The organism is Pseudomonas allii (assembly GCF_055380095.1).
This window is the reverse complement of record NZ_AP039450.1, coordinates 5,072,717-5,130,387: the sequence shown is the minus strand read 5'-3', so window position 1 is coordinate 5,130,387 and position 57,671 is coordinate 5,072,717. Positions and strand designations below refer to the sequence as shown.

Sequence of the window (57,671 nt, the reverse complement as noted above, 5' to 3'; positions counted from 1 at the left end):
CGGGTTGCCACGCAGATCTGAGTCGCTGTCCAGCGTCGTTGCGGTTTCCAGAATGGCGTTTGGCAAGGTTTCGATCTGGTTGTTGCTCAGGTCCAGCGTGTGCAGCGACTCCAGTCGGAATACCCCTTCGGGCACCGCTCGCAGTTGCGCGTCGCGCAGGTGCAGCGAGGTCAGCTGATACAAGTGGCTGACATCCGGCGCGTGGCGCAGCGGGTTGTTGCTCAGATCGAGGAATTCAATGCCATTCAAGGTTTCCAGTGAGCGAGCACTCTCGGGCGTCAAGCTCAGTCGGCATTCGGCAAGGTCCAGGGAGGACAGGTGCGGCATGTTGAAAATCGAAGTCGGCAGGGTTTGCAGCGAGCATTTGTTGAGGGTCAGGGTCTGCAGCTCGGTGAACCCCCTGAGGGTGCCGTCGACCTCAGTGGTGGTGCCGTTGCTGATCAGTTCAAATGAAGTGACATGCTCAAAGCGCGCACTGAGTTGTGGCAGTGCGCCGAGTATCGGTGTTTCGAGTGTCACTGCATGGGTCAGATCGTCATCGAGGCTCTCTTCGTCTTCGGGGCTTTCATAACGCCAGGCTTGCTTGAGCAGTGTCTTGAAATTGCGCCGTACCAATTGCTGTTCGGCGCGTGTCTGTTCGTCCAGGGGGATGTCGAGGATCGGGTGGTGCGTCGGCACATCGAGAATCCATTCATCCAGGTCGGTGTCCAGCTGGCGATATTCTTCTTCGAGTTCGCCCATTTCGGCGTCGATGTCGTTCATGGTGCCCGGCAGCTTGAAGCTGAAGCGATCGGCTTCGCTGTCGATGAAGGTTGGGTAGAGCTGCTGCACGCGCGTGCGCTGGGCGGTGGAAACCCTGGCACTGAAGAATTCCCCGGTACGTTGACAGTAGGTCTTGATTTGTTCCAGCGCCTGCCTGGACAGCGGGTTGCCCGACAGGTCAATGCCCCGAGCGATGGCGTCGGGCAAATCGGAGAGACTCGCCGGCAGGTACTCAATGGCATTGTTGCTCAGGTCAACCGCCGCGTGCTGTTCGCTGCTCAGCAGGCCGGTCGGCACTTCGCGCAGGCCGGTGTTGCGCAAGTGCACCCGGTTCAGTCGGGGGAGCCGGTTGAAGTCCGGCACGAGTCCCAGTGGGTTGTGGTTGAGGTCCAGGAATGCCAGGTTGCTCATCCCTTCCAGACCCCGCACCGAGGACGCTGACAGCGTGATCGAGCATCGGGGTAGACCGAGGAACTCCAGGCGTTGCAGGTTGAACAGCGGCGCGGGGATATCCCCCAGCGGCGCGTCGCTGATGTCGACAACGTTCAGCTTGTTGAAGCTGGACAGGAAGTGATCCAGGTGCAGGGGGCGCCCGTTACCCTCGATACGAATGCCGCCGATATGCTCGAAGCGGATGCTCATCGGTGGTAGCTCACCGGCCAGGGCGCTTGAGATTTCCAGGGAGTTGAGCCAGCGGGTCTGTTGCGGGGTTTCGCGCCGCCAGCTGCGTTCCAGCAGTTCCTTGAGCACGGTTCGGCGTCCGCGCTCTACGTCAGAGAGGGCGGGGGCCCGGGCCCAGGTCTGGAGTTCCTCGGTCAGGGTCTGATAGTCGGCGGCCAATTGCGCCAGGGCTACTCTGCCGGCTTCGATATCGCCGGGCAGGTCGAAGATGAACTGGTTGATCTGCTCGTCGCGGAACGTCGGAAACAGCTGTTGTGCGTCACGCATGTCGGCGGGCAGGGCATTGGCCTCCAGGTAGGTGCGGTGTGCCTGGTAATAGGTCTTGACCTTCTCCAGCGTCGCCCGTGAGAGCGGGTTGCGGGACAGGTCGAAACGGCGGCTGGACTCGGCCGACAAGTCGAAAATAGCCTCTGGCAAGGTGCTGATCCGGTTGTCGTTCAAGATGGCGGCTTGTAGCTCCGTGCGGCTGAGCAGGCCGGCCGGCAGGCGCTCGATGCCGGTATTTGACAGGTCCAGGGCGACCAGTTCAGGCAGGGCCTCGACACTGGGGACGAGGCCGAGCGGGTTGCCGTTCAGGTCCAGCGAGCGCAGCTGATGCATCGCCGACAGCCGCGCCAGGCTCTCCGGCGTGAGGGTGATCCGGCAATTGCTCAATTGCAGTGAATTCAACTGAGGCAGCGAGGTGATGTGCGCGGGCAGAGCATCCAACGGGGTGTTCATGACTCCCAGCTGGCGCAGCCTGGGAAAGCGGCTGAGAAAGGGCAGCACGCCCTGCAGATACTCGGAGCCGTCCAGCAGCAGCATGGAAATGTGATCGAACTGGGCGTCCAGGCGTGGCAGCTCGCCGAGAAAATTGGCGTTCAGGTTCAGCACATGGCCGTCGCGGGCCGGGTCTTCGTAGTAATCGTCGATCCTGGTTTCGCGGCGCCAGGCTTGCTTGAGCTGATGGGCAATCACCAGGCGACTCTGTTCCTCCTGGCGCCGCTCCCAGGTGCTCAACGCCTGGGCGCTGGTCGGGTGGTGGGTTGGAATATCCGTCTGCCAGGCCAGCAGGTCTCGGTTCAGTTGTGTGTATTCCTGGGCCAGTTGCGCGAGCTGTGTTGCTGCGCCGCCCGGGCGAGTCTGCAACTGCTCAATGAGCGCGTGCAGTTGGGTATCCCGCAGGCCGGGGTACAGGGTGCGTGCCCGTTGCTGCAGGCTCACCGGGCCGCCCGCTGCGGGCGGTTGTTGGGCGTAGCCCGCATCGTTGCCGAGCAGTTGCAGGGTTTCGACAGCGGGTTCCGGCTCGGCGCCCAGCAGTACCCGCAGCTCGTGGCGGGGCGGCGGATGTTGGCGCAGGCGTTCGCGCAGTTCAGCGCCTTGGTGGATGCCGATGTTCAGCTGATCGCGCTGGGCATCGGGGAGGGCGTGGAGGATGGCGGTGTAGAGGTCGGTCTCGCCGGACAGCGGGCCGCGTTCGTCATAGGGCACGTAGCGGCCGCTGTCCAGGCGTACCAGGTTGCGGCGGATGGGGGCGCTGTCGGGGCCGATGCTGCGCCACAGCGGCCCGTCGATGGTGCGGTGCCGGGCTTGCAGGTTGACGTCGGTGGACCAGCCCGGCAGCAACCGCAGTGCGCTCAGCGTCAGTTGGTCGCTGTCGAGGTTGATGTGCGAGTCCAGGTGTAGCCCCTCGTAGGCGCGGTTCAGGCGTACCTCGGTAAGGGTCGCCTGGGCCAGTTGCGCCAGGCGCGGTGGCGTGCGCTGTTCGCGCAGTGCCGTCAGTTCCTGCGCGGTTGCCTGGCCCAGCAACTTTTCGGCGACCGAGGCGGGCAAGCCGGGGGCGCTTTCGATCAATCGCTGGGCCTGGGGGTGTAAGGAATACTGGAGGAACGCATAACGCGAGTCGAACAGTGCGCCTCGATGCTTGCGTGCGATCTCGGCCAGCCGCTTCCTCAGGTTGCGCGCGCGGGTTTCCAGGCTCAATTGCGGGTCGCTGGCGCGCTCGCCGAACTGTGCGCGGATCTCTTCCGGGGTCAGCGCCTTCAGCACTGCCTTGAGCAGATCACCGTTGGTCAATTGCGCTTCATGAATTTGCACCAGGGGTTTTGACTGGTCGCCAAAGGTCCACGCCACACGGCCCTGGTCATCCAGGAAGCGCAAGCCCCGGGTGTGTGGCCATGAGCCGTTGGCGGTGAGCAGTTGCAGCAGGTCCTGCGGGTCGATACGGCCGTACGCTGCCGGGTCATCGCTGTTCAGGCGCTCGATCAGGGTGTCCAGGTCACGCTCGATGCGCAGCCGTGCCAGGGCGTCATCGAGCAGCGGTGGCAGGGGCTCGCTGTGCTGGTGCACCTTGCGCAAGCTGTCTTCAGGGGTGCCGCTGAGGGCCAGGGCCAACTCGCGGTCGGCGTCACTGAGGCCCTGCGCCCGGTGACCCAGACGACCGAGCAGGGTGGGTTTGGCCCATTGCAGCGGTTGGTCGAGTTCGGTCCGCCAGGTGCCGTGATTGTTGTGGTGCAACTGGGGTTGATAGGCGTCGGCCCGTGTCGGGTGCTGGATGCGGTACTGGTTGTCCTCGGGGGACTTTTCCACCGCATAGAGTTTGCCTTCCAGCGCCAGGATCGATTCCCTGCGCACGTCATGCAGGCCGCGTTCGTCGATACCCAGGTGCGGCGGCAATTGCAGCTTCTGCTGGTAAGGACCGAGGTCGGGTTTCCAGTAGCGGCGGGCGCCATTGGCGAGGGTGACCGACTTGAAGCGGTCGATGAAGGCCAGGGTTTGCGGTGACAACAACTTGCGTAATTCAGGCACGCCGATTTGCGTGCCGGCGGAAAACAGTCCCAACTGAACCGCAGACTCCAGCAGCCCCATCAGGTGCGCGAACGCTTCGCGGTCAAGCCCTTCGGCCCAATCGACGATGCCCTCGAAGACGTCGTCGAGCAGTTGATAGGCCATGTAGCCCAGCATCAGCTCTCCAAGCCCGGGGATGAAGGGTGCGACCACCATCAGCAGCGTGTTCACAATGGACGAGGCCACACTGACGAACGCATCCCACCGCGCCCAGCGGGCGTTGCGGTCCACGGTGGCGGTGGCGACCGCCAGGGTGCGGGCGTCGTTGAGGATTTTGTTCAGCCTGGATTGATAGAGGAATACCCACGGATCGCCCATGATCGGGATGGCGGAGAATTGCAGCTTGGGGTCGTCGGTGGGTTCGGCGCGCCAAGGGGCCAGACCTTTGCCTTGCTCACTGGGGTGCCAGGTGATTTTCTCCAGGCGTTGGCTGAGGTCGGCGAAAAACGCCCCGAGGTGCTCGTGGGCCACGAAGCGACTGAAGAACGCCTGGTAGTCGGTGGCGCGCAGTTGTCGGGTGAGTTCCTGTTTGAAGGCCAGCGCAGAGCGATACTCCTTGAGCGGGTGTTCCGGGTCGTCGGGCACATAGGCCACCAGGCGTCGCACGCTGCGGGTGTTTTCAAGGTCTGGTGCAAACAGCAGGATGCCGGTCAGCGGCGTACCCATCATGCTGAATTCATGGCACAGCACCGCATCGGTGCCGAGGCGCAGGCCGGTACGGCCCTCGATGAAACCCTCTATCACCTGTGCGTAATCGTCCTGGATATCCTGCCTCAGCCGTGCCAGTTGCAGCGCTGCGCGCAGGGCGGCTTTCTGGCTGGCGTCGACCTTGGTTTGCAGCGCCGCGCTGGCGACCGGGCTGTCCATGCCCAGCCCGCTGCGCAGGTAGCGCATGTAACGGGCGCCCAGGTCGAGGTCGCGACACAGTTGGGCGAAGGCCGCGACCGGCAGTTGGTGTTTGATCGCCGGCAAGGTGTCGAACCGGCCGGAGGCGTCGGGACGGGTGATGTAAGTGGAGGCCGGTTCATAAGCGTCCGCCAGGGTTTCCTTGTGTTCGAAGTTGTGCAGTGCGGCGTCGAGCAGCGATACGGTCCAGGCGCGGGCGGCGCCAGAGCGCACCGGAAACCAGGGGATGGTCAGCGGGATGTACAAGCGGATAAAGGTCGCTTCCACGTCCAGCTCAAGGTTGAACTGCTGTTTCAAGGCGTCTGCAAGCAAGGGTTTGCCGAACGCCTTGGCATCCTTGAGATCCTTGAGCGCGTTGTCGACGCGGCTCTGGGCTTGCCAATGTGCACCGTTCAGCTGTTTGAAGGCGGCTTGCTGCGCGGCGTTGGCGGTTGGTAAAGGCAGGGGCGCAGCTTTTTTGAACGCCTCGCGCTGGCGCACGGACGCGCTGAGCAGCCAGCCGGGCAGGGCGCGGGTCAGGGGTTCAAAGTCTTGGTCGGGACGGCTGTTATCGCTGACTGCCGGTACAGGAGAAGTCGGGGTTTTCATGCTCGGATCCATGAGGGGGCTCGAAACCACGAGTAAATCAGCCACCTCGGCATGCCGGACTTTAGATAGTTATGCCGCCGGCACGTCTGGCCCTCACGCAAACGGCCCGCAGCGTTTAAACTGCGCCATTGCGACGCTATTTGTCGCATTGGCGTAAACCCGCGTAAAACGCGGGTTGGCGCTATAAGAAGTTGTCGCTTGGCGACAAGGCCCTACTGAAAACTGTCCTTACAATCCCTGCATCGCCCGCCAGTTCCAGGCAGGCGTTCCTCTTCAGGAGACTCCGATGTCCGTTGAGCAAGCCCCGGTGCAACGTGCCGATTTCGACCAGGTCATGGTTCCCAACTACGCACCTGCCGCCTTCATCCCCGTGCGTGGCGCGGGTTCCCGCGTGTGGGACCAGGCTGGTCGCGAGCTGATCGACTTTGCCGGCGGCATCGCGGTCAACGTTTTGGGCCACGCCCACCCGGCGCTGGTTGGCGCGCTGACCGAGCAGGCCAACAAGCTGTGGCATGTGTCCAACGTGTTCACCAATGAGCCGGCCCTGCGCCTGGCGCATAAGCTGATCGACGCCACCTTTGCCGAGCGCGTGTTCTTCTGCAACTCCGGCGCTGAAGCCAACGAGGCTGCGTTCAAACTGGCCCGTCGCGTCGCGTTCGATCGTTTCGGCACCGAGAAGTACGAGATCATCGCCGCGCTCAACAGCTTCCACGGCCGCACGCTGTTTACTGTCAACGTCGGTGGCCAGTCCAAGTACTCCGATGGCTTCGGTCCTAAAATCACCGGCATCACCCACGTTCCTTATAACGACCTGGCCGCGCTGAAAGCTGCGGTGTCGGACAAGACCTGCGCCGTGGTGCTGGAGCCGATTCAGGGTGAAGGCGGCGTGTTGCCGGCCGAACTGGCCTACCTGCAAGGTGCCCGTGAGCTGTGCGACGCCAACAACGCCTTGCTGGTGTTCGACGAAGTACAGACCGGCATGGGCCGTAGCGGCCACCTGTTCGCCTACCAGCATTACGGCGTGGTGCCGGACATCCTCACCAGCGCCAAGAGCCTGGGCGGCGGCTTCCCGATTGCAGCCATGCTCACTCGCGAAGACCTGGCCAAGCACCTGGTGGTCGGCACCCACGGCACCACCTACGGCGGCAACCCGCTGGCCTGCGCGGTGGCCGAGGCGGTGATCGACGTGATCAACACCCCTGAGGTGCTGGCTGGCGTGAATGCCAAGCACGACCTGTTCAAGGCGCGCCTGGAGCAGATCGGCAAGCAATACGGGATCTTCACCGAAGTACGTGGCATGGGCCTGTTGCTCGGTTGCGTACTGAGCGATGCGTTCAAAGGCAAGGCCAAGGACGTGTTCAACGCGGCCGAGAAAGAAAACCTGATGGTCCTGCAGGCCGGCCCCGACGTGGTGCGTTTTGCGCCGAGCCTGGTGGTGGAAGACGCGGATATCCAGGAAGGCCTGGACCGTTTTGAACGTGCAGTGAAAACGCTGACGCAAGCCTGATACACACTTATTTGCCGGACCGTGTCATGTGGGAGGGGCTTGCCCCCGATAGCAATGGGTCAGCCACCTGATTTATCAACTGACAGACTGCTATCGGGGGCAAGCCCCCTCCCACATTTGACCTGCGTTGAATCAGGAACTGTCCGGTATTTTTTTCCTATGAGTTTTTCGAGTTAAGGAGTGACACCATGCTGGTGATGCGCCCCGCGCAAATGGCTGATCTGGGCGAGGTACAGCGTCTGGCTGCGGACAGCCCGATTGGTGTCACCTCCTTGCCGGACGATGTGGAACGCCTGAGCGACAAGATCGCCGCGAGCGAAGCGTCCTTCGCCGCCGAGGTGAGCTTCAATGGTGAAGAAAGCTATTTCTTCGTGCTTGAAGACACCGAGACCGGCAAGCTCGCCGGCTGCTCGGCCATTGTCGCGTCGGCCGGTTACTCCGAGCCGTTCTACAGCTTCCGTAACGAGACCTTCGTGCACGCCTCCCGCGAGCTGAAGATCCACAACAAGATCCACGTGCTTTCCCAGTGCCACGACCTCACCGGCAACAGCCTGCTCACCAGTTTCTACGTGGTGCCGGAGCTGGTCGGTTCGCCGTGGTCTGAACTCAATTCCCGTGGCCGCCTGCTGTTCGTCGCCAGCCACCCGGAGCGCTTTGCCGACTCGGTGGTGACCGAGATCGTCGGCTACAGCGACGAGAACGGTGACTCGCCGTTCTGGGACGCCATCGGCCGCAACTTCTTCGACCTCAACTACGCCGCCGCCGAACGCCTGTGCGGGCTGAAAAGCCGCACCTTCCTCGCCGAACTGATGCCGCATTACCCGATCTACGTGCCGCTGCTGCCGGACGAAGCCCAGGAAGCCATGGGCCAGGTGCACCCGCGTGCGCAGATCACCTTCGACATCCTGATGCGCGAAGGCTTCGAGACCGACCATTACATCGATATTTTCGACGGCGGCCCCACGCTGCACGCACGGGTCTCGGGCATTCGCTCGATTGCCCAGAGCCGTGTGGTGCCGGTGAAGATCGGCGAGATGGTCAAGGGCGTCGGCCGCCAGTACCTGGTGAGCAACGCGCAGTTGCAGGACTACCGCGCGGTGATGCTGGAGCTGGACTACGCGCCGGGTAAACCGGTGACGTTGGACCTGGCAGCGGCCGAAGCCCTGGGTGTTGGCGAGGGCGCGAGCGTGCGCCTGGTAGCGGTTTAAAAAGAGAGTTTCGCGGGTGGCTGACAACAGCGGCCCGTTCGAGGAGATAGCATGATCGTTCGTCCCGTACGCAGCAGCGATTTACCGGCCCTGATTGATCTGGCGCGCAGCACCGGCACCGGCCTCACCACCTTGCCGGCCAACGAAGAGCGCCTGACCCACCGCGTGGGCTGGGCCGAAAAAACCTTTCGCGGCGACGCCGGGCGCGGCGATGCCGACTACCTGTTCGTGCTGGAAAACGACGAAGGTCGTGTGGTGGGCATTTCCGCCATCGCCGGCGCCGTCGGGTTGCGTGAGCCCTGGTACAACTTCCGGGTTGGCTTGACCGTCAGCGCCTCCCAGGAGCTGAACATCTACCGCGAGATTCCGACGCTGTTCCTGGCTAACGACCTCACCGGCAATTCCGAATTGTGCTCGTTATTCCTACATGCCGATTACCGCAGCGGTCTCAACGGTCGCATGCTGGCTAAGGCGCGCCTGCTGTTCATTGCCGAATTCCCGCAGTTGTTCGGTAACAAGATCATCGCCGAGATGCGCGGGGTGTCCAACGACGCGGGGCGTTCGCCGTTCTGGGAAAGCCTGGGCCGCCACTTCTTCAAGATGGAATTCAGCCAGGCCGACTACCTCACCGGCGTGGGCAACAAGGCGTTTATCGCCGAGCTGATGCCGAAGTTTCCGCTATACAGCTGCTTCCTCTCCGAAGATGCGCGCAACGTGATCGGCAAGGTCCACCCGGACACCGAACCTGCGCTGAGCATGCTCAAGAGTGAAGGCTTCAGCTACCAGGGCTATGTGGACATCTTCGACGCCGGCCCGGCGGTGGAGTGCGAGACCAAGAAAATCCGTGCCGTACGCGACAGCGAAACACTGGTGTTGGCGATCGGCACCCCAGGCGACGACGCCACGCCGTTCCTGATCCATAACCGCAAACGTGAAGATTGCCGCATCACCGCCGCCCCGGCCCGCCTCGCAGCCGGAACCCTGGTGGTCGACCCGCAGACCGCCAAGCGCCTGCGCTTGGTGGTGGGCGATCAAGTGCGTGCCGTACCGTTGTCCGCTGCTCGGGAGTCGAAATAATGAATTCGCTGTACATCGCAGGTAGCTGGCTGGCTGGCCAGGGTGAACTGTTTGAGTCGCGCAACCCGGTGACCCAGCAGGTGCTGTGGGCCGGTAATGGCGCCACCGCCGAACAGGTCGAATCCGCCGTGCAGGCCGCGCGCCAGGCTTTCCCCGCCTGGGCCAGGCGCCCGCTGGAAGAGCGCATCGGCGTGCTGGAAACCTTCGCCGCCACCCTGAAAAAACGCGCCGACGAAATCGCACGCTGCATTGGTGAGGAAACCGGCAAGCCGCTGTGGGAGTCAGCGACCGAAGTCACCAGCATGGCCAACAAGATCGCGATCTCGGTACAAAGCTACCGCGAGCGCACCGGCGAGAAGAGCGGCTCGCTGGGCGATGCCACCGCCGTATTGCGCCACAAACCCCACGGTGTGGTGGCGGTGTTCGGCCCTTACAACTTCCCCGGCCACTTGCCGAACGGGCATATCGTTCCGGCCTTGCTGGCGGGTAACACTGTGCTGTTCAAACCGAGCGAGCTGACCCCTAAAGTCGCTGAGCTGACTGTGCAGTGCTGGATCGAAGCCGGCCTGCCGGCGGGCGTGCTGAACCTGCTGCAAGGCGCGCGGGAAACCGGTATCGCCCTGGCGGCCAACCCCGGTATCGACGGCTTGTTCTTCACCGGCTCCAGCCGCACCGGCAATCATCTGCACCAGCAGTTCTCCGGGCGCCCGGACAAGATTCTCGCGCTGGAAATGGGCGGCAATAACCCGCTGGTGGTCGATGAAGTGGCCGATGTGGACGCGGCGGTCTACACCATCATCCAGTCGGCGTTTATCTCCGCCGGCCAACGTTGCACCTGTGCCCGTCGCCTGTTGGTGCCCGAAGGTGCCTGGGGCGATGCGTTGCTGGCACGTCTGGTGGCGGTCAGCGCGACCATCGAGGTCGGTGCGTTTGACCAGCAACCAGCGCCGTTCATGGGCTCGGTGATTTCCCTCGGCGCCGCCAAAGCCTTGATGGACGCCCAGGAATTGATGTTGGCCAACGGTGCGGTGGCGCTGTTGGAGATGACCCAGCCACAGGATCAGGCCGCGTTGCTCACGCCGGGCATCATCGACGTGACCGGTGTGACCGAGCGTCAAGACGAAGAACTGTTCGGCCCGTTGTTGCAGGTGATCCGCTACGCTGACTTTGAAGCGGCGATTGCCGAGGCCAACAACACCCAGTACGGCCTGGCCGCGGGCTTGTTGTCGGATTCCGAAGCGCGCTACCAGCAGTTCTGGCTGGAAAGCCGTGCCGGTATCGTCAATTGGAACAAACAGCTGACCGGCGCCGCCAGCACCGCACCGTTTGGTGGGGTAGGGGCGTCGGGTAACCACCGTGCCAGTGCCTATTACGCGGCGGATTACTGCGCGTACCCGGTGGCCTCGCTTGAGACCCCAAGCCTGGTGGTGCCTGCCACGCTGACCCCCGGCATCACACTGAACTGAATGTGGGAGGGGGCTTGTCCCCGATGGCGGTGTGTCAGTCATCTGATTTATCAACTGACAGTCAGCTATCGGAGGCAAGCCTCCTCCCACTCTGGATTTGTGGTGTGTTGAAGACTTTTGAAGCCTATAAAAACAGATGTTCGTGGAGCCTCGCCGATGAAATCCTATGAAGTCAATTTTGACGGTCTAGTGGGGCCGACCCATAACTACGGCGGTTTGTCCTTCGGCAACGTCGCGTCCCAGAGCAACAGCCAGCAGCATTCGAACCCGAAGGAAGCAGCGTTGCAGGGCCTGCAGAAAATGAAAGCCCTGATGGACATGGGCTTTGTACAAGGTGTGTTGGCGCCCCAGGAACGTCCTGACGTGGCCGCCTTGCGCAACCTGGGTTTCAGCGGCACTGACGCACAAGTGATCCAGCAAGCGGCCAAGGACGCGATGCCGTTGCTGGTCGCGAGTTGCTCTGCGTCGAGCATGTGGGTGGCCAACGCCGCCACGGTCAGCCCGAGCGCCGATACGGCGGATGGCCGCGTGCATTTCACCGCCGCCAACCTCAATTGCAAGTACCACCGCAGCATCGAGCACCCGACCACCAGCCGTGTGTTGGGGGCGATGTTTGCCGATCAGAAGCACTTCGCCCATCACGCGGCGCTGCCCGCCGTGGCGCAGTTCGGCGATGAAGGCGCGGCCAACCACACGCGTTTCTGCCGTGAGTACGGTGAGGCGGGTGTCGAGTTTTTCGTGTTCGGTCGCAGCGCATTCGACCCCCGTTACCCGGCGCCGCAGAAGTACCCGGCACGCCAGACCCTCGAAGCCTCCCAGGCCGTCGCGCGCTTGCACGGTTTGAAGGATGACGGCGTGGTCTACGCCCAGCAGAACCCGGCGGTGATCGATGCCGGCGTGTTCCACAACGACGTGATCGCGGTGGGTAACGGCGAAGTGCTGTTCTACCACGAGGACGCGTTCCTCAATACCGAACAGATGCTCGGCGAGCTGCAAGGAAAATTGGCCAAGCTGGGCGGTAACTTCCAGTCGGTGTGCGTGCCCCGCGGCCAGGTCAGCGTGGAGGACGCGGTACGTTCATACCTGTTCAACAGCCAACTGCTGAGCCGCGCCGATGGTTCGATGCTGCTGATCGTGCCGGAAGAATGCCGCGCCAATGAACGCGTCTGGCAGTATCTGCAAAACCTGACCGCTGCCGGTGGCCTGATCCGCGAGGTGAAGGTGTTCGACCTCAAGCAAAGCATGCAGAACGGTGGCGGCCCGGCGTGCCTGCGTTTGCGCGTAGCGTTGAACGAAACGGAGCTGGCGGCGGTGAATCCAGGCGTTATCATGACCGCGCCGTTGTACGACACCCTGACCCAGTGGGTCGGCAAGCACTACCGCGACAGCCTGCGCGAAAGCGACCTGGCTGACCCGCAATTGCTGCTTGAGTGCCGGACGGCACTGGATGAACTGACGCAAATCCTTAAACTGGGCGCGGTTTATCCTTTCCAGATCAATTAACGCCGTACGGCTGAGAACTATCTATTATGACCACCGACACCCTGAAACTGATTCTTGAAGACACCGACGGCACCCAGCTGGAAACTTCCTGCACCCGCGTCGCCGTGGTCTGGCAGGGCAAGGAAATCTGGATCCAGCATGACGGCCGTGGCCAACTGCTGATCGGCGTGGACGTGGAAGAAGGCGACGCCGAATACGCCAACCTGCTGATGCGCCCACTGGCCACCAACCTGATGAGCCTGCAACTGGAAATGGAACCGGCCGACGTTGAAGGCGATGATGACGATCACGTCCACGGCCCAGGCTGCAACCACTAAGGAAGCTGCGTATGCTCGCCCTTGGCAAACTGCTTGAACTGACCCTCGCCGGTCGCGAACCGGCGCAAAAAATTCAACTGACTGTCGACGGCGTGCAGATGCGCTGGCTCAGCGAGGGCGCACTCGAAGTGCGCCCGCCTGAGGCGAAGGACAACGGCAGCGACCTGCTGCTGTCGTCCGGCATCCATGGCAACGAAACCGCTCCGATCGAACTCCTCGACCGCCTGTTGCATGGCATTGCCCGTGGGGAAATCAAGCCCCGCACCCGTATTCTGTTCCTGTTCGGCAACCCCGAGGCCATGCGTCGCGGCGAGCGTTACCTTGAACTGGATGTCAACCGGCTGTTCAACGGCCGGCATGAGAAAAATATCGGCCCGGAGGCCATGCGCGCCGCCGAGCTGGAGCAACTGGCTCGCAGCTTTTTCAGCCTGCCAGGCCGTTCTCGCCTGCATTACGACCTGCACACGGCGATTCGTGGTTCGAAGATCGAGCAGTTCGCCCTGTACCCGTGGAAGGAGGGTCGCCAGCATTCGCGCCACGAGCTGGCGCGCCTGAACGCTGCCGGCATGCAAGCAGTGCTATTGCAGAACAAGACCTCGATCACCTTCACCGCGTTTACCTACGAGCAGCTCGGCGCCGAGGCGTTCACCCTGGAGTTGGGCAAGGCGCGGCCGTTCGGGCAAAACCAGGGCGTGGATGTGTCTCGCCTGGAAACACGCCTGAAGCAGATCATCGAAGGCACCGAGCCGGCGACGGACAGTCTCGACGGCCTGCAGCTGTTTGCCGTCTCCCGTGAAATCATCAAGCACAGCGACGCCTTCCTGCTGCATCTGCCGGCGGACGTGGAGAACTTCTCTCCGTTGGCCCAGGGCTACCTGCTGGCCGAGGACGTGGCCAAGACCCGCTGGGTGATCGAGGAGGAGGGGGCGCGCATCATCTTCCCCAACCCGAAGGTGAAAAATGGTTTGCGGGCGGGGATATTGATTGTGCCGACGACGGACGTCGGCTTGGCCTGAAGCTCAAAGCCTCATCGGATCCAAATGTGGGAGGGGGCTTGCCCCCGATGAGGATGTGTCAGTCACTGTGTGTGTTTCTGATCCACCGCCATCGGGGGCAAGCCCCCTCCCACATTTTGCTTTGCCGTGTTGCTTAGACCGCTACCGCGCGTGGCTCGCTACGACGAATCGCGCGGACTTTGTGCAAGGTGTCGGCGCAGGTGCGTGCAGCTTCCTGGCCCTTGTGCACGAAGTGCTCGTAGAAGAAGGTGTGGTGTTCGCTGCCGGCGTGGAAGTGATGCGGGGTCAGGGACACCGAGAACACCGGCACTTCGGTTTCCAGCTGCACCTGCATCAGGCCGCTGACCACCGATTGGGCGACGAATTCGTGGCGGTAGATGCCACCGTCCACCACCAGTGCTGCGGCGACGATACCGGCATAACGGCCGGTCTTGGCCAGCAGCTTGGCGTGCAGGGGCATTTCAAAGGCGCCGCCGACTTCGAAGAAATCTATGTCCGATTCCTGGTAACCCTGGGCGATGATCTCGGCGAGGAAGCCTTTACGGCTCTGGTCAACAATATCCTTGTGCCAGCAGGCCTGGATAAACGCGATACGTTCGCCGTGGTGGTGCTTGGCTTTGCTGTCGATTGCGGTGGGTTGCATGTTCTGACTCCTGTTTAAGAAAAAAACAGGGCGTTATGAATCGAATGGGATTTAAGGGTACGCGAGCACACATCGTGCGCGGCCCTCAGGTGCCAATCCCGTTCTCTCTTCATCCGGACTATGACCGTCGGCCCCGGGATCACACCGGGTCTGCTGACCTTGTCGCCGTCCTGCGTGAGCAGTTCGAGGCGCCAAGCGCTCGCGGGCTATACACATTGCGTGTAATTACCGCCGGTGGGGAATTGCACCCCGCCCTGAGAACGTTGCCGCCAGAACCCTGGCGGCGGAGAGTTTTTAACACGGTTTTTCGAAAACTGCACGACCGCGGTATCGATAAGCTATATCGGTTTGTTTGGTTGGTATTCGATTGAATGCAGTTGGGGCTTGATATTCCGTGGCGTTGCCCGCAGTAATCACTCACAAAAGGCACTTACTGAACCCTCGAGAGGCTTGTTTCATGTCTGTGATCGACCTGCGCAGCGACACCGTGACCCAACCCACCCCCGGCATGCTCGACGCGATGGCCACTGCTGCCAGTGGTGACGACGTGTATGGCGAAGATCCCAGCGTCAACCGCCTGGAGGCCGAACTGGCCAAGCGCCTGGGCTTTGCCGCGGCGTTGTTCGTGCCCACCGGCACCATGAGCAACCTGCTGGCGTTGATGGCCCACTGTGAGCGCGGCGAGGAATACATCGTCGGCCAACAGGCCCATACCTACAAATACGAGGGTGGTGGTGCCGCAGTGCTCGGGTCGATCCAGCCGCAGCCGCTGGACGTGCAGGCGGATGGCTCACTGGACCTGGACCAGGTGCTAACAGCCATCAAGCCAGACGATTTCCACTTCGCCCGTACCCGTCTGTTGGCGTTGGAAAACACCATGCAGGGCAAGGTGCTGCCACTGGAGTACCTGGCCAAAGCCCGCGCGTTTACCCGGGAGCATGGCCTGGCCCTGCATCTGGATGGCGCACGGCTCTACAACGCAGCGGTGAAGCTGGGGGTGGATGCACGGGAGATTGCCCAGCACTTCGATTCCGTGTCGGTGTGCCTGTCCAAGGGCCTCGGCGCGCCGATCGGCTCGGTGTTGTGCGGTTCCACGGCGCTGATCGCCAAGGCCCGGCGCCTGCGCAAGATGGTCGGTGGCGGCATGCGCCAGGCCGGTTCCCTGGCTGCTGCAGGGTTGTATGCCCTGGATCACCAGGTGCAGCGCCTGGCCGACGACCACGCCAATGCCCAATGGCTGGGGGGGGAGTTGCGCAAGGCGGGTTATGAGGTGGAGCCGGTGCAGACCAACATGGTCTATGTGCAGATCGGTGATCAGGCCCAGGCTTTGAAGGCGTTTGCCGCCGAACGCGGGATCAAGCTGAGCGCCGCACCGCGCCTGCGCATGGTCACTCATTTGGATGTGAGCCGGGCGCAGGTCGAGCAAGTGCTCGCGACATTCGTCGACTTTTCGCGCAAATGACTGTGCAGACCGTCTAATTGAGCCTCTCTATCGCATAAACACGCTGTACCACCGGCAAAGGGCCGATATAATGCGGCCCTTTGCCGTCGCTTCGTCTGATGATGTTGCGCACTGGCCTTTGGCCGCAGCCTCCGTGGAAGAACCTAATGAAAAGCGCAGAAATCCGTGAAGCCTTCCTTCGCTTCTTCGAAGAGCAAGGTCACACCCGTGTCTCCTCCAGCTCCTTGATCCCAGGCAATGACCCTACCCTGCTGTTCACTAACGCGGGGATGAACCAGTTCAAGGACTGCTTCCTGGGCCAGGAAAAGCGCGCCTACACCCGCGCCGTCAGCAGCCAGAAATGCGTACGCGCCGGTGGCAAGCACAACGACCTGGAAAACGTCGGCTACACCGCCCGTCACCACACCTTTTTCGAAATGCTCGGCAACTTCAGCTTTGGCGATTATTTCAAGCAAGACGCGATCAACTTCGCCTGGACCTTCCTGACTGGCGTGCTGAAACTGCCGAAGGAAAAACTCTGGGTCACCGTCTACGCCAGCGATGACGAAGCGTATGACATCTGGACCAAGGAAGTCGGCGTGCCGGCTGAGCGCATGGTGCGCATCGGCGACAACAAAGGCGCGCCGTACGCCTCCGACAACTTCTGGACCATGGGCGATACCGGTCCGTGCGGCCCTTGCACCGAGATCTTCTACGACCACGGCGCTGACATCTGGGGCGGCCCACCGGGCTCGCCAGAAGAAGACGGCGACCGTTACATCGAGATCTGGAACAACGTGTTCATGCAGTTCAACCGCACCGCCGATGGCGTGTTGCATCCGTTGCCAGCGCCGTCGGTGGATACCGGCATGGGCCTGGAACGGATCAGTGCGGTGATGCAGCACGTGCACTCCAACTACGAGATCGACCTGTTCCAGAGCCTGCTGGCCGCTGCGGCCAAGGCCATTGGTTGCACCAATGAAGACCAGGCCTCGCTCAAGGTCGTGGCTGACCACATCCGTTCCTGTGGCTTCCTGATTGCCGACGGCGTGCTGCCGTCCAACGAAGGCCGTGGCTACGTGCTGCGTCGCATCATCCGTCGTGCCTGCCGCCACGGTAACAAGCTGGGCGCCAACGGCAGTTTCTTCTATCAGATCGTCGCGGCCCTGGTGGCCGAGATGGGCGAAGCCTTCCCGGAACTCAAGCAGAACCAGGCGCACATCGAGCGCGTGCTCAAGGCTGAAGAAGAGCAGTTCGCCAAGACCCTGGAGCAGGGCCTGAAGATCCTCGAACAAGACCTGGCCAACCTGCAAGGCTCCGTGGTGCCGGGCGACGTGGTGTTCAAACTCTACGATACCTACGGTTTTCCGATGGACCTGACCGGCGACATCGCCCGTGAGCGCAACCTGACCCTCGACGAGGAAGGTTTCGAGCGTGAGATGGAAGCCCAGCGCGTGCGTGCACGTTCGGCCAGTTCGTTCGGCATGGACTACAACAGCCTGGTCAAGGTTGACGTAGCCACTGAGTTCACCGGTTACAAGGCCACCAGCGGCTCGGCCAAAGTGGTCGCCCTGTATAAGGACGGCCAGTCGGTTGATGTACTGAATGAAGGCGATGAAGGTGTGGTGGTTCTGGACCAGACCCCGTTCTACGCCGAGTCCGGTGGCCAGATTGGCGACTGTGGCTTCCTCAAGGCGGCTTCCGGTCGTTTTGATGTGCGTGACACCACCAAGACCGGCGGTGCGTTCCTGCACCACGGTGTGTTGGCTTCGGGCAGCCTGACCGTTGGTGCGCCGGTCGATGCCCAAGTGGACGCTGATGTGCGTCATGCCACTTCGCTGAACCACTCGGCCACGCACTTGCTGCACGCCGCACTGCGCCAGGTTCTGGGCGAGCACGTGCAGCAGAAGGGTTCTTTGGTAGACAGCCAGCGCCTGCGTTTCGACTTCAGCCACTTTGAAGCGATCAAGCCTGAGCAGATCAAGGCCCTGGAAGACATCGTCAACGCCGAGATTCGCAAGAACACTGCGGTAGAAACCGAAGAAACCGATATCGAGACCGCCAAGGCCAAGGGCGCCATGGCGCTGTTCGGCGAGAAGTACGGCGACAGCGTGCGTGTACTGAGCATGGGCGGTGACTTCTCGGTGGAGCTGTGTGGCGGTATCCACGCCAACCGTACCGGCGACATTGCCCTGCTGAAAATCATCAGCGAAGGCGGCGTGGCCTCCGGTGTGCGTCGTATCGAGGCGGTGACCGGCGCTGCGGCCCTGGCCTACCTGAATGCGGCGGAAGAACAACTCAAGGAAGCGGCCAGCCTGGTCAAGGGCAGCCGCGACAACCTGATCGACAAGCTGTCCGCTGTGCTGGAGCGCAACCGCGCCCTGGAGAAACAGCTGGAACAGTTGCAAGCCAAGGCGGCCAGCGCTGCCGGTGACGATCTGTCGGCTTCGGCGGTGGACGTCAAGGACGTCAAAGTCCTGGCTGCACGCCTGGACGGCCAGGACGGCAAGGCGCTGTTGGCCTTGGTCGATCAGTTGAAGAACAAGCTCGGCCGCGCAGTGATCCTGCTCGGCGGTGTCCATGAGGATAAGGTCGTTCTGGTTGCAGGTGTGACCAAGGACCTGACTGGCCAACTCAAAGCCGGTGATTTGATGAAGCAAGCCGCCGCGGCAGTGGGCGGGAAGGGTGGTGGTCGTCCGGACATGGCGCAAGGCGGTGGTGTAGACGCCGGTGCCCTGGACGCGGCCCTGGCCCTGACCGTGCCGTTTGTCGAGGCAGGTATTTAAGGCATTGTTAACCGGCCCGTGGTCTAGTCACGGGCCGGTGTGGTGCTGGTTGATTGGATATTAGGCGCCCCTTTACGGGCTGAGGCGGCTTAGAAATGGCTTTGATCGTACAGAAATTTGGAGGCACCTCGGTCGGTTCTGTCGAAAGAATCGAGCAGGTGGCCGACAAGGTTAAGAAGTTCCGCGATGCCGGCGACGACCTGGTGGTGGTGCTGTCGGCCATGAGCGGCGAGACCAATCGCCTGATCGATCTGGCCAAGGCAATCAGTGGTGATCAACAGCCGCTGCCGCGTGAGCTGGATGTGATCGTGTCCACCGGCGAGCAGGTGACCATCGCCTTGCTGGCCATGGCGTTGAATAAACGCGGCGTGCCGGCGGTGTCCTACACTGGCAGCCAGGTACGCATTCTCACCGACAGCGCGCATACCAAGGCGCGTATCCTGCAGATTGACGATCAGAAAATCCGTACGGACCTGAAAGCCGGGCGCGTGGTAGTTGTAGCAGGCTTCCAGGGTGTGGACGAGCAGGGCAACATCACCACCCTCGGGCGTGGCGGTTCGGACACCACTGGCGTGGCGCTGGCAGCGGCCCTCAAGGCTGATGAATGCCAGATCTACACCGATGTGGATGGCGTCTACACCACCGACCCGCGTGTGGTGTCCGTGGCCCAGCGCCTGGACAAGATCACCTTTGAAGAGATGCTGGAAATGGCCAGCCTCGGTTCAAAGGTGTTGCAGATCCGTGCAGTGGAATTCGCCGGCAAGTACAACGTTCCGCTGCGCGTATTGCACAGCTTCAAAGAGGGTCCGGGCACCCTCATTACTATTGATGAAGAGGAATCCATGGAACAGCCGATCATTTCCGGTATCGCTTTCAACCGTGATGAAGCCAAGCTGACTATCCGTGGCGTGCCGGATACCCCGGGCGTGGCGTTCAAGATCCTGGGTCCTATCAGCGGTGCGAACATCGAAGTCGACATGATCGTGCAGAACGTTTCGCACGATAACACCACCGATTTCACCTTCACTGTGCACCGCAACGAGTACGATGCGGCCGAGCGGATCCTGCAGAACACTGCCAAGGAAATCGGCGCCCGCGAAGTGGTTGGCGATACCAAGATTGCCAAGGTGTCGATCGTGGGCGTGGGCATGCGTTCCCATGCTGGCGTTGCTAGCCGCATGTTCGAGGCCCTGGCCAAGGAAAGTATCAACATCCAGATGATCTCCACCTCGGAAATCAAAGTCTCGGTGGTGATCGAAGAGAAGTACCTGGAGCTGGCTGTACGCGCTCTGCATACCGCTTTTGAGCTGGACGCTCCGGCCCGACAGGGCGAGTGACGCAGTGCCTGGAAGGCGCGGTTTACCGCGCCTTTCCTTTTTTTGTAGGGTGCATGTTCTTTTGCGCGCGCTCGACAATACTTAGGCGGTAGGGCTATGGCCTTTGGGTTGTAGGTCGAAGGCCTTTTTTTTGCAGACTGTTGTTCCTGAACTGAAATGCGTGAGGAGAAAGGTATGCTGATTCTGACTCGTCGTTGCGCAGAAAGCCTGATTATCGGTGATGGCGAAATCACCGTGACCGTGCTCGGCGTCAAAGGCAATCAAGTGCGTATCGGGGTTAACGCTCCGAAAGAGGTAGCGGTGCACCGCGAGGAAATCTACCTGCGGATCAAGAAAGAGAAGGACGAAGAACCAAGCCTTTAATTTTTATCGTTTTTTATGTTTGCAAACGGGGATGAACGTGGTTAATATACGCCCCGTGTTGCGGAGAGCTGGCCGAGTGGCCGAAGGCGCTCCCCTGCTAAGGGAGTACACCTCAAAAGGGTGTCGGGGGTTCGAATCCCCCGTTCTCCGCCATTATTTGCTTAGTACGTTGCAATCTGGTTTTTTCGGTAAGTTGTTGAAATTGCTCGAAAAAATAGCTTTACATAGAGATTGAACGGCCTATAATGCGCGGCAACAAATGCACTCGTAGCTCAGCTGGATAGAGTACTCGGCTACGAACCGAGCGGTCACAGGTTCGAATCCTGTCGAGTGCACCATTTAAGAGTCAGTTGCAGCAATGCAGGTGATTCGGTTACAACCAGTTGTGATCTGGTCTAAAAACACAATCTGCACTCGTAGCTCAGCTGGATAGAGTACTCGGCTACGAACCGAGCGGTCACAGGTTCGAATCCTGTCGAGTGCACCATACAAACAAAAAGCCCGCCTAGTGCGGGCTTTTTGCCGTCTGGGGTTTGTGTGGGATTTCTTCCTTTTCTCTCGCCTTCATGTGTTTTCCTCATCCGCTGCGTCGTCGCAGTTCATAGATGCGGCCGTTGCTCAGCTTTGGCTCGCAAGCGCTTGTTCTTTCCAGTTTTTTGACGTTTAAAGTGGCCGGGCGGTGTATCATTGCGCCCGTCAGCCCCGCCGGGGCTTGTGGAATACCTCCATGGACTTACCCAGTAGTTACTCAGTACCCCGTTTTACCAATCATGAATTGACTGATTGATCCTTCCGGCGTGCCCCGCTGCTGGGAGTGGAGTTCGCCTATGACCGAAGTAGAAGTAAAGAAAACACAAGAAAGCCTGCAGGATCGCCTGGCTCAAGTCATCGAGCTGCTGCAGCGTCAGCGTGTGGTCGAAGACCTTACGCACCGCCAGGATGGCCCGAATAACAACCTGGTTGAAAACCTGGTTCACCGGCAAAACCTCGTCGAGCTGCAGCGCAAGCTTGACGACCTGCACTCCGCCGACGTCGCCTATATTCTCGAAGCCTTGCCGCTGGATGATCGACTGACCCTCTGGCAGTTGGTCAAGGCCGACCGCGACGGCGACATCCTCCTCGAAGTGTCCGACTCGGTTCGTGAAACCCTGATCGCCGACATGGACGATCACGAGCTCCTGGCTGCAGCCAAGGAGATGGACGCCGACGAACTGGCCGACCTGGCCCCTGAGCTGCCTCGCGATGTTGTCCATGAGCTCATGGAAGCGTTGGATACTCAGCAGCGTGAGCGTGTGCGCTCCGCGCTGTCCTATGACGAGGACCAGGTCGGCGCCCTGATGGACTTCGAGATGGTCACCATCCGCGAAGACGTCAGCCTGGAAGTGGTGCTGCGTTACCTGCGCCGACTCAAAGAGCTGCCAGGTCACACCGACAAATTGTTCGTGGTGGATTACGAAGGCATTCTCAAGGGCGTGCTGCCGATCAAGCGCCTGCTGGTGAATGATCCGGAGAAGAAAGTTGCCGACCTGATGGCCAGCGACACCGTGAGCTTTCATCCGGACGAGGACGCTTACGACGCGGCTCAGGCATTCGAGCGTTACGACCTGATCTCGGCGCCGGTTGTCGACAAGAACGGCAAACTGATCGGTCGTCTGACCATCGATGAAATCGTCGACTTGATTCGTGAAGAAAGCGAGACCGAAGTTCTCAACATGGCGGGTCTGCGTGAAGAGGAAGATATCTTTGCCTCGGTTTGGCGCTCGCTGCATAACCGTTGGGCTTGGTTGGCCGTCAATCTGATCACCGCGTTTATCGCCTCTCGCGTGATCGGTTTGTTTGAGGGGTCCATCGAAAAACTGGTAGCCCTGGCGGCGTTGATGCCGATTGTGGCTGGTATCGGCGGAAACTCGGGTAACCAGACGATTACCATGATCGTGCGCGCCATGGCACTGGATCAGGTGAGTACCGCCAATTCATCGCGTTTGCTGCGTAAGGAGCTGGCGGTCGGACTCATCAACGGTCTTGTGTGGGGTGGGGTGATCGGTGTGGTGGCTTACTTACTGTATGGCAGTTGGTCGCTCGGAGTGGTAATGACGGCTGCGATGACCCTCAACCTGCTACTGGCTGCGCTGATGGGAGTATTGATCCCGATGACCCTGGCTCGCCTTGGGCGCGACCCTGCCATGGGTGCCAGTGTGATGATCACGGCTATGACCGACAGCGGTGGTTTCTTTATCTTCCTGGGCTTGGCAACGATCTTCCTGCTCTGATTCCATCCTGCGGGGGCAAATCTGCCCCCGCTTTGTATTCTCTTCCCAAATCCCGGGCAAAAAAAAGCCAGCACATGGCTGGCTTCGGCTTTCAGTTGCAGATCAATTGGCTTCTGCGGCCGCCTCAACGTCGTGCGCGATAAGCGAGACGAGAGCATTTTGCTGGCGGTGGGAGAGCTGACGAAAACGCTGCAGCAGTTCGCGTTCGTGCAACGACAGCTCTGGGCTGTCCAGACGCATGCTCAACTCGTCGCCCAGCGCACCTTCCTGAATGAGGCTTTGTTCCAGGCGAGCGATGATTTCGGAGTTCATGCTGCGGTGATGATTGCGAGCCACCTCGGCAATGCGTTCCCGCATTCCGTCTGGCAGACGTACGACGAACTTGTCAGCCGTACGGCTGGAATAAATTGCCTGTTTCAATGGGCGCATATATTTAACCGGTTAGTTCAGGGGAGCGGTTTTTGGAATTGGCCGCAAGATGAGTGTTAAGACAAGGCTCACGACCAAAGTTCAACCTGAATTGCAAAGAGGCCGCATCATGCCTCAGATTTGACAGTTCCTTGGCGTCAATTCTGTGACAAATATTGAACTGCCTAAAGGCTTTATGCCAGCACTCATTTACATTTTTGCGGACTGGTTGGAAAATTTTTCATCGCGCGAATCTGCAAAGGAACTTCCCGCAAGTCCAGGCCACCACAGGGTTTTAGGCCGCACATCCTATAGCAAAGTGGCCCTTTGCCCTCAGGTTTAAGACTAGTGGCAATTTGCCGATATGCGAGGGTCAGCCGACATAAGGTCGGGGGACAGGGGAGGTCGGGGGAAGGTGCTAGCGCAGGACGGGGTCGAATTTGATGCGGCGACCCACAATCAGGGTCAGCACCAAAAGGCTGGCGAACACGCCGCTGGCGATAAATGCGGTGGTTTGGCCATCTGTGGCTTCTGCGCCCAAGCCCAGGACAGCTGTCAATGCAGTCAGGCAGAGAAACAGCCAGGCGAACTTGTTCATCAATGAATTCCTCAGAAAACCCAGTGTTCAGATGCAGGTGCAGATTGGGCGCCTTGGGTCAGGCGGACCGGCGACTGCGCGTTCGGCGTCATCACCGCCAGTTGCGGGCGTTGTTGCAGGTGGTGAGGCACGGCCTGGCTGATCTGCGCGGAGTCGTTTGCGCCTGTCGACTGGAAGTGAAGCGTGACCAAAGCAGCCAGGGCTACGGTATTAAGGGCTAACAGAAGGGCACTGTTCATGATTATGTTCTCCGCTTAACGCCGTGGCTTGTGGGTTTATAGGAGAAGTATTGCAGGTGTCGTGCCAATCTAATAAATCAATAAAATCAATAGGTTGAGCGTTGCTTAACAGGCTGAAAGGTTGCAATTTGCAATGGTGGCGTTTTGGTAGAGTGCAATTTGCACGATGGCTATGAGAGCGCGTGTTTGCGAGGCCAAACCGCGATCATCCACGGCGATATCGACCTACACTCAAAAAGGCCACGGACGACATGACAAAACCCACCCTGGCCGTTAACATGCACGCCGTCCGTCGCCGCGTCGCTGGCGGGCTGGCTGTCATTTGTCCCAGTAGCTCAATTGGATAGAGCATCCCCCTCCTAAGGGGAAGGTTGGCCGTTCGAACCGGCCCTGGGACACCAGATTCAAAGCCCTGTACAGACTGTTCTGGCGGGGCTTTTTTGTGGGCGCCTTTCAAAGACGGGTCGAACCTTGCCGGTCTCAAGCGTTCACAGCACGTGTGCGTGCAATTTTCACAATCGGTGTACCTCGCATGCGCTCGGGCAGCGTCTGAGCCTTTAAGCAAAATAATCCCCGGAAACAGCGCATGTTGCCTGTCCGGACCCGGCTACCCCGGACTATCATGCCGATAGCCCTGTCTCTCACTGCAAGGAGCCGCTCGGAACGCCGATGCGCCAGATCTGGAAATCTTTTCGAGCCCTTTATTTCGCGTCCTTGATGATGCTGATTGGCTCCGGCCTGCTCAGTACCTACCTGGCCTTGCGCCTGGCGGCCGACCATGTTGACAGCCTGTGGGTCGGTGCACTGATGGCGGCCAACTATTTTGGCCTGGTGCTGGGCGGCAAGATCGGGCACCGCCTGATCGCACGGGTCGGGCATATTCGCGCTTATGCAACCTGCGCCGGGATTGTCGGCGCGGCGGTGCTGGGGCATGGCCTGATCGACTGGCTGCCGGCCTGGATCGTGCTGCGGATGATCGTGGGCCTGGGGATGATGTGCCAGTACATGGTCATCGAGAGCTGGCTCAACGAACAGGCCGACGCCAAGCAGCGCGGCGTGGTGTTCAGTGGCTATATGATCGCGTCCTACCTGGGGCTGGTTCTCGGCCAGTTGATCCTGGTCATGCACCCTCAGCTTGGCCTCGAACTGCTGATGCTGGTCGCACTGTGCTTTGCGCTGTGCCTGGTGCCGGTGGCCATGACTCGTCGTATTCACCCGGCGCCCCTGCATCCGGCGCCGATGGAGCCACGTTTCTTTATCAAGCGCGTCCCGCAGTCGTTGAGTACGGTGCTGGGGGCAGGGGTGATCGTGGGCTCATTCTACGGCCTGGCGCCGCTCTATGCCTCCCAGCAAGGGCTATCTACCGAACAGGTGGGTCTGTTCATGGGTAGCTGCATTTTTGCCGGCTTGTTGGTGCAGTGGCCGTTGGGCTGGTTGTCGGATCGTTATGACCGTGCGCTGCTGATCCGTTGTTTTGCCCTGTGCCTGGCGGTGGCTGCATTACCGTTGGCGATAATGACCCAGGTGCCGCTTGAAGTGTTGTTCGTGGCGGGCTTCCTATGTTCGTTGGTGCAGTTCTGCCTGTATCCACTGGCGGTGGCGTTCTCCAACGACCATGTGGAAGGTGACCGTCGCGTGTCACTAACGGCGATGCTGCTGGTGACCTACGGTGTCGGTGCGAGTATCGGGCCGTTGCTGGCCGGTGTGGTGATGAAGGTGTTTGGCAGTCACATGCTGTATGCGTTTTTCAGCCTGTGTGCGCTGATCCTGGTGTGGCGGATTCGGCCGAAAGCCGTGACCAACCTGCATCAGGTGGATGACGCGCCGCTGCACCACGTGGCAATGCCCGACAGCATGTCCAGCTCGCCGTTGGTAGCCTGCCTCGATCCACGGGTGGACGAGGCGGTGGTGCAGGAGCAAATGCAAACCGCCGCGCCGGAACCCGATCCGGAAACGGTCACATCGGTCGACGAGCCGCTCTTTGAGGGGCCGCCTGAGCCGCCGGGCCCGGACGAGCATCCTCATGACTTGAGCAGGGCGCGCCCCTGAATGCAAAAACGGGCAGATCCCCTCAGGATCTGCCCGTTTTTTTTGCCACGATCTTTAAGGTTAAAAATCGTCGTCTTTATCAAAGCGCCGTGCTTCGCGTTGCAGTTGGTACACAAAGCGTTCTACCTGGCGCTGCACCAGGCCACTCATATTGTGGAAGCGCACGCCGGCGAAAGTGGTGTTGATCTTCTCTTCGAAGTGCAGGTACCGCAGTTCGACCGAGGTAGTCATGCTGCCAAAGGGTAGGGCGGCGATAAAACGGTCGTAGACCTGGCCCAGCTGCAGGCGCTCGGAGATGTCTCCTTCAAAGCGCAATTTGCAGCCGGTAGCGGAAATATCCAGCAGTTTGCCGCTGATCGGGGCCTTGAGCTTCTCGCCACCCAGTTCGATGTTCACCAGTTGCGCCAGCTTCAGGGCTGCGCGAAAGGCATTGCGACGCTGGTGGTAGACTACTTCGTCGGGCAGGCTGCCGGTGTAGATGCGGTGGCCGTCTTTTTCGCTGATGCTCAGGTTGCCGTTGCTGTCCCACGCCACGCGTACGCCGTCGTGGAAACCTTCGATACGGAAGGGTTCACCGTTTTCGAGGTAGCGTTCACCGTCGCGGGGGATCATTTCATCCAGGGCCAGGGTGCCGCTGTCCCGATTGACGTCCACCAGGTAGCTCTGGAAGCGCTGGCTGCGTTCGTGGAAGGTGATGATCAGCGGGTCATGGCTATCTTGCAGCATGCGCAAGGTACTGGCGATTTCCAGAGGCGTGGTGAGGACCTTGGGTGGCTGCGGGGCATCTTCCGCATTAAGGGCGTTGAACACGGTTCTTCCATCTCCAGACAAAATACGACTACACGCAAGAGCAGGCATTCTGCCAGTATGTGGCGCGCCTTGGATAGGCCGCGCTGTAAACCGGCGTCAGGCTTGGCTGCGGGTGCTTGGCTTGACCAGGCGCGAGGTGGAGCCCTGAGCGTTGTAAAGCGCTGGAGGCTCTCCGCCGTGAAGTATACGCAACTGGTTGGCGGTCGTGGCTTGCTGAAGCTGGATCGACTGACCGTTGAGTTGGTTGGCTTCCTGGCACTGGGTGAGCAATAGGTTGAGTGCTTTGCTCTGGGCCAGTAGTTGATCGCCGACCGAGGAGTGGCTGGCCAGCTGCGCGAGGCCATCATGGTCGGCGGGCAGGCCCAGGCTGACGAGGATCTCGCTGCGTTTTTTGCCGTGCTGTTCCAGCAGGACAATCAGCGATTGCTTGCGCGCCAGAATTTCTTCCAGCAGGGGCATGTCCCGGCCGTAAAGGGCCAGGGATTCTTCCCTGAGCAGCTCGAGCAGCAATTGCGTCGGTGCTAGATCATAAATGATCAGTTGAAGCAGGGTTTCGTCGTGATGCATGGCTGGCCTTGGGGTTTAAGCGTCCAAAAGCCCGGCGCAGGCCTTTGCCTAGCGCTCGGCTTCGAAATTAAGCAGCTTGCTGGCTACACGGTTGCTGTCGACTTTATAGCTGCCATCGGCGATTGCCTGTTTCAATTCGGCCACACGGGCTTTATTGACTACCGGTTGATCGCGCAGCGAGTCAGTGACCTTCTGCAACTGTTGAGCCTCATTGCTCAGGTGTACGGATTCCCCGCTCTGGCTGGCCTGTTCTGCCTTGGCGGGCAGTGGCTGAGCCTTGGCTTCTACGCTGTCCTTGGTGCCGACAGTGCGCGTAGGTGCCGACGTTGTCGGGGTGCTATTTAAACGGCTGAAATCGATGACCATGATCAAAAAACCTCTGGGTATTTGGACGCTTGCCATGTTTTCGGCCATATCCGGACAAACTTTAGGCTCGAATGACAATAAACTGCACCGGCCGGCATCCAACCGACAGTGTAGGAAAAGCTGGCGTCTGATACCAGTGGTCTATAAAGCCACCTCCACTTGACCGGGAGCCGTGACACGCGCCTTGATCACACGGTTGGAGTTGAGATTCTTCACGCGTATCTGTTCGCTCATGCCGCCGTTGGACAAGGCTTCCCCCGGCATTTTGACCTGCAGCGCGCCACTGCTGGCGGAAATCACTACCTGGTCACCTTTGCGAATCACCTCGGCCTGCTCCAGGTGCACCAGGGTGATGACCTGATCGGTGACCACTGGTCGGGTCAGTTTCTGCCCGACGGCCTGGTCGAGGGAGGTCAAGTAGCCCTGGCTGATCATGCTGATGTCGCGTTCGCGCAGCACCACGTCCTCAAAACCGATAATGCCCGTGCGTTTAAGTGGGCGGGCAACCACCACCACATCGCGGAACAATTTGACCTGGGCGGGCACGAACACCGTCCAGGGCGAGGCGCCGTCGCAGCGCACCTTCACCGTTACGCGACCGATGGGTTGGGCGGGGCTTTCCAGGGTGGCTGTCAATTCCTTGTCGCACATGGGCATGCGCAGGCGCGGGTCCAACTGGTTGACCTGGATTTCGTAACGCCCCGGCGTCTGGGTGGTCGCCAGATAATCTTCTACAGTGAACTCAAGAAAGCCCTGGGTGACGCCGATAAGTAGATCAGGCAAGGTGACGTTATCTGCGCGGGCCGTGGCGCCCAGGCCCAAGGCAAGCAGTGCCAGCGGCGCGCAGAGCAGTCTGCAATACCGTGTCAGGTGGAGGCGTCGGGAAACTGTCGTTTTAATATCCATGACCAATAAATAGCAAAGCTCGTGCCGTTTAGTGTTGGGTGCGCGTCACTGCCCTTATAGGTATGGCCGAAGGTTTTAGCGTGGGAGTCAAGGCATGGCAGGAGTAATGGATTCAGTAAACCAGCGCACACAGCTGGTGGGGCAGAATCGCCTGGAGTTGTTGCTTTTTCGCCTGGATGGCAAGCAGCTGTATGGCATCAACGTGTTCAAGGTGCGGGAAGTGCTGCAATGCCCCAAGCTGACGATCATGCCCAAGTCCAGCCCGGTGGTGTGTGGCGTTGCCAACATCCGTGGCGCGACGATCCCGATTCTTGATCTGGCCCTGGCCACCGGTTCCGCCGGTTTGCAGGACCGCGAAAGCCCGTTCGTGATCATTACCGAGTACAACACCAAGACCCAGGGTTTCCTGGTGCGCTCGGTGGAGCGCATCGTCAACATGAACTGGGAGGAGATCCATCCGCCGCCCAAGGGCACCGGTCGTGACCACTACCTTACGGCGGTGACGCGGGTCGACAACCAGTTGGTGGAAATCATCGACGTCGAGAAAATCCTCGCCGAAGTGGCGCCTACCTCCGAATCGATCTCGGTGGGTGTGGTGGACGCCGAAACCGCGCACAAGGCAGTCTCACTGCGCGTGCTCACGGTGGACGACTCGTCCGTGGCGCGCAAGCAGGTGACCCGTTGCCTGCAAACCGTCGGCGTTGAAGTAGTGGCACTCAATGACGGGCGCCAGGCGCTGGACTACCTGCGCAAGCTGGTGGATGAAGGCAAGAAGCCGGAAGAAGAATTCTTGATGATGATTTCCGACATCGAGATGCCGGAAATGGACGGCTATACCCTCACGGCCGAGATCCGCAACGATCCACGCATGCAAAAATTGCATATCATCCTGCATACTTCGTTGTCGGGTGTATTCAACCAGGCGATGGTCAAGAAGGTCGGTGCCGATGACTTCTTGGCCAAATTCCGTCCTGATGACCTGGCATCCCGGGTTGTCGACCGGATCAAGGCAGCAGATCACAGCTAAGGTGTTTCCCTTGGCGGTCATACGATTTTAGAGGCGGTATCAGTGTCTACAGGTAATTTGGATTTTGAACAGTTCCGGGTCTTCCTGGAAAAAGCCTGTGGCATATTGCTCGGTGAAAACAAGCAGTACCTGGTATCCAGCCGTCTCAACAAACTGATGGAGCAGCAGGGCATCAAGTCGTTGGGTGAGTTGGTGCAGCGCATCCAGGGCCAGCCGCGCAGCGGGCTCAAGGAAATGGTGGTCGATGCCATGACCACCAACGAAACCCTGTGGTTCCGCGATACCTACCCGTTTGAAGTGCTCAAGAGCAAAGTGCTGCCGGAAGCCATCAAGGCCAGCCCCGGCCAGCGCCTGCGCATCTGGTCGGCCGCCTGTTCCTCGGGGCAGGAACCGTACTCGATTTCGATGTCCATCGATGAGTTCGAGCGGACCAACATGGGCCAGTTGAAGGCGGGGGCGCAAATCGTGGCCACCGACCTGTCCGGCACCATGCTCACCAACTGCAAGACCGGTGAGTACGACAGCCTGGCCTTGGGGCGTGGTTTGTCCCAGGAGCGCCTGCAGCGTTACTTCGACCCGAAAGGGGCTGGACGCTGGGCGGTCAAGGCGCCGATCAAGAACCGTGTGGAATTCCGCTCCTTCAACCTGCTCGACAGCTATGCCAGCCTGGGCAAGTTCGACATGGTGTTCTGCCGCAACGTGCTGATCTACTTCTCGGCCGAAGTGAAGAAAGACATCCTGTTGCGCATCCACGGCACGCTCAAGCGCGGTGGTTATCTGTTCCTTGGTGCTTCTGAGGCGCTGAACGGTCTGCCGGACCATTTCCAGATGGTGCAGTGCAGCCCGGGGATCATCTACCAGGCTAAATAAAGCTGCGCGGTAAAAAATGTGGGAGGGGGCTTGTTCCCGATGACGGTGTGTCAGTGATCGATGTATCAACTGAACCACTGCCATCGGGAACAAGCCCCCTCCCACATTTGTTTTGCGGCAAACCGCAGTAAAGCGGCAACCCTCATTGCCGCTTTACTGGCGCCACGCGGAAACCGCTTGCCGCTTTTCTGGCATTGCCGCCGGCAACCCCCTCCGAAACCCTTGATATACGGGCCTGCGCAAGATTGGCATGCACCTTGCTATAACCCTGTTAACGAAAAGCAGGTCAGCCCTTGAAGGTTTCCGCCATGAGCATCAGCTTCGATAAAGCGCTCGGTATCCACGAACAAGCCCTGGGCTTCCGCGCCCAGCGTGCCGAAGTCCTGGCCAACAACATTGCCAACGCCGACACCCCGAACTACAAGGCTCGGGACCTGGATTTCTCCGCCGTGCTCGCCGCACAGCAGGACAAGACCAAGAACGGCACCTTCGCCTTGAACATGACCAATAGCCGTCATATCGAAGCGCAAGGCCTGAGCAATGGTGACGAGTCGTTGCTGTATCGCACGCCGATGCAACCGTCGATCGACCAGAACACCGTCGACGCCCAACTGGAGCAATCGGCCTACGCCGAGAACTCGGTGAACTTCCAGGCCAGCTTTACCCTGCTCAACAGCAAATTCAAAGGGCTGATGTCAGCCCTGCGTGGAGAGTAAGCCATGTCCCTGTCCAGTGTTTTCAATATTGCCGGCAGTGGCATGAGCGCGCAGACCACGCGCTTGAACACCGTCGCCAGTAACATCGCCAACGCCGAGACCGTGTCTTCGAGCATTGACCAGACCTACCGCGCCCGCCACCCGGTGTTCGCCACCATGTTCCAGGCTGGCCAGAACGGCGGCAGCGATTCACTGTTCCAGGACCAGGGTGCCGCCGGCTCCGGCGTGCAGGTGCTGGGTGTGGTCGAGGATCAAAGCAACCTCGAAGCCCGCTACGAACCCAACCATCCCGCCGCGAACGAAAAGGGTTATGTCTATTACCCCAACGTCAACGTGGTCGAGGAAATGGCTGACATGATTTCCGCCAGCCGCTCGTTCCAGACCAACGCGGAAATGATGAACACCGCCAAAACCATGATGCAGAAGGTCCTGACCCTGGGTCAGTGATAAGGGGCGCCAAACAATGGCCATCGTTGATACGTCAAACAATACGCCGGTCCAGGACCTGTTCAACTCCAAGGTCAAGAACGCCCAGGACAACAGCAGCGTCAGCGACGCCGCCAACAAGGCGACGGGCAAGCAGGCGTTGGGCAAGGATGCGTTCCTGCAACTGCTGGTGACTCAGCTGAAAAACCAGAACCCGCTGTCGCCGCAAGACAACGGCGCGTTCGTGGCGCAACTGGCGCAGTTCAGCAGCCTGGAAGGCATCAACACCCTGAACGACTCGGTGAATGCGATCTCCACCAACTTCAGCTCGTCCCAGGCATTGCAGGCGTCGTCGCTGGTCGGACGCTCGATCATCATCCAGACCGACAAGGCCATGGTTGATACGAGCAAGAGCATGACCGGTTCTGTGGCGGTGACCTCGGCGGTGGGCAACGTCTCCGTCAAGATCACCGACAAAGACGGCAACGTGGTGCGCACCATCGACATGGGGGCCCAGAGCGCGGGCACCCAGAACTTCATCTGGGATGGCAAGAACGACAAGGGCGAGGTCGCTCCAGCGGGCACCTACACCTTCAACGCCACCACCAAGAACGACAAGGGTGACTCGGTTGCCCTGGCCACTTCGCTGCCAGCGACGGTAACGAGCGTGACCCTGAGCAAGACCGGCGGCGAAATGCTGCTGAACCTGGCTGGCGGCATGGGCAGCGTCAAGCTGTCGCAAATTCAGACTATCGGTACATAGAGCCGGCTAAATACGGCAGAGGGAGAGAAACATGTCTTTTAACATCGGCCTTAGCGGCCTCTATGCGGCCAACAAACAACTGGACGTGACCGGCAACAACATCGCCAACGTCGCGACCACTGGCTTCAAGTCGTCCCGTGCGGAATTCGCCGACATCTACGCGGCGTCCAAGCTGGGCACTGGCCAGAACAGCATCGGCAACGGTGTGAACCTGGCGGCCGTGTCGCAGCAGTTCACCCAAGGTGACGTCAACGGCAGCGGCGGTATCCTGGACATGGCGATCCAGGGTGGCGGCTTCTTCGTGCAAAAGGGCAGCGACGGTTCGCTGGAATACACCCGCAGCGGTGCCTTCCGTGCCGACAAAGACGGCTACATCACCAACAACACCGGCACCTCGCGCCTGCAAGGCTACGCGGCGGATGCGGATGGCAAGATCATCAAGGGCGGCCTGACCGACCTGCAACTGAACCTGTCGAACCTGCCGCCCAAGGCCTCCACCAAAGTGGACTCCACCAGTAACCTGAACTCCTCGGAGCCGGTGATCGACCAGGTGGCCAAGCCGTTCAACCCGAACGACACCAGCACCTTTACCACCCAGTACAGCACCACCTTGTACGACTCCCAGGGCAACGCGCACCCGATGGTGCAATACCTGGTGAAAACCGACGGTAACAAGTGGAATGCCTATACCTTGATCGATGGTCGCAACCCCAACGGTTCGGCGCCAACCGGCACCCCATCGACCCCACCTGTACCATCGACCTTGACCTTTGACGGCGCCGGCAAGCTGACCAGTGTGGTCACCGGTGGTGTCTCCGATAAGACCCTGACCATTACCGGTTGGGTTCCTGGCACCGTGACCAATGGTGTGTGGAAGGCCAACGGTGCCGATGCGAACCCAACAGGTATCGCCGTCAACATGGCCAACATCACCCAATACAACTCGGCCACCTACCGCAACCCACCGGTCACCGATGGCTACGCCACCGGCCAGATCACCGGGCTGAAAATCGACGGTAGCGGCGTACTGTTCGCCACGTTCAGCAACCAGCAGAGCAAGGCCATCGGCCAGATCTCCCTGGCCAGCTTCAACAACGAGCAGGGCCTGCAGCCTGCCGGCGGTACTACCTGGAAAGAAACCTTCGCTTCGGGCCAGCCGGGTTACGACACTCCGCAAGCCGGTACCCTGGGGTCGATCGTGGCCAACTCCCTGGAGAACTCAAACGTCAACCTGACCAACGAGCTGGTGGACCTGATCAAGGCCCAGAGCAACTACCAGGCGAACGCCAAGACCATCTCCACCCAGAGCACCATCATGCAGACCATCATCCAGATGACCTGATGCGGTAGCGCTGCACAAGAAGCCCTTCGTAAGAGGGGCTTTTTTGTGGGCGTAAGAAAAGTGCCGATGACATATCAGGTTACGCGCTTTGATGCTGGGGAAGGAACGCGCTTGACCTGTTCTGCCACTGATTGAACCAGAGTCTGGGTGGCTCACCAATCAAAGGGGGCGGGGGAATGTGGCATTCAGGAGTGTCCGGGCAAGGCGCTCGGCGTGTCGGGTATATGCCTGGCCAGGCAGGCGGCGATACACCTGCGGTTGCGCCGGTGGCTGACGTGTCTGCGGTGAAGCAGTTGCTCGGCGAGCTGTTCGATGCGCAACAGACCGGCAAGAATCAGGTGGTTCAGGATACGCGCGACAAGTTGAATGCGTTACGTGAGAAATTGGGGAGTGAGAAGTTCAAGGAAATCCTCAACACAATGATTGAGGCCGCTGATGCACAGTTTCGTGAGTTTCTCAGGCAGCTGTTGAAGCAGTGGTTTCCCGAAGACGAGGATTCACAGCCACCTGCGCCCCCTGTGTCGCCAGGCGGTCGTCGCGGTCCCAGCGTTCCCCGAAGTGATTTCGGGCCCTCTGAGTCCATGAGCAACAAGCCGGTTACTGAAGGGGCAAGGCACTTCAACTACAGGCCGGATAACAGCAACCCCGGAAAAAAGCCTGACAATATCTGGAGCGGATTCAGTCAGGGCCCCGATGGTAATTGCATCACGGTTTCCGCCATCAAAGCCGCCATGATGCAGTATGGCCAGAAGCCTACCGATGTCTTCAAGGACGTGAAGGAGACTGCAAACGGTTACGACGTGACAATGCGCGATGGCTTCAATCTGTCATTGACCCGGGACGAAGTGAAGCAAGCGGCCAGTCATGCACAATTGAAGGGGGATGACCCGGCAATGATGACGGACGCCAACTTCATGTATGCCGCCAGCGCCAAGCGGGCGCAGATGGAAAATAACGACGGCACGGCTGGGAGAAGTTTCCGGGCAGCGATGGATAGCCTCAATGATGGCGAGGATTCGCGTGAGGGCTTGGATCGACTGGGGTTGAAGGGGCGCTACCGGCCGGCGACCGACGCCGATTTGAGAAACAGCAAGGTGGGTACAGTGGAATACGATGGCCACTCGATGGCTGTCATCAATGGTCGGGTTGAGTTGTGGGGAAGGCGAGGCGGCGTGCCTAAATCGGGTATTGCGACAGTCTTGTTCTAGGCAGCGTACTTGCCTGCATCCAGGCAAAAAAGCCCCCGATACACCATGGGTATATCGGGGGCTTTTCAGTCTTGGGGGGTTAAACCCAAGGCAGGCTCAGCTTATTGGCAAGCTTCGCAATCCGGCTCGTCAATCGCGCAGGCCTTTGGCACTGGCGCCGGTCCGGCTGGGGCTGCAAGCACCGAGTCATCACCATGGTTGCCGCTGGAAACCGCGTTCAGCTTACCGGTGTTGATGGTCGACTTCTCGGTGCTGGTCGCGGCCAGGGCACGGAGGTAGTAAGTGGTTTTCAGGCCACGGTACCAGGCCATGCGGTAGGTCACGTCCAGCTTCTTGCCCGATGCGCCGGCGATGTACAGGTTCAGCGACTGAGCCTGGTCGATCCACTTCTGGCGACGGCTGGCGGCGTCAACGATCCACTTGGTGTCCACTTCGAAGGCGGTCGCGTAGAGCTCCTTGAGTTCCTGCGGGATTCGTTCGATCTGCTGCACGGAACCGTCGTAGTACTTCAGGTCGTTGATCATGACCGAGTCCCACAGGCCGCGAGCCTTGAGGTCGCGAACCAGGTACGGGTTGATCACGGTGAATTCGCCCGACAGGTTCGATTTCACATACAGGTTCTGGTAGGTCGGTTCGATCGACTGCGACACGCCAGTGATGTTGGCAATGGTGGCGGTCGGTGCGATGGCCATGATGTTGGAGTTACGAATGCCTTTCTGCACACGGGCACGTACCGGCGCCCAGTCCAGGGATTCGTTCAGGTCGACATCGATGTACTTCTGGCCACGGGCTTCGATCAGGATCTGTTGCGAATCCAGCGGCAGGATGCCCTTGGACCACAGTGAACCCTGGAACGTCTCGTAGGCGCCGCGCTCGTCGGCCAGGTCGCAGGAAGCCTGGATCGCGTAGTAGCTGACCGCTTCCATGGACTTGTCGGCGAACTCGACGGCAGCATCCGAACCGTACGGGATGTGCTGCAGGTACAGCGCGTCCTGGAAGCCCATGATGCCGAGGCCAACCGGACGGTGCTTGAAGTTGGAGTTCTGCGCCTGTGGCACCGAGTAGTAGTTGATGTCGATCACGTTGTCGAGCATGCGTACGGCGGTGTTGACGGTACGTTCCAGCTTGGCGGTGTCCAGCTTGCCGTTGACGATGTGGTTCGGCAGGTTGATCGAACCCAGGTTGCAAACGGCGATCTCGTCCTTGTTGGTGTTCAAGGTGATCTCGGTGCACAGGTTCGAGCTGTGGACCACGCCCACGTGCTGCTGCGGGCTGCGCAGGTTGCACGGGTCTTTGAAGGTCAGCCATGGGTGGCCGGTTTCAAACAGCATGGACAGCATTTTGCGCCACAGGTCTTTGGCCTGGATGGTCTTGAACAGCTTGACCTTGCCTGGGTACTCGGTGAGGGCTTCGTAGTACTCGTAGCGCTCTTCGAAGGCTTTACCGGTCAGGTCGTGCAGGTCCGGCACTTCGGATGGCGAGAACAGGGTCCACTTGCCGTCATCGAAGACACGCTTCATGAACAGGTCAGGGATCCAGTTGGCGGTGTTCATGTCGTGGGTACGACGACGGTCATCACCGGTGTTCTTGCGCAGCTCGATGAACTCTTCAATGTCCATGTGCCAGGTTTCCAGGTAGGCACAGACAGCGCCTTTGCGCTTGCCACCTTGGTTCACGGCTACAGCGGTGTCGTTCACCACTTTCAGGAACGGTACAACGCCCTGGGACTTGCCGTTGGTGCCCTTGATGTACGAACCCAGCGCACGCACCGGGGTCCAGTCGTTGCCCAGGCCGCCGGCGAATTTGGACAACATGGCGTTGTCGTGGATCGCGTGGTAGATGCCCGACAGGTCGTCCGGCACGGTGGTCAGGTAGCAGCTCGACAGCTGTGGACGCAGGGTGCCGGCGTTGAACAGGGTCGGGGTCGACGACATGTAGTCGAAGGACGACAGCAGGTTGTAGAACTCGATGGCACGGTCTTCTTTGTGCTTCTCTTCGATCGCCAGGCCCATGGCCACGCGCATGAAGAACACTTGCGGCAGTTCGAAGCGGATACCGTCCTTGTGGATGAAGTAACGGTCGTACAGGGTCTGCAGGCCCAGGTAGGTGAACTGCTGGTCACGCTCGTGGTTGATCGCCTTGCCGAGTTTTTCCAGGTCGAAGGTGGCCAGGACCGGGTTGAGCAATTCGAATTCGATACCCTTGGCGATGTAGGCCGGCAGGGCCTTGGCGTACAGGTCGGCCATCTCGTGGTGGGTGGCGCTGTCGGCGACTTTCAGGAAGCCCAGGCCTTCGGCACGCAGGGTGTCCATCAGCAGGCGCGCGGTCACGAACGAGTAGTTCGGCTCGCGTTCAACCAGGGTACGGGCGGTCATCACCAAGGCGGTGTTAACGTCGGTCAGGGCCACGCCGTCGTACAGGTTCTTCAGGGTTTCGCGTTGGATCAGGTCACCGTCGACTTCTTCCAGGCCTTCGCAGGCCTCGGTGATGATGGTGTTCAGGCGGCCCAGGTCCAGCGGTGCAAAGCTGCCGTCGGCCAGGGTGATACGAATCGACGGATGCGCTTGCACGGCAGCTTCTTCGGCCGGGGAGCGTACGGCACGTTCCTTGGCGCGCGAATCACGGTAGATCACGTAGTCGCGGGCGACTTTCTGCTCGCCGGCACGCATCAGGGCCAGTTCGACCTGGTCCTGGATTTCTTCGATGTGGATGGTGCCGCCCGAGGGCATGCGACGCTTGAAGGTCGCGGTGACTTGTTCGGTCAGGCGGGCAACGGTGTCGTGGATGCGCGACGAAGCGGCAGCGGTGCCGCCTTCAACTGCAAGAAACGCTTTGGTGATGGCGACGGTGATTTTGTCATCGGTGTAAGGAACGACAGTGCCGTTACGCTTGATCACACGCAGTTGGCCAGGTGCGGTGGCGGACAGATCCAGGTTCGAATCGGCGGCCTGCGGCACGGAGCCTTGCGGGTTCTCGCGAGTTGTGTCGGTTTGCATGGGGGGTTGTCTCCACGTTCTATATTTGATTGCGAGTGCCAGGCTCTTCCTGCAACACCCGTACCGTTTTCCATATCGGGGATGGGAAACAGCTGCCATCCGCGTGAGCGGTTTGGTCTACTGAAAATCGGTTGGTTCCATGCTGCGCTAGCAATAAAACGCTTGAATTTCGAGCCACTTGTGTGGTTGGGCAGTTTGTTCGAAAACCCCACATGTAGGGTCTTCTGTAGTGCCGAGGTACAAGATAATGCGTTTTTGAGGGGTTAGCAACGCAGTAACCTGTGGATAACGCTGTGAGTAAAATGTGTAAGAAAGGTAGAACAGCCGTGTAGGCCGCATTGCTGCTGGATTACACCGTTTGTCATTAAATGTTACGGGCTCAAAACAAGCGGCCCATTTTCGAAGGGCGCGAACCCTATCACAAAAAAACGCGATCACCGAATGGATTTCCCGGCTTGTGTTTGAGGGCTGGCCCATGGCTACAATCGCTCACATCGGGCTAAGAAGTGACCCACATCATGCCCGCCTTTTATGACAGACATTGAGGTCACCCGTGGAGCAAGAAGCCTGGCAGGTATTGATAGTCGAAGACGACCAGCGATTGGCCGAATTGACCCGTGAGTACCTGGAGAGCAACGGCCTGCGGGTCTCGGTGGAGGGCGATGGTGCCCTGGCGGCGGCGCGGATCATCGCCGAACAGCCCGACCTGGTGATCCTCGACCTGATGCTGCCCGGCGAAGACGGCCTGAGCATCTGCCGCAAGGTGCGTGAGCGCTATGACGGCGTGATCCTGATGCTCACCGCGCGCACCGACGATATGGACCAGGTGCTGGGCCTGGACATGGGCGCCGACGATTATGTGTGCAAGCCCGTGCGCCCGCGCCTGTTGCTGGCGCGCATCCAGGCCCTGCTGCGGCGCAGCGAAGCGACGGAGCCAGCCGCTGTGGAGAACCAGCGCCGCCTGCAATTCGGCCCTCTGGTGGTGGACAACGCCCTGCGCGAGGCCTGGCTGAATAATGAGGGCATCGAACTGACCAGCGCCGAGTTCGACCTGCTGTGGCTGCTGGTGGCGAATGCCGGGCGGATTCTGTCCCGCGAAGAAATCTTCATTGCCCTGCGCGGCATCGGCTACGACGGCCAGGATCGCTCCATCGATGTGCGTATCTCTCGTATCCGCCCCAAGATAGGTGACGACCCGATCCACCCGCGCCTGATCAAGACTATCCGCAGCAAAGGCTACCTGTTCGTCCCCGAAGCCGCCGCCGACATGCCGCTGTGAACTCGATCTTCCTGCGCATCTACGGTGGCATGTGCGCGGCGCTGATCCTGGTGGCGCTGCTCGGCGTACTCGCCCTGCACCTGCTCAACGAGGTGCGCAGCGGCCAATACCGCGAGCGCCTGGCCCATGGCACCTTCGCCTTGATGGGCGACAACCTGCAACCCATGAGCGCCATCGAGCGCCAGCGCGCCCTGGCGGTGTGGGAGCGTTTGCTGGGGATCCCGCTGGAGTTGCGCCCGCTGGCCGATGCGCAACTGGACTTGAGCCAGCGCAATCGCCTGCAACGCGGCCAGGTGCTGGTGCAACAGACCGGGCCACATGCCGCGCGGGTACTGCGCTTGGTCAGCGAACAGGAGCCGCTTGTGCTGACCGGTGAAGTGCAGCAGATCAGCGAGCAGCTGGCGCGCGCGACCATCTACCTGCTTGCCGATGAGCTGGTGCGCTTCCCGGTGGCCGAACAGCCGCAACGCCTGGCGCAGATAAAGGAAGCCAAGGGCTTTGGCTTTGATATGCACTTGATGCCCCTCGATCAGGCCGATATGGATGAAGACCAGCGCCGTCGTGTATCGGAAGGCGATACGGTGATGGCATTGGGCAAGGGCGGCGATTCGATCCGCGTGTTTGCCGGCATGGTCGGTACGCCGTGGGTGCTGGAGATCGGCCCGTTGTATCAGATGAACCCTTACCCGGCGCAATGGCTGATCCTGATCGCCTTGATCGGCCTGACTCTGATCGGGCTGATCGTCTATCTATTGGTGCGCCAGCTTGAACGTCGGCTGCGCGGCCTTGAAGCCGCCGCCACACGGATCGCCAAGGGCAACCTGGAGGTTCGCGTGCCGGCCCGTGGTGCCGATTCGGTGGGGCGGCTGGCGGCTGCGTTCAATGGCATGGCCGAGCATTTGCAACAACTGCTGGCGATCCAGCGCGAGTTGGTGCGCGCGGTGTCCCACGAACTGCGCACGCCGGTGGCACGCTTGCGTTTTGGCCTGGAGATGGTCGGCGACGCGACTACCGTCGAGGCACGGCGTAAATACCTGGAGGGCATGGACAGCGACATCCAGGACCTGGATGGCCTGGTGGATGAAATGCTCACTTATGCGCGCCTTGAACAAGGCTCGCCGGAGCTGAATTTCCAGCGCGTCGACCTTGATGCGCTGCTCGATCAGGTAATCGGCGAATTATCGCCACTGCGTCCGCAAATAAATGTAGCCCGCGGTATTTGCTTGTCATCAGCGCATTGGGACGACGCCTGGGTCGATGCCGAGCCGCGCTACCTGCACCGTGCGTTGCAGAACCTGGTGAGCAATGCCATGCGCCACGCCCAGGGCCGGGTGTTGATCAGTTATCAGGTGGGCCAGGTACGCTGCTGCATCGACGTGGAAGACGACGGCCCCGGCGTGCCGGAAAGCGCCTGGGAGCGCATCTTCACGCCGTTCCTGCGCCTGGACGACAGTCGCACCCGTGCCTCGGGCGGGCATGGCCTGGGGTTGTCGATTGTGCGGCGGATTATCTATTGGCACGGCGGGCGGGCGTTGATCAGCAAGAGCAACAATTTGGGCGGCGCCTGTTTCAGCTTGAGTTGGCCCAGGGATCAGGATAAACCCTGATGGATCAGGCGCTGATTGCGACCAGGCTCAACAGCTGCCCATCATCCACCGCGAACTGCCCCACCAATTCCTTGCCATGGCACCACTCTTCGGACAGGTCCGTCAGCAGTCGCAGCCGCAGATGCCCGGGCTCTGACCATTCCAGCAACTCGGCATGCTCAAAGTAGAAACGCTTCTGCACAATGGGATAGAGCGCCTTGAACAGGCTCTCCTTGGCGGAGAACGTCAGCGTCACCAACTGCGCTATCTGCTCTCTTGGCAAGGCGGCCATGCGCTGCAGCTCATCAGCCGTCAGGATTTCCCCGGCCAACCGCTCCGCCCGCTCCAGGCTCAGCACATTCTCCAGGTCCATACCCAGCCCGCGCCATTGCGCCTTGTGCGCGACAATCGCGGCGGCGTGCCCAGTGCTATGGGTGATGGAGCCGCTGATGTGCGCGGGCCACACCGGTGCGCGGTCTTCGCCGATCGCGGGGATGCAGTTGAGGTGATCGAGTTGTTGCAGGGCGGCACGGGCGCACAAGCGACCGGCGAGGAACTCGGCCTGGCGCTTGGCCACCGAGCGCTGGATGCTCGCCGGTGGCGGCACGGCACAGCGCTGGAAATCGCCAGGCGTGAGCAGGGCCGGGTCAAAACGCGTGCTGAGAAACACCGTGCCGGGCAATGGTTCGGGCAGCCGCCAATGGGCGTCGAGTGGGGTGCAGCAAGCGGGTAACGGATTCATGGGCGGTATTTTGCCGAGTTGAGGGGCGCGAGGATAGCCCGCTGCGGTTCAGGTGAGGTTCAGAGCCTGTTCAGGGGGAGTTCAGGGGGGGCTGCGTAGTCTGGGGCATACAGCCAAACGCATAGAGGTAACACCATGACTGCGATCAAACAGCTGATGTTGGCGTTAACCATGCTCAGTGCCACCGCCGGGGTCCAGGCATCCGACGGCGCCTTCGCCGCATTCGGCGGTGAAAAAACCAAGAAATCCAGTACTTTGATCCAGCGTGTCAGCTTCGAAGAAGTGGGCAGCCAACCCACGCCCTGGGGCCAGTCCCTGGGCCTTGTAACCCCGCAGCCGGGCTATCGCGCCGGTTATGAACACCTGACCGGCCAGTTCAATGGCATAAAACTGCGCCCGCAAGACCTGCAGGGCCGCTATGATATCCCTCTGTCGGACAGTTGAATTGCCTTGGAGAGCCTTATGAAATTGCTGGTGGTGGAAGATGAGGCGCTGCTGCGTCATCACCTGTTTACCCGCCTGACCGACAGCGGGCATGTGGTCGAGGCCGTGGCCAATGCCGAAGAGGCGCTGTACCAGACTGGCCAGTTCAATCATGACCTGGCGATCATCGACCTGGGCCTGCCCGGCATGGGCGGCCTGGACCTGATCCGCCAACTGCGCACGCAGGCCAAGACCTTTCCGATCCTGATCCTCACCGCCCGCGGTAACTGGCAGGACAAGGTCGAAGGCCTCGCTGCGGGTGCCGACGACTACGTGGTCAAACCGTTCCAGTTCGAAGAGCTGGAGGCGCGGATGAACGCCTTGCTGCGCCGCTCCAGTGGCTTTACCCAGTCGACCATCGTTGCCGGGCCATTGCTGCTGGACCTCAACCGTAAGCAGGCATCGCTCGAAGAGCAGCCGCTGGCGTTGACCGCCTACGAATATCGGATCCTTGAATACCTGATGCGCCATCACCAACAAGTGGTCGCCAAAGACCGCTTGATGGAACAGCTCTACCCCGATGACGACGAGCGTGATCCGAATGTCATCGAGGTGCTGGTCGGCCGCCTGCGTCGCAAGCTGGAAGGCCCGGCCGGGTTCAAACCGATCGACACCGTGCGTGGCCTGGGCTATCTGTTCAATGAGCGCTGCCGTTGATTCGCTCGCTACGCGTGCGCTTGATGCTGGCGGCCGCGACCTTGGCCGTCCTGTTCATGCTCGGCCTGTTGCCGGCCATGCAAGGGGCGTTCAGCCTGGCGTTGCAGGACTCCATCGAGCAGCGCCTGGCGTCGGACGTCACCACCTTGATCTCTGCCGCGCGGGTCGAAAACAACCGTCTGCTGATGCCGGCGCAGTTGCCCGACGAACGCTTCAACCTCACTGACAGCCGCCTGCTCGGCTATATCTACGACCGCGAAGGCCACCTGGTGTGGCGTTCGCGGGCGACCAAGGAAGAAAACATCAACTACAAACCGCGCTACGACGGGCGCGGTAACGAGTTTGCGCGGATTCGCGAGGCCAACGGCCAGGAATTCTTCGTGTATGACGTCGAGGTCAGGCTGCTGGGCGGCAAGAGCGCCGCCTTCAGTATCGTGGCCCTGCAACCGGTGCGTGAATACCAGTTGACCCTGGAAGGCCTGCGCGAAAATCTCTACCTGGGCTTCGGCGCAGCCTTGCTGGTGTTGTTGACCTTGCTGTGGCTGGGCCTGACCTGGGGCCTGCAAGCGCTGCGGCGGCTGAGTCAGGAACTCGACCAGATCGAAGGCGGCACCCGTGAGAGCCTCTCCGAACAACACCCCCGCGAATTGCTGCGCCTGACCGGCTCCCTCAACCGCTTGCTGCACAGCGAGCGTGAGCAACGCGTGCGCTACCGCGATTCCCTCGACGATTTGGCCCACAGCCTGAAAACCCCACTCGCCGTTTTGCAGGGAGTGAGCGAAGAAATGGCCCAGCGTCCTGAGGATCGTGAGCAGGCCCGGGTGCTGCAATCGCAGATCGAGCGCATGAGCCAGCAGATCAGCTACCAGTTGCAGCGCGCCAGCTTGCGCAAAAGCGGCCTAGTGCGCCACCAGGTGCGCCTGGAGCCGGTGCTGCAAAGCCTGTGCGATACGCTGGGCAAGGTCTATCGCGACAAGCGCGTCAGCGTGTCCTTTGACCTGCCGGAAGAATGCGATGTGCCGATCGAGAAAGGCGCTTTGTTGGAGTTGCTCGGCAACCTGCTGGAAAACGCCTACCGCCTGTGCTTGAGCGAAGTGCGCATCAGCCTGGTGGCGAGCCTGGAAGGCACCGAGTTGTGTATTGAGGATGACGGGCCTGGCGTGCCGCCGGATCAGCGTGCACGAATTCTGCAACGGGGTGAGCGCCTGGATCGCCAGCACCCGGGGCAGGGGATTGGGTTGGCGGTGGTCAAGGACATTATCGAAAGCTACGGTGCGCGGTTGACCCTGGGCGATTCGCCGTTGGGTGGCGCCGCCTTCAGGATTCACTTCCCGGCTTTGTGATCTTTATCGGTTGGACTGACGCTATCGGGGGCAAGCCCCCTCCCACATTTTGATGTTTGAACACATTCAAAGGTGGGAGGGGGCTTGCCCCCGATAGCGTCAGTCCAAGCGCTACATCTCTAGCTCTCTTGCGCTCGGTAAGCCCCCGGCGTCAACCCCGTCCACTTCTTGAACGCCCGATGAAACGCCGACGGTTCGGAAAACCCCAACTGCTCGGCAATCTCCTGCAACGACAAATCCGCGCGCCCCAAATGATAGATGGCGATGTCTCGCCGCAGCTCATCCTTGAGTGCCTGAAAGCTGGTGCCTTCCTCGCGCAAATGCCTGCGCAGGGTCTGTGGACTGATGTGCAGGTGCTGGGCGACGGCTTCCAAGTCGGGCCAGGGTGTACGGTCGCGGCTGAGCAAGCGGCGTAGCTGGCTGCTCAAACTGTCGCCTTCATCCGGCCGGGACAGCAGGTCGGCGGGGGATCGCTCGAGGAAGTGCTTGAGCGTGCGTTCGTCCTGTAACAGCGGCAGGCTCAGGTAGCGGCTGTGAAACACCAGGCTGCTGTTCGGTGCGCCGAATACCTGGGTACAGGGAAACAGCAGGTCATATTCGCTGGCGTGGGCCGGCATCGGGTAGCTGAAGGTGGCCTGGTGCAGGCGGATACGTTGGCCGATCAGCCAACTGCCGAGCCGATGCCAGATCACCAGCAGGCATTCGCTGAGGAAGTGATCCGGGTCCCACAGTTGCGAGTCGTCCAGGCTCAAGCGGGCCATGTCGCCTTCACGTGTCAGCTGCCAGCGTGGGCCTTGCGCAAATAGGCTATAAAACAATAAGCCGCGTTCCAGGGCCTTTTCCAGGGTGCGGCAGTGGATCAGTGCGTGGCACATCATGGCGAAGGTGCCACGTTTGCTCGGGCCGTCGGCAAACCCCAGGTATTCATCGTCCAGCGCCAGCCAGAGCATTTGCAGCAGCCGGGTAAATTGTTCCGGTGCGATGCGGGCGCGGGGTTCGGTCAGCAATTCCGGGGTAATACCTGCCTGCAGCAGCAGCCCTGAGTAGTCGTAACCGGCCCGACGCGCACCGCCGAGGGCTGCCCGGGCGTAATGACTGGCGATGGTACGTTCACGCATGCGAAGGCCTCGTCCATGGAGAGGCGGATGGTAGTCATCCCCGGGTAGGGTCACAAGGCGGATATCCGCCAAATTGTAGGACGGGATTAGAGTCGTAGGCGGAAAACCGCCACTCGATTCGGTGCTTGGGAGGGCACCTGAAGAGCCCAAGCCCTGATGTCTAAAGGCCTTCAGGGGTTTTCAGCAAAGTGGCACGGCGTTTGCGATAAGGATTCCAGCGCAGGCTGGACTTACAGACCTCGCAAACAACAAATCCCTCCAGTGCAGGAGGGTTCGCAATTCAAGTGTCGTGGGCAATGGCGGATATTTGCCACACGGGACGATTGAGGAACTTTGCAATGACGACTCGTCAGCCTATCTACAAATCCCTGTACTTCCAGGTGATCGTTGCAATCGTTATCGGTATTTTGCTCGGTCACTTCTACCCACAGACCGGTGTGGCCCTCAAGCCACTGGGTGACGGGTTCATCAAACTGATCAAAATGGTCATCGCCCCGATCATCTTCTGCACCGTTGTCAGCGGCATCGCTGGCATGCAAAGCATGAAATCGGTCGGCAAGACCGGCGGCTACGCACTGCTGTACTTCGAAATCGTTTCCACCATCGCGCTGCTGATCGGCCTGATCGTGGTGAACGTCGTGCAACCGGGCGCCGGCATGCACATCGACGTAGCGACCCTGGATGCTTCCAAAGTCGCGGCCTACGTGACCGCCGGTAAGGACCAGAGCATCGTCGGCTTTATCCTCAACGTTATCCCGAACACCATCGTCGGTGCCTTCGCCAACGGCGACATCCTGCAAGTGCTGATGTTCTCGGTGATCTTCGGTTTCGCCCTGCACCGCCTGGGCGCCTACGGCAAGCCGGTACTGGACTTCATCGATCGCTTCGCCCATGTAATGTTCAACATCATCAACATGATCATGAAGCTCGCGCCAATCGGTGCCCTGGGCGCCATGGCATTCACCATCGGTGCCTACGGTGTCGGTTCGCTGGTGCAGTTGGGCCAGTTGATGATCTGCTTCTACATCACCTGCATCCTGTTCGTGCTGGTAGTGCTGGGCGGTATCTGCCGCGCTCACGGTTTCAGCGTGATCAAACTGATCCGCTACATCCGTGAAGAGCTGTTGATCGTACTGGGTACTTCCTCCTCCGAATCCGCACTGCCACGCATGCTGATCAAGATGGAGCGTCTGGGCGCGAAGAAATCCGTAGTAGGCCTGGTCATCCCGACTGGCTACTCGTTCAACCTCGACGGTACGTCGATCTACCTGACCATGGCGGCCGTGTTCATCGCCCAGGCGACCGACACCCACATGGACATCACCCACCAGATCACCCTGCTGCTGGTGCTGCTGCTGTCCTCCAAAGGCGCTGCAGGCGTGACCGGTTCGGGCTTCATCGTACTGGCGGCCACCCTGTCGGCCGTAGGCCACCTGCCGGTTGCCGGCCTGGCGCTGATCCTGGGTATCGACCGCTTCATGTCCGAAGCCCGTGCGCTGACCAACCTCGTAGGTAACGCCGTTGCCACCATCGTCGTGGCCAAATGGGTCAAGGAGCTGGACACCGACAAGCTGCAAAGCGAGCTGGCGTCCGGCGGTACCGGCATCTCGGAAACCCGTGAGCTGGATGACCTGGGCGTGGCCGAAGGCCCTGCACCTGTGGTCAAGTAAATCGCCGATGGCGTGAACTAACGCCGACAGCAACGCACAAACGCCCCGACTGGTTCGGGGCGTTTGCGTTTCTGGCGCCTCACTCTGGTGGCTTTTGTTTTACAGTAGCGAATCAGTTGTAACGCTTGCAGGAGGTTATGTGGACAGTGTGGATCTGAATGTCCTGCGCAGCGTGCTCGAATGGCGCCGTGCCGGGCAGCGAGTGGTGTTGTACAGCGTGGTCCAGACCTGGGGCAGTGCGCCGCGCCCGCCGGGCGCCATGCTGGCGTTGCGGGGCGATGGGATGGTGATCGGCTCGGTATCGGGCGGGTGCATCGAAGACGACTTGATTGCCCGACTGCAGGACGGCCGGCTGCCTGAAGACGGGCCGCCGGTGCAGTTGGTGACCTACGGCGTCACCCGTGATGAGGCGGCGCGCTTTGGCCTGCCGTGCGGCGGCACCTTGCGCCTGACCGAAGAGCGAGTAGACGAGTGGGAGTGGGTGGCTGAGCTGCTGGCGCGGTGCGAGGATCATCAGATCGTCGCCCGGGAGTTGGAACTGGCCACTGGCAAGGTGATGTTAACCGGTGCAAGCAAGACCGATGTTGTCACCTTCGACGGTGAACGTCTGCGCGCCATCTACGGCCCCCGCTGGCGCCTGCTGTTGATCGGTGCCGGGCAGCTGTCGCGTTATGTGGCGGAAATGGCGCGCCTGCTGGATTTCGAAGTACTGATCTGCGACCCGCGCGATGAGTTTGTCTATGGCTGGGAAGACCAGCACGGTCGCTTCGTGCCGGGCATGCCCGATGAGGCGGTGCTGAATATCCAGACCGACGAGCGCACGGCCATCGTCTGCCTCACCCATGATCCGCGCCTGGATGACATGGCGCTGCTGACGGCACTGAATTCCTCGGCGTTCTACATTGGCGCCCTGGGGTCGCGGGTCAACAGCCAGAAGCGCCGGGAAAACCTCGCGGCGCTGGGCTTGTCGACGGAAGCGATTGCGCGTCTGCATGGGCCGATCGGTTTGCATATCGGCAGTCACACGCCGGCGGAAATCGCGTTGTCGTTGATGGCGGAAATAGTCGCGATCAAGAACGGCGTGGCACCGATGCAGAAGAAGCCGCTGCCGGTGGTGGTTGAGTGAGCATCACCGCGATTGTGCTGGCGGCGGGGCAGGGTAGCCGGTTTCGCGCCGAGGCAGAGGCTGACCAGGACAAGTTGCTGGCTGATTGTGTGGGCCTGGATGGCGTGGTTCGGCCAGTGATCGAGCAGGTGCTGAAGAATCTGCCGAGTGCCGTGGCTGATCGTTGGGTGGTGACTTCAGCGGATAGTACCGAAGTGATTCGCCTGGCAGAGGCCTACGGCTGCAAGGTATTGCTGCTGCGCTCGGCTGGCATGGGCGACAGTATTGCCGCCGGGGTCGCCGCCAGTGCTTCGGCGAATGGGTGGCTGGTGGTGCTGGGGGATATGCCGTTTATTCAGTCATCGAGCATTGAGCGAGTGATTGCGGGGTTGGAGGAGGGTGGCATCAGTGTGCCGGTGCAGGACGGGCAGTACGGGCATCCTGTGGGCTTTGGTCGGGTATTTGGGGCGCGGCTGATGGCGCTGAACGGTGAACGTGGGGCTAAATCTCTGTTTGCGCAGGCGGCGGTGTGTGAAGTCGTGGTTGAAGATCCTGGCGTGCTCTGGGATGTCGACCTGCCACACTGCCTGAATTTCGAAACGATCTAAGTGTGGGAGGGGGCTTGCCCCGATTGCGGTGGATCGGCGGCGGATGGGTTGGCTGATCCTCTGCTATCGGGGGCAAGCCCCCTCTCACAATAGGTTTTGGGAGTGCATAAAAAAGCCCCGCCTGATCACTCAGGCGGGGCTTTTTAGTTGCTGCGGGAATCAGACGAGAGGTTTGCTCTCGTGCTCTGCTTCCTGTGCTGCAGCAGCAGCAGCGGCTTCCGCTTCCTTGCGACGACGACGTACTTCACGCGGGTCGTTCGGCGCGCGGCCGTTTTCGGTCAGGGCACTGACCGGAGCGGCTTCAACCACGGGTGCAGCCACTTCGGCAACCACCGGCGCTTCTACCGCCGGCGCAGGTTCAACGACCGGAGCGGGCTCAGCCACTGGGGCTGGCTCGGCAACCACGACTTCGGCAACCGGTGCCGGCGCTTCTTCTACTGCTGGGGCAGGTGCTGGCGCTTCGACCGGAGCGGCAGGCTCGGCAGTCCATTGGAAGGCGGTCTGTTCTTCACGAACTTCACGAATTTCCGGGGCGGCTTCTACTGCTTCAACCACAGGTTGAGGCTCGACTACCGGTGCTTGCTCAGCCACCGCTTCAACTTCTGGCAGGACTTCTTGAGCCGGAGCAACTTCCACTTCCGGAACAACCGGTGCTTCGATTGGGGTAGTTGCTTCAACAACAGGTGCTTCTACGACTGGGGTTTCGGCAGCAGGTGCTTCAACGACCGGCGCTTCAACTACTGGGGTATCGGCCGCAGGTGCTTCGACAACGACGGCTTCTTCAACAGTCGCGGTAGCGCGCTCAGCCTGCTCGTGCGCCTGGGCTTCAGCCGGAGCGCTGATGACCGAGCTGGCAACGGCAGCAGTAACGGCCAGGCCGGCAGCCAGTTCGGCGCCAGTCGGCTCGCTGGTAGCAGCTTCTGCGTTTTCGCCGGTCTCTTCCGAGCCTTCGATCACGTTGCCGTTGGCATCGCGTTGACGCTCACGACGGTTGCTGCGACGACGCTGGCCACGGGAGCGGCGGCGTGGACGATCGCCTTCGGCGCCTTCCTGACCGTCTTCCTGCACTTGCTCTTCGCCGGTCAGCACTTCTTCTTCGCTGGCGGCAGCCGCTTGTTCTGCGCGTGGTTGACGCTCTTCACGCGGAGCGCGAGGCTGACGTTCTTCGCGCGGTGCACGTTCTTCACGCGGCTGGCGAGCCGGGCGTTCTTCGGCAACAACAGCTGCACCGGCAACGGCTGGCGCAGCGTCCAGCGGCTCGCGCAGTTCGCGCACACGCTCTTCGCGCTCGCCACGTGGCTTGCGGTCTTCACGTGGGGCGCGTGGCGTACGCGGTGCGCGCTCTTCACGCGGTGCACGTTCTACGGTCGGGGTTTCTTCGCGGGCTTCGCGGGCTTCGCGAGGCGCACGCTCTTCACGTGGGGCGCGTTCTTCACGCGGCGCACGCTCTTCGCGCGGCTTGCGCTCTTCGTCACGACGGCCGTTGCGGTTACGGCTCTGCTGGCGACCGTTGCGACGCTCTTCGTTGCGCGCTGGGCGCTCGGAGGCCGGTTTTTCAACCACGACCGGTGCGGCAGGCTCTTCCTTGGTGGCGAACAGGCTCACCAGCGACTTCACCAAGCCTTTGAACAGGCTTGGTTCAGGCATTACGGCTGGAGCGGCAACCGGAGCGGCGGCTTCAACCGGAACCGGTGCGTTGGCACGGGCCGGAGCGGTTTTCACGGCGGCTTCCTGGCGAACCAGGGTGCGGGTCGCGGCGGCTGGCTGCACTTCTTCGACTTCGGCAGCAGCAGCGGCGATTTCGTAGCTGGACTGGCCGCTGTGGGCTTCCGGGCTGTCATCGCGCAGGCGCTGCACTTCGAAGTGCGGCGTTTCGAGGTGGTCGTTCGGCAGGATGACGATACGGGCACGGGTGCGCAGTTCGATCTTGGTGATCGAGTTGCGTTTTTCGTTGAGCAGGAAAGCTGCAACCGGAATCGGCACTTGTGCGCGGACTTCGGCGGTGCGGTCTTTCAGGGCTTCTTCTTCGATCAGGCGCAGGATCGCCAGGGACAGCGATTCAACGTCACGGATGATGCCGGTGCCGTTGCAGCGCGGGCAGACGATGCCGCTGCTCTCGCCCAGGGACGGACGCAGGCGCTGACGGGACATTTCCAGCAGGCCGAAGCGCGAGATGCGGCCGACCTGTACGCGGGCACGGTCAGCTTCCAGGCATTCGCGGACTTTTTCTTCCACGGCGCGCTGGTTCTTGGCCGGGGTCATGTCGATGAAGTCGATCACGATCAGGCCGCCGATATCACGCAGGCGCAGCTGGCGGGCGATTTCTTCAGCCGCTTCCAGGTTGGTCTGCAGGGCAGTTTCTTCGATGTCGCTGCCTTTGGTCGCCCGCGCCGAGTTGATGTCGATGGACACCAGGGCTTCGGTCGGGTCGATCACGATGGAGCCACCGGAAGGCAGTTCGACCACGCGCTGGAAAGCGGTCTCGATCTGGCTTTCGATCTGGAAACGGTTGAACAGCGGAACGCTGTCTTCGTACAGCTTGATCTTGCTGGCGTACTGCGGCATCACCTGGCGGATGAAGGTCAGGGCTTCGTCCTGGGCTTCAACGCTGTCGATCAGCACTTCGCCGATGTCCTGGCGCAGGTAATCGCGGATGGCGCGGATGATCACGTTGCTTTCCTGGTAGATCAGGAACGGCGCGGAACGATCCAGGGAGGCTTCCTTGATGGCGGTCCAGAGTTGCAGCAGGTAGTCGAGGTCCCACTGCATTTCTTCGCTGCTGCGGCCCAGGCCGGCAGTGCGCACGATCAGGCCCATGTCGGCCGGTGCGATCAGGCCGTTCAGCGCTTCACGCAGTTCGTTGCGCTCTTCGCCTTCGATGCGACGGGAAATGCCGCCGGCACGCGGGTTGTTCGGCATCAGGACCAGGTAACGGCCAGCCAGGCTGATGAAGGTGGTCAGGGCGGCGCCCTTGTTGCCACGTTCTTCTTTTTCGACCTGGACGATGACTTCCTGGCCTTCGCTCAGGACGTCCTTGATGTTCACGCGGCCTTCGGGGGCTTTCTTGAAGTATTCGCGGGAGATTTCTTTGAGGGGCAGGAAGCCGTGGCGCTCGGAGCCGAAATCGACAAAGGCAGCCTCGAGGCTTGGTTCGATGCGAGTAATACGGCCTTTATAGATGTTGGCCTTCTTTTGCTCGCGTGCACCGGATTCGATGTCCAGGTCGTAGAGGCGTTGGCCATCTACCAGTGCAACACGCAACTCTTCGGGTTGAGTTGCGTTAATCAGCATTCTTTTCATGTTGTACCGTCGGTTTCCGGGCTGCCGGAAACGGCGTTCGGCACACACGACTTCTCACGGTCGGTGTCAGGTGCGTCAAGAGTGGTTGGCCACTCCAGTGTCCAGCAATAACAGGCCAATTGGGCCGGTACCGCGACGGACGCGTCCTGCTTGTTAGCGGTGGTGACAAAGGCACCACTTCAACAAAAGCTAAGGTCAGGAGGAGGAATCAACCGGCGACTGTGGACGAGATGAAGCGTCTAAATATAAGCCTAGTGCTACACGGTCCGACGGTTGTGCATCTCCACCCTACACGTATCCCTGATAATTCGGGTGCTGCCGCGCGCAGAATCCGCAGCGGGTTGGCATTTACCGTGTTCTCCAATGGGGAGTCCACGCTCATGGCTAAACAAGACTAGGTGTGGGCGGTTGCGCTCTCACTCAGCTCTTAACAGGCGTTGTTTCCGAAGTATTCGCCGTGGTCTGGCTCAAGACTGACTGCACTTTGTGAACTGGCCGTAAATATCGGCGCAAAACGCGAGTATTCACTCTGCTTTCTGCACTCGCTTCAGGCCTCATGTCACCTGCGCTTGTTACAATCTTGAGCCTTCCAGGGTGGCGAAAGCCCCGTAGGACGGCCTCGCGTCCTGATGAATTGCGATGGTCAGGGCCGGCAGTTTGCCGCATGTCCTCTGTCCAGGCCGCTTTTGGCGGCGTTCGCGACTATAGCAGCAATGATTAAGTGCTTCAATTCCATAAAAATTGTTATCATCGCCGCCATGACGACTACCGCCCCCCAGACCCCCAGCGTCCAGCTGCTCGAGGTCTCGCCGGAATATGCCGGCCAACGCATCGACAATTTTCTCCTGGCCAGGCTCAAAGGCGTGCCCAAGACCTTGATTTACCGCATCTTGCGTAAAGGTGAAGTGCGGGTGAACAAGGGCCGGATCAAGCCCGAGTATAAGTTGCAGGCGGGCGATATCGTACGCGTGCCACCGGTGCGCGTGCCTGAGCGTGACGAGCCTGTACCGTTGGCCCAGGGCCTGTTGCAGCGCCTGGAAGCCTCGATTGTCTTCGAAGACAGCAAGCTGATTGTGATCAACAAGCCCTGCGGCATTGCGGTGCATGGTGGCAGCGGCCTGAATTTCGGCGTGATCGAAGCCTTTCGTCAGTTGCGCCCGGACGCCAAGGAGCTGGAGCTGGTCCACCGCCTGGACCGCGACACGTCCGGCCTGCTGATGATCGCCAAGAAACGCAGCATGTTGCGCCACCTGCACACCGCCTTGCGCGGCGATGGCGTGGACAAGCGCTACATGGCGCTGGTGCGCGGCAACTGGGCCAGTTCCATCAAGAGCGTCCGTGCGCCGTTGCAGAAGAGCAACCTGCGTTCGGGCGAGCGCATGGTCGAAGTGGACGAGGAGGGCAAAGAAGCCCTGACCCTGTTCAAGGTGCTGCGCCGTTTCGGCGACTTCGCCACCATGGTCGAGGCCAAGCCGGTCACCGGGCGCACCCATCAGATTCGCGTGCACACCCTGCATGCGGGCCACTGCATTGCCGGTGACACCAAGTACGGCGATGAGGATTTCTCCAAGGAGATCCGCGACCTGGGAGGCAAGCGTCTGTTCCTCCACGCCTACATGCTCACGGTACCGCTGCCCGATGGTGGCGAATTGAAGCTGCAGGCGCCGGTCGATGAGATGTGGGCCAAGACCGTGGAGCGCTTGAGTGTCGCACCTTGACTACAAACTGCTGATATTCGATTGGGATGGCACCCTGGCCGACTCCATTGGCCGGATTGTTGAGTCGATGCACGCTGCATCGACCCGTTCGGGTTACGCGTTGTGCAGTGATCTGGCGGTCAAGGGCATCATCGGTCTGGGCCTTCCCGAAGCGATCCGTACCCTGTATCCCGAGATCAGTGACGCTGAACTGGTCGCGTTTCGCGAACACTATGCCGATCACTACATCGCTCTGGAGGCTACGCCCTCGCCGCTGTTCGACGGTGTGGTGCAATCCCTGGAGGCATTCCGTGCCCAGGGTTATCACCTGGCAGTTGCCACCGGCAAGGCTCGTCGCGGTCTGGATCGGGTGCTCAAGGCCCACGGTTGGGAAGATTATTTCGATATCACCCGCGCCGCCGATGAAACTGCCAGCAAGCCTCACCCTCTGATGCTGGAGCAGATCCTGGCTCATTGCGGCGTGTCGCCACGCCAGGCCTTGATGGTGGGCGATGCCTCCTTCGACCTGATGATGGCACGCAATGCGGGCATGGACAGCGTGGCGGTCAGCTATGGCGCCCAGGCTGCCGAGGCGTTGCAGCAATATGAACCGCGACTGATGATCGATCATTTTTCCGAATTGCAGGCCTGGCTCAGCCAGGCCCGATAAGTCTTTGCTGGGGTTGATGGCATGAGTGACGAGTGGAAAGCGCCCGAAAAGGCTGAAAGCAGTGATGAAAAAAGCTGGAAGCTGCTGGAGAAGACTCTCCTGGCCAGCGTCCAGGAGCAGCGTCGCGCGCGGCGTTGGGGGATTTTCTTCAAACTGCTGACGTTTGTCTGGCTCATCGGCATGTTGGCGCTATTCAGTCCGCTGATGGACATGGAGAAAAGCGCAACCCGTGGCGCCAACTACACCGCCCTGATCGAAGTGCGCGGGGTGATTGCCGACAAGGAGTCCGCCAGCGCCGATAACATCGTCAGCAGTCTGCGCGCCGCTTTCGAAGACCCTAAGGTCAAAGGTGTGATCCTGCGCATCAACAGCCCGGGCGGCAGCCCGGTGCAGTCAGGTTATGTGTATGACGAGATCCGTCGTCTGCGTGGTCTGCACCCGGATACCAAGCTGTATGCGGTGATTTCTGACCTGGGCGCTTCCGGTGCGTATTACATCGCCAGTGCTGCTGATCAGATTTACGCCGACAAGGCCAGCCTGGTGGGCTCAATTGGTGTAACGGCAGCGGGCTATGGGTTTGTCGGCACCATGGAGAAGCTGGGAGTTGAGCGTCGCACTTATACCTCGGGTGAACACAAGTCGTTCCTTGATCCGTTCCAGCCGCAAAAAGCCGATGAAACCCAGTTCTGGCAGGGTGTGCTCGACACTACTCATCGTCAGTTCATCGCCAGCGTGAAGCAGGGGCGTGGGGATCGACTGAAGGATAAGGACCATCCGGAACTGTTTTCCGGCCTGGTGTGGTCAGGCGAGCAGGCCTTGCCGCTGGGCTTGATCGATGGCCTGGGCAGTGCCAGTTCGGTGGCGCGGGATGTGATTGGCGAGAAGGAGCTGGTGGATTTCACGGTTGAGGAATCGCCGTTTGATCGTTTCTCCAAGCGGCTCGGTGCCAGCGTGGCGGAGAAGCTGGCCTTTTACATGGGCTTCCAAGGCCCTGCTCTGCGCTGATCCTCAGCCTACATGTAGATGAAAGTGTGGGAGGGGGCTTGCCCCCCGATTGCGGTGGGTCAGCTGTAGGTGGGCTGGCTGATCCTCTGCTATCGGGGGCAAGCCCCCTTCCACATTTGCTTTGTGGTGTTCTCAGGGGATTTGCACGCCTTCGGCCAGCAGCATATCCACCAGGCGGATAAGGGGCAGGCCGACGAGGCTGGTGGCGTCCGGCCCTTCGGTACTTTGGAACAGGCTCACGCCCAACCCCTCGGCCTTGAAGCTGCCCGCGCAGTCATACGGTTGCTCGATCCGCAGGTAACGTTCGATGCGCTCGGCATCCAGCTCGCGCATGTGCACGGTAAAAGGCACGCAGTCGACCTGGCAGCTGCCTGTCTCGCTGTTCAGCAGCGCCAGCCCAGTGAGAAAGCTGACGCGCTTGCCGCTGGCGGCCAGCAGTTGCTCGCGAGCGTTCTCGAAGGTGTGTGGCTTGCCGATGATCCGGCCATCGAGTGCGGCCACCTGGTCGGAGCCGATAATCAAATACCCCGGATGGCTGGCGGCAAGGGCGCGGGCTTTTTGTTCGGCCAGGCGCTTGACCAGTTCGATGGCGGACTCATTTGCGCGGTGGCTTTCATCGATATCCGGCGAACTGCAGATGAACGGCAGGTGCAGGCGGCTCAGCAATTCCCGGCGATACACCGAGCTGGATGCGAGTAATAAAGGCAGCATGGGCGTCTCCTCAGGTCGGCATCGGATTCTAGCGGGGCGACCGGCTGACGCACAGGGCTGAATTTCCTTTGACATGGCCGGGTGCATCCCTATAATGCTGCGCCTATGTTGAATGACCCGATTCCACCTCACGTTGACCCGCGCAAATTGGCTGATCGTGGCACTTCCCTTCAAGGTGAGTTGCTGCTGGCCGATTTGGAGAGACTCTGCGACCCGCTTTCCGACACTGTCGGTACGGTGCAGGCCAAATTCGTTTTTGAACGAGATGAACGTAAATCTGTGGTAATCCACAGTTTTATCGACACCGAAGTCAAAATGGTTTGCCAGCGTTGTCTTGAGCTGGTCACCCTGCCGATCCACAGCGAGTGCAGTTATGCTGTGGTGAAGGAGGGTGCGAATACCCAGTCGTTGCCGAAAGGTTATGACGTGCTGGAACTGGGCGAAGATCCTTTGGATCTGCATGCACTGATCGAGGAGGAGCTTCTGCTCGCCTTGCCCATTGTGCCTGCTCATCATCCGGAAGAATGCCAGCAGCCGGCGGGCCTCGATGACGAGCCCGAACCGAGCGAGGACGAGGTAACGCGGTCCAACCCGTTCAGTGTATTGGCGCAGTTAAAGCGTGACCCAAACGTTTAGGAGTTAATCAATTATGGCTGTTCAGCAGAACAAAAAATCCCGCTCCGCCCGTGACATGCGCCGTTCGCACGACGCTCTCGAGGCTAGCACCCTGTCCGTGGAAAAGACCACTGGTGAAGTTCACCTGCGTCACCACGTATCGCCAGAAGGCGTATACCGTGGCCGTAAAGTGATCGACAAGGGCGCTGACGAGTAATCACTTGTCTGCTCTAGTCATCGCGATAGACGCAATGGGCGGGGACTTCGGTCCCCGCAGCATTGTTCAGGCCTGCATTGCCAGCCTGTCAGCTACTCCCTCGCTGCACCTGACCCTCGTCGGTCAACCCTCCTTACTTGAAGAACTGATTGCCAGCCATCCGGCGGTGGATCGCGCGCGCCTGACGATTACGCCAGCCAGCGAAACCATCACCATGGATGAAAAGCCGGCGGCAGCCCTGCGTGGCAAGCCTGACTCTTCGATGCGGGTGGCCCTGGAGCTGCTGCGTGATGGCAAGGTGCAAGCCTGTGTCAGCGCCGGCAATACCGGGGCCCTGATGGCGCTGTCGCGCTTTGTGCTCAAGACGCTGCCCGGCATTGATCGACCGGCGATGGTGGCGGCGATTCCGACGCAGAAAGGCTATTGCCAGTTGCTGGACCTGGGCGCAAACGTCGATTGCAGCGCCGAGCATCTGCTCCAGTTCGCCGTGATGGGCTCGGTGGCCGCCGAAGCGCTGGGCGTGGCCCGGCCACGGGTGGCCTTGCTGAATATCGGCACCGAAGACATCAAGGGCAACCAGCAGGTCAAACTGGCCGCCACGTTGCTGCAAGGCGCGCGGGGGTTGAATTACGTCGGGTTTGTCGAAGGTGACGGCTTGTACCGTGGCGAAGCGGACGTGGTGGTGTGTGACGGGTTTGTCGGCAATATCCTGCTCAAATCCAGCGAAGGCCTGGCGACCATGATCGCCACGCGCATCGAGGCGCTATTCAAGCAGAATCTGGCATCGCGCCTGGTTGGCGCCCTGGCGCTGCCGCTGATGCGCCGCCTGCAGGCTGACCTGGCCCCGGCGCGGCATAATGGCGCGAGTTTTCTGGGG

The 57,671-nt window shown here is 60.5% G+C and carries 48 protein-coding genes, 4 tRNA genes and 1 riboswitch (2 of these 53 running past the window's edge); of the genes, 38 read left to right on the top strand and 14 right to left on the bottom strand.

The window, feature by feature from the left end:
- Positions 1-5,763: the 5' portion of a dermonecrotic toxin domain-containing protein gene (locus ACZ445_RS23385; RefSeq protein WP_464707624.1), read on the bottom strand. Its footprint begins 132 nt before the window's first position; only the first 5,763 of its 5,895 coding nucleotides appear in the window; its start codon is at positions 5,761-5,763; the stop codon falls past the left edge of the window.
- Between the two features lie 286 nt (positions 5,764-6,049).
- Between ACZ445_RS23385 and ACZ445_RS23380 the strand changes: the two genes are divergently transcribed.
- The 7 genes from ACZ445_RS23380 to astE all read left to right on the top strand — a co-directional run bounded on the left by ACZ445_RS23380 (position 6,050) and on the right by astE (position 13,857).
- A complete protein-coding gene (locus ACZ445_RS23380) occupies positions 6,050-7,270 on the top strand; it encodes an aspartate aminotransferase family protein (protein ID WP_058426868.1) in 1,221 nt (406 codons plus the stop codon).
- A 188-nt stretch (positions 7,271-7,458) separates the two neighbouring features.
- On the top strand, positions 7,459-8,478 hold the full coding sequence (gene aruF, locus ACZ445_RS23375; RefSeq protein WP_003175655.1) for an arginine/ornithine succinyltransferase subunit alpha: 1,020 nt from the start codon (positions 7,459-7,461) through the stop codon (positions 8,476-8,478).
- Positions 8,479-8,529: 51 nt separating this feature from the next.
- Positions 8,530-9,555, top strand: coding sequence for an arginine N-succinyltransferase (gene astA, locus ACZ445_RS23370; protein ID WP_058426867.1), 1,026 nt, complete (start codon positions 8,530-8,532; stop codon positions 9,553-9,555).
- Positions 9,552-11,021 (top strand): succinylglutamate-semialdehyde dehydrogenase, encoded by a 1,470-nt coding sequence (astD, locus tag ACZ445_RS23365; protein ID WP_183133316.1) that lies wholly within the window; start codon positions 9,552-9,554, stop codon positions 11,019-11,021. The genes astA and astD overlap by 4 nt, the downstream gene beginning before the upstream one ends.
- Positions 11,022-11,177: 156 nt before the next feature.
- A complete protein-coding gene (astB, locus tag ACZ445_RS23360) occupies positions 11,178-12,524 on the top strand; it encodes an N-succinylarginine dihydrolase (protein ID WP_058426865.1) in 1,347 nt (448 codons plus the stop codon).
- Between the two features lie 26 nt (positions 12,525-12,550).
- Entirely contained in the window at positions 12,551-12,841 is a 291-nt protein-coding gene (locus tag ACZ445_RS23355; RefSeq protein WP_003214319.1) for a hypothetical protein, read from the top strand.
- Between the two features lie 11 nt (positions 12,842-12,852).
- Positions 12,853-13,857 carry a succinylglutamate desuccinylase gene (astE, locus tag ACZ445_RS23350; RefSeq protein WP_179029246.1) on the top strand — a complete coding sequence of 335 codons (1,005 nt, stop codon included), beginning with the start codon at positions 12,853-12,855 and terminating at the stop codon, positions 13,855-13,857.
- 133 nt (positions 13,858-13,990) lie between these two features.
- On the opposite strand, the gene ACZ445_RS23345 is transcribed toward astE, so the two are convergent.
- Positions 13,991-14,500: a 6,7-dimethyl-8-ribityllumazine synthase gene (locus ACZ445_RS23345; RefSeq protein WP_058426863.1), complete on the bottom strand. Its 510-nt coding sequence runs from the start codon at positions 14,498-14,500 to the stop codon at positions 13,991-13,993.
- Between the two features lie 96 nt (positions 14,501-14,596).
- Positions 14,597-14,766: riboswitch (FMN riboswitch) on the bottom strand.
- Positions 14,767-14,957: 191 nt separating this feature from the next.
- On the opposite strand from ACZ445_RS23345, the gene ltaE reads away from it, so the two are divergent.
- The 8 genes from ltaE (at position 14,958) to mgtE (ending at position 22,697) form a co-directional block, all read left to right on the top strand.
- A complete protein-coding gene (gene ltaE / locus ACZ445_RS23340) occupies positions 14,958-15,962 on the top strand; it encodes a low-specificity L-threonine aldolase (RefSeq protein WP_179029247.1) in 1,005 nt (334 codons plus the stop codon).
- Positions 15,963-16,108: 146 nt separating this feature from the next.
- A complete protein-coding gene (gene alaS, locus ACZ445_RS23335) occupies positions 16,109-18,727 on the top strand; it encodes an alanine--tRNA ligase (RefSeq protein ID WP_179029248.1) in 2,619 nt (872 codons plus the stop codon).
- Between the two features lie 95 nt (positions 18,728-18,822).
- Positions 18,823-20,064 carry an aspartate kinase gene (locus ACZ445_RS23330; protein WP_010208327.1) on the top strand — a complete coding sequence of 414 codons (1,242 nt, stop codon included), beginning with the start codon at positions 18,823-18,825 and terminating at the stop codon, positions 20,062-20,064.
- 174 nt (positions 20,065-20,238) lie between these two features.
- Positions 20,239-20,427 (top strand): carbon storage regulator CsrA, encoded by a 189-nt coding sequence (gene csrA / locus ACZ445_RS23325; protein ID WP_003175645.1) that lies wholly within the window; start codon positions 20,239-20,241, stop codon positions 20,425-20,427.
- A gap of 62 nt (positions 20,428-20,489) precedes the next feature.
- Positions 20,490-20,580: transfer RNA gene (locus ACZ445_RS23320), tRNA-Ser, on the top strand.
- 108 nt (positions 20,581-20,688) lie between these two features.
- Positions 20,689-20,765 (top strand) — tRNA-Arg (locus ACZ445_RS23315).
- A gap of 72 nt (positions 20,766-20,837) precedes the next feature.
- Positions 20,838-20,914: transfer RNA gene (locus ACZ445_RS23310), tRNA-Arg, on the top strand.
- 340 nt (positions 20,915-21,254) lie between these two features.
- A complete protein-coding gene (gene mgtE / locus ACZ445_RS23305) occupies positions 21,255-22,697 on the top strand; it encodes a magnesium transporter (RefSeq protein ID WP_058427502.1) in 1,443 nt (480 codons plus the stop codon).
- Positions 22,698-22,799: 102 nt separating this feature from the next.
- Here mgtE and ACZ445_RS23300 read toward each other — a convergent pair whose 3' ends face one another.
- From ACZ445_RS23300 to ACZ445_RS23290, 3 genes are all read right to left on the bottom strand, one after another.
- Positions 22,800-23,126, bottom strand: coding sequence for an Arc family DNA-binding protein (locus ACZ445_RS23300; RefSeq protein ID WP_003175643.1), 327 nt, complete (start codon positions 23,124-23,126; stop codon positions 22,800-22,802).
- Positions 23,127-23,523: 397 nt separating this feature from the next.
- Positions 23,524-23,703 carry a PA3371 family protein gene (locus ACZ445_RS23295; RefSeq protein WP_058427501.1) on the bottom strand — a complete coding sequence of 60 codons (180 nt, stop codon included), beginning with the start codon at positions 23,701-23,703 and terminating at the stop codon, positions 23,524-23,526.
- Positions 23,704-23,714: 11 nt separating this feature from the next.
- Complete coding sequence (locus ACZ445_RS23290) at positions 23,715-23,942, bottom strand: hypothetical protein (RefSeq protein ID WP_058427500.1); 228 nt, start codon at positions 23,940-23,942, stop codon at positions 23,715-23,717.
- Positions 23,943-24,266: 324 nt separating this feature from the next.
- Here ACZ445_RS23290 and ACZ445_RS23285 point away from each other — a divergent pair.
- Positions 24,267-24,343 (top strand) — tRNA-Arg (locus ACZ445_RS23285).
- Between the two features lie 268 nt (positions 24,344-24,611).
- A complete protein-coding gene (locus ACZ445_RS23280) occupies positions 24,612-25,991 on the top strand; it encodes an MFS transporter (RefSeq protein ID WP_058427499.1) in 1,380 nt (459 codons plus the stop codon).
- Between the two features lie 60 nt (positions 25,992-26,051).
- Here the strand turns inward: ACZ445_RS23280 and ACZ445_RS23275 are convergent, their stop codons facing one another.
- The 4 genes from ACZ445_RS23275 to flgA form a co-directional block, all read right to left on the bottom strand.
- Positions 26,052-26,801, bottom strand: a complete 750-nt coding sequence (locus ACZ445_RS23275; RefSeq protein ID WP_464707623.1) for a flagellar brake protein — start codon at positions 26,799-26,801, stop codon at positions 26,052-26,054.
- Positions 26,802-26,897: 96 nt separating this feature from the next.
- Positions 26,898-27,368 carry a flagella synthesis protein FlgN gene (locus ACZ445_RS23270; RefSeq protein WP_464707622.1) on the bottom strand — a complete coding sequence of 157 codons (471 nt, stop codon included), beginning with the start codon at positions 27,366-27,368 and terminating at the stop codon, positions 26,898-26,900.
- Between the two features lie 48 nt (positions 27,369-27,416).
- A complete protein-coding gene (flgM, locus tag ACZ445_RS23265) occupies positions 27,417-27,734 on the bottom strand; it encodes a flagellar biosynthesis anti-sigma factor FlgM (RefSeq protein ID WP_464707621.1) in 318 nt (105 codons plus the stop codon).
- Between the two features lie 141 nt (positions 27,735-27,875).
- Complete coding sequence (gene flgA, locus ACZ445_RS23260; protein WP_058427495.1) at positions 27,876-28,640, bottom strand: flagellar basal body P-ring formation chaperone FlgA; 765 nt, start codon at positions 28,638-28,640, stop codon at positions 27,876-27,878.
- 94 nt (positions 28,641-28,734) lie between these two features.
- Between flgA and ACZ445_RS23255 the strand changes: the two genes are divergently transcribed.
- From ACZ445_RS23255 to ACZ445_RS23225, 7 genes are all read left to right on the top strand, one after another.
- The gene (locus tag ACZ445_RS23255; protein ID WP_058427494.1) at positions 28,735-29,667 is read left to right on the top strand and encodes a chemotaxis protein CheV; all 933 of its coding nucleotides are present in this window, start codon (positions 28,735-28,737) and stop codon (positions 29,665-29,667) included.
- 42 nt (positions 29,668-29,709) lie between these two features.
- On the top strand, positions 29,710-30,537 hold the full coding sequence (gene cheR / locus ACZ445_RS23250) for a protein-glutamate O-methyltransferase CheR (protein ID WP_027607785.1): 828 nt from the start codon (positions 29,710-29,712) through the stop codon (positions 30,535-30,537).
- Positions 30,538-30,845: 308 nt separating this feature from the next.
- Positions 30,846-31,253: a flagellar basal body rod protein FlgB gene (gene flgB, locus ACZ445_RS23245; protein WP_010208346.1), complete on the top strand. Its 408-nt coding sequence runs from the start codon at positions 30,846-30,848 to the stop codon at positions 31,251-31,253.
- Between the two features lie 3 nt (positions 31,254-31,256).
- Positions 31,257-31,700, top strand: coding sequence for a flagellar basal body rod protein FlgC (flgC, locus tag ACZ445_RS23240; RefSeq protein WP_058427493.1), 444 nt, complete (start codon positions 31,257-31,259; stop codon positions 31,698-31,700).
- A gap of 16 nt (positions 31,701-31,716) precedes the next feature.
- Entirely contained in the window at positions 31,717-32,442 is a 726-nt protein-coding gene (gene flgD, locus ACZ445_RS23235; protein WP_058427492.1) for a flagellar hook assembly protein FlgD, read from the top strand.
- Between the two features lie 31 nt (positions 32,443-32,473).
- Positions 32,474-33,784: a flagellar hook protein FlgE gene (gene flgE / locus ACZ445_RS23230; protein WP_058427491.1), complete on the top strand. Its 1,311-nt coding sequence runs from the start codon at positions 32,474-32,476 to the stop codon at positions 33,782-33,784.
- Between the two features lie 224 nt (positions 33,785-34,008).
- Positions 34,009-34,992: a hypothetical protein gene (locus ACZ445_RS23225; RefSeq protein ID WP_058427490.1), complete on the top strand. Its 984-nt coding sequence runs from the start codon at positions 34,009-34,011 to the stop codon at positions 34,990-34,992.
- Positions 34,993-35,093: 101 nt separating this feature from the next.
- On the opposite strand, the gene ACZ445_RS23220 is transcribed toward ACZ445_RS23225, so the two are convergent.
- A complete protein-coding gene (locus tag ACZ445_RS23220) occupies positions 35,094-37,988 on the bottom strand; it encodes a ribonucleoside-diphosphate reductase subunit alpha (protein WP_058427489.1) in 2,895 nt (964 codons plus the stop codon).
- 553 nt (positions 37,989-38,541) lie between these two features.
- On the opposite strand from ACZ445_RS23220, the gene ACZ445_RS23215 reads away from it, so the two are divergent.
- On the top strand, positions 38,542-39,267 hold the full coding sequence (locus ACZ445_RS23215; RefSeq protein ID WP_058427488.1) for a response regulator: 726 nt from the start codon (positions 38,542-38,544) through the stop codon (positions 39,265-39,267).
- Positions 39,264-40,874, top strand: coding sequence for an ATP-binding protein (locus ACZ445_RS23210; protein ID WP_179028885.1), 1,611 nt, complete (start codon positions 39,264-39,266; stop codon positions 40,872-40,874). Before ACZ445_RS23215 ends, ACZ445_RS23210 begins: the two co-directional genes overlap by 4 nt.
- A 4-nt stretch (positions 40,875-40,878) precedes the next feature.
- On the opposite strand, the gene ACZ445_RS23205 is transcribed toward ACZ445_RS23210, so the two are convergent.
- A complete protein-coding gene (locus ACZ445_RS23205; RefSeq protein ID WP_058427486.1) occupies positions 40,879-41,595 on the bottom strand; it encodes a 4'-phosphopantetheinyl transferase family protein in 717 nt (238 codons plus the stop codon).
- A gap of 135 nt (positions 41,596-41,730) precedes the next feature.
- Here ACZ445_RS23205 and ACZ445_RS23200 point away from each other — a divergent pair, with 135 nt between their 5' ends.
- Genes ACZ445_RS23200 through ACZ445_RS23190 form a run of 3 tightly spaced genes read left to right on the top strand, consistent with a single transcriptional unit; the run spans position 41,731 to position 44,078 of the window.
- The gene (locus ACZ445_RS23200) at positions 41,731-42,039 is read left to right on the top strand and encodes a hypothetical protein (RefSeq protein ID WP_058427485.1); all 309 of its coding nucleotides are present in this window, start codon (positions 41,731-41,733) and stop codon (positions 42,037-42,039) included.
- 18 nt (positions 42,040-42,057) lie between these two features.
- Positions 42,058-42,735 (top strand): response regulator, encoded by a 678-nt coding sequence (locus ACZ445_RS23195; RefSeq protein ID WP_058427484.1) that lies wholly within the window; start codon positions 42,058-42,060, stop codon positions 42,733-42,735.
- On the top strand, positions 42,732-44,078 hold the full coding sequence (locus ACZ445_RS23190) for an ATP-binding protein (protein WP_058427483.1): 1,347 nt from the start codon (positions 42,732-42,734) through the stop codon (positions 44,076-44,078). Before ACZ445_RS23195 ends, ACZ445_RS23190 begins: the two co-directional genes overlap by 4 nt.
- A gap of 119 nt (positions 44,079-44,197) precedes the next feature.
- Here ACZ445_RS23190 and ACZ445_RS23185 read toward each other — a convergent pair whose 3' ends face one another.
- Positions 44,198-45,196: an AraC family transcriptional regulator gene (locus tag ACZ445_RS23185; RefSeq protein ID WP_058427482.1), complete on the bottom strand. Its 999-nt coding sequence runs from the start codon at positions 45,194-45,196 to the stop codon at positions 44,198-44,200.
- Positions 45,197-45,534: 338 nt separating this feature from the next.
- Here ACZ445_RS23185 and ACZ445_RS23180 point away from each other — a divergent pair, with 338 nt between their 5' ends.
- The 3 genes from ACZ445_RS23180 (at position 45,535) to ACZ445_RS23170 (ending at position 48,579) form a co-directional block, all read left to right on the top strand.
- A complete protein-coding gene (locus tag ACZ445_RS23180; protein ID WP_028617588.1) occupies positions 45,535-46,866 on the top strand; it encodes a dicarboxylate/amino acid:cation symporter in 1,332 nt (443 codons plus the stop codon).
- Between the two features lie 139 nt (positions 46,867-47,005).
- On the top strand, positions 47,006-47,992 hold the full coding sequence (locus tag ACZ445_RS23175; protein ID WP_310863319.1) for an XdhC family protein: 987 nt from the start codon (positions 47,006-47,008) through the stop codon (positions 47,990-47,992).
- A complete protein-coding gene (locus ACZ445_RS23170; RefSeq protein WP_310863320.1) occupies positions 47,989-48,579 on the top strand; it encodes a nucleotidyltransferase family protein in 591 nt (196 codons plus the stop codon). The genes ACZ445_RS23175 and ACZ445_RS23170 overlap by 4 nt, the downstream gene beginning before the upstream one ends.
- Positions 48,580-48,738: 159 nt before the next feature.
- Here ACZ445_RS23170 and rne read toward each other — a convergent pair whose 3' ends face one another.
- Positions 48,739-51,879: a ribonuclease E gene (gene rne / locus ACZ445_RS23165; protein ID WP_310863321.1), complete on the bottom strand. Its 3,141-nt coding sequence runs from the start codon at positions 51,877-51,879 to the stop codon at positions 48,739-48,741.
- A 758-nt stretch (positions 51,880-52,637) separates the two neighbouring features.
- Here rne and rluC point away from each other — a divergent pair.
- From rluC to ACZ445_RS23150, 3 genes are read left to right on the top strand one after another with little or no spacing between them, the layout of a single operon-like run.
- A complete protein-coding gene (rluC, locus tag ACZ445_RS23160; RefSeq protein WP_058427510.1) occupies positions 52,638-53,597 on the top strand; it encodes a 23S rRNA pseudouridine(955/2504/2580) synthase RluC in 960 nt (319 codons plus the stop codon).
- A complete protein-coding gene (locus ACZ445_RS23155; protein WP_310863322.1) occupies positions 53,584-54,246 on the top strand; it encodes an HAD-IA family hydrolase in 663 nt (220 codons plus the stop codon). Before rluC ends, ACZ445_RS23155 begins: the two co-directional genes overlap by 14 nt.
- Before the next feature lie 21 nt (positions 54,247-54,267).
- The gene (locus tag ACZ445_RS23150; RefSeq protein ID WP_058427477.1) at positions 54,268-55,251 is read left to right on the top strand and encodes a S49 family peptidase; all 984 of its coding nucleotides are present in this window, start codon (positions 54,268-54,270) and stop codon (positions 55,249-55,251) included.
- A 132-nt stretch (positions 55,252-55,383) separates the two neighbouring features.
- Here the strand turns inward: ACZ445_RS23150 and ACZ445_RS23145 are convergent, their stop codons facing one another.
- The gene (locus ACZ445_RS23145) at positions 55,384-55,962 is read right to left on the bottom strand and encodes a Maf family protein (protein ID WP_058427476.1); all 579 of its coding nucleotides are present in this window, start codon (positions 55,960-55,962) and stop codon (positions 55,384-55,386) included.
- A 105-nt stretch (positions 55,963-56,067) separates the two neighbouring features.
- Between ACZ445_RS23145 and ACZ445_RS23140 the strand changes: the two genes are divergently transcribed.
- The 3 genes in view from ACZ445_RS23140 to plsX are tightly spaced (at most 13 nt apart) and all read left to right on the top strand, a layout consistent with a single transcriptional unit that may run on beyond the window.
- Positions 56,068-56,598: a YceD family protein gene (locus tag ACZ445_RS23140; protein WP_010566563.1), complete on the top strand. Its 531-nt coding sequence runs from the start codon at positions 56,068-56,070 to the stop codon at positions 56,596-56,598.
- 13 nt (positions 56,599-56,611) lie between these two features.
- Positions 56,612-56,794 (top strand): 50S ribosomal protein L32, encoded by a 183-nt coding sequence (gene rpmF / locus ACZ445_RS23135; RefSeq protein ID WP_003179396.1) that lies wholly within the window; start codon positions 56,612-56,614, stop codon positions 56,792-56,794.
- A 4-nt stretch (positions 56,795-56,798) separates the two neighbouring features.
- Positions 56,799-57,671, top strand: the 5' portion of a protein-coding gene (plsX, locus tag ACZ445_RS23130) for a phosphate acyltransferase PlsX (RefSeq protein ID WP_081049354.1). Its footprint extends 138 nt past the window's final position; only the first 873 of its 1,011 coding nucleotides appear in the window; its start codon is at positions 56,799-56,801; the stop codon falls past the right edge of the window.

Coding starts and splice junctions, on each gene's coding strand:
- rluC (WP_058427510.1), top strand. CDS start 52,638: ATGACGACTACCGCCCCCCAGACCCCCAGCGTCCAGCTGCTCGAGGTC.
- ACZ445_RS23255 (WP_058427494.1), top strand. CDS start 28,735: ATGGCAGGAGTAATGGATTCAGTAAACCAGCGCACACAGCTGGTGGGG.
- rpmF (WP_003179396.1), top strand. CDS start 56,612: ATGGCTGTTCAGCAGAACAAAAAATCCCGCTCCGCCCGTGACATGCGC.
- flgD (WP_058427492.1), top strand. CDS start 31,717: ATGGCCATCGTTGATACGTCAAACAATACGCCGGTCCAGGACCTGTTC.
- ACZ445_RS23225 (WP_058427490.1), top strand. CDS start 34,009: ATGCCTGGCCAGGCAGGCGGCGATACACCTGCGGTTGCGCCGGTGGCT.
- ACZ445_RS23380 (WP_058426868.1), top strand. CDS start 6,050: ATGTCCGTTGAGCAAGCCCCGGTGCAACGTGCCGATTTCGACCAGGTC.
- aruF (WP_003175655.1), top strand. CDS start 7,459: ATGCTGGTGATGCGCCCCGCGCAAATGGCTGATCTGGGCGAGGTACAG.
- flgC (WP_058427493.1), top strand. CDS start 31,257: ATGTCCCTGTCCAGTGTTTTCAATATTGCCGGCAGTGGCATGAGCGCG.
- flgB (WP_010208346.1), top strand. CDS start 30,846: ATGAGCATCAGCTTCGATAAAGCGCTCGGTATCCACGAACAAGCCCTG.
- ACZ445_RS23205 (WP_058427486.1), bottom strand. CDS start 41,595: ATGAATCCGTTACCCGCTTGCTGCACCCCACTCGACGCCCATTGGCGG.
- ACZ445_RS23280 (WP_058427499.1), top strand. CDS start 24,612: ATGCGCCAGATCTGGAAATCTTTTCGAGCCCTTTATTTCGCGTCCTTG.
- ACZ445_RS23330 (WP_010208327.1), top strand. CDS start 18,823: ATGGCTTTGATCGTACAGAAATTTGGAGGCACCTCGGTCGGTTCTGTC.
- flgM (WP_464707621.1), bottom strand. CDS start 27,734: ATGGTCATCGATTTCAGCCGTTTAAATAGCACCCCGACAACGTCGGCA.
- ACZ445_RS23295 (WP_058427501.1), bottom strand. CDS start 23,703: ATGAACAAGTTCGCCTGGCTGTTTCTCTGCCTGACTGCATTGACAGCT.
- ACZ445_RS23270 (WP_464707622.1), bottom strand. CDS start 27,368: ATGCATCACGACGAAACCCTGCTTCAACTGATCATTTATGATCTAGCA.
- astB (WP_058426865.1), top strand. CDS start 11,178: ATGAAATCCTATGAAGTCAATTTTGACGGTCTAGTGGGGCCGACCCAT.
- astA (WP_058426867.1), top strand. CDS start 8,530: ATGATCGTTCGTCCCGTACGCAGCAGCGATTTACCGGCCCTGATTGAT.
- ACZ445_RS23140 (WP_010566563.1), top strand. CDS start 56,068: ATGTTGAATGACCCGATTCCACCTCACGTTGACCCGCGCAAATTGGCT.
- csrA (WP_003175645.1), top strand. CDS start 20,239: ATGCTGATTCTGACTCGTCGTTGCGCAGAAAGCCTGATTATCGGTGAT.
- rne (WP_310863321.1), bottom strand. CDS start 51,879: ATGAAAAGAATGCTGATTAACGCAACTCAACCCGAAGAGTTGCGTGTT.
- ACZ445_RS23290 (WP_058427500.1), bottom strand. CDS start 23,942: ATGAACAGTGCCCTTCTGTTAGCCCTTAATACCGTAGCCCTGGCTGCT.
- alaS (WP_179029248.1), top strand. CDS start 16,109: ATGAAAAGCGCAGAAATCCGTGAAGCCTTCCTTCGCTTCTTCGAAGAG.
- astE (WP_179029246.1), top strand. CDS start 12,853: ATGCTCGCCCTTGGCAAACTGCTTGAACTGACCCTCGCCGGTCGCGAA.
- ACZ445_RS23150 (WP_058427477.1), top strand. CDS start 54,268: ATGAGTGACGAGTGGAAAGCGCCCGAAAAGGCTGAAAGCAGTGATGAA.
- ACZ445_RS23200 (WP_058427485.1), top strand. CDS start 41,731: ATGACTGCGATCAAACAGCTGATGTTGGCGTTAACCATGCTCAGTGCC.
- ACZ445_RS23195 (WP_058427484.1), top strand. CDS start 42,058: ATGAAATTGCTGGTGGTGGAAGATGAGGCGCTGCTGCGTCATCACCTG.
- ACZ445_RS23185 (WP_058427482.1), bottom strand. CDS start 45,196: ATGCGTGAACGTACCATCGCCAGTCATTACGCCCGGGCAGCCCTCGGC.
- ACZ445_RS23345 (WP_058426863.1), bottom strand. CDS start 14,500: ATGCAACCCACCGCAATCGACAGCAAAGCCAAGCACCACCACGGCGAA.
- ACZ445_RS23180 (WP_028617588.1), top strand. CDS start 45,535: ATGACGACTCGTCAGCCTATCTACAAATCCCTGTACTTCCAGGTGATC.
- mgtE (WP_058427502.1), top strand. CDS start 21,255: ATGACCGAAGTAGAAGTAAAGAAAACACAAGAAAGCCTGCAGGATCGC.
- ACZ445_RS23300 (WP_003175643.1), bottom strand. CDS start 23,126: ATGCGCCCATTGAAACAGGCAATTTATTCCAGCCGTACGGCTGACAAG.
- ltaE (WP_179029247.1), top strand. CDS start 14,958: ATGTCTGTGATCGACCTGCGCAGCGACACCGTGACCCAACCCACCCCC.
- ACZ445_RS23220 (WP_058427489.1), bottom strand. CDS start 37,988: ATGCAAACCGACACAACTCGCGAGAACCCGCAAGGCTCCGTGCCGCAG.
- flgA (WP_058427495.1), bottom strand. CDS start 28,640: ATGGATATTAAAACGACAGTTTCCCGACGCCTCCACCTGACACGGTAT.
- ACZ445_RS23355 (WP_003214319.1), top strand. CDS start 12,551: ATGACCACCGACACCCTGAAACTGATTCTTGAAGACACCGACGGCACC.
- flgE (WP_058427491.1), top strand. CDS start 32,474: ATGTCTTTTAACATCGGCCTTAGCGGCCTCTATGCGGCCAACAAACAA.
- ACZ445_RS23145 (WP_058427476.1), bottom strand. CDS start 55,962: ATGCTGCCTTTATTACTCGCATCCAGCTCGGTGTATCGCCGGGAATTG.